The following is a 56093-nucleotide window of genomic DNA, read 5'->3' on the forward strand; positions in this document are numbered from 1 at the left end:
GTCAACCTGGCCAACGCCGGCATCGGCTCGGCCTCGCACCTGTGCGGGCTGATCTTCCAGAGCGAGATCAAGGCCGAGATGACCACCGTGCCCTACAAGGGCACCGCACCGGCCATCGCTGACCTGCTGGGCGGCCAGGTGGACCTGCTGTGCGACCAGACCACCAACACCACCAGCCAGATCGAGGCCAAGAAGGTCAAGGCCTATGCCGTGACCACGCCCAAGCGCCTGAGCACGCCGGCCCTCAAGGACATCCCCACGCTCGATGAGTCGGGGCTGAAGAACTTCCAGGTGACGATCTGGCACGGGCTGTACGCGCCCAAGGGCACGCCCGCGCCGGTGCTCAAGAAGCTCAACGATGCGTTGAAGGTGGCGCTCAAGGACGCGGACTTCATCAGGAAGCAGGAGGGCCTGGGCGCGGTGGTGGTCAACGACAAGCGCGTGGAGCCGGCCGAGCACAAGAAGTTCGTGCAGGCCGAAGTCGCCCGGTTCGGCCCCGTCATCAAGGCCGCGGGCGCCTACGCGGACTGAAAGAAGCGCCCCATCGAAGGCCCCGCCGCCACGGCCCTGCGCCGCGGCGGGCAGGGTCCGCCGCGCGATGGCATGGAGCCTGCATGCCACAATGAATCGGAACTCGCAAAGGCGCGGCGATGAGCAAGGACTGGTGGCGCGGCGCGGTGATCTACCAGATCTACCCGCGCAGCTTCATGGACAGCAACGGGGACGGCATTGGCGACCTGCCGGGCATCACGGCCCGGCTGGACCATGTGGCGGCCCTGGGGGTGGAAGCGGTCTGGATCTCGCCCTTCTTCCGCTCGCCGATGAAGGACTTCGGCTACGACGTGGCCGACTACCGCGACGTGGACCCGATCTTCGGCACGCTGGCCGACTTCGACGCCCTGCTGGCACGGGCGCACGCGCTGGGCCTGAAGATCATCATCGACCAGGTGCTCTCGCACACCTCCGACCAGCATGCCTGGTTCCGCGAGAGCCGCGCCAGCCGCGACAACCCCAGGGCCGACTGGTACGTGTGGGCCGACCCGCGGCCCGACGGCACACCGCCCAACAACTGGCTCTCGGTCTTCGGCGGCAGCGCCTGGCAGTGGGACTCGCGCCGGCGCCAGTACTACCTGCACAGCTTCCTGACCGAGCAGCCCGACCTGAACTTCCATTGCCCCGCCGTGCAGGACGCCCTGCTGGGCGAGGTGCGCTTCTGGTGCGAGCGCGGCGTGGACGGCTTTCGCTTCGACGCCTGCAACCACCAGTTCCACGACCGGCAGCTGCGCGACAACCCGCCCGCAGCGCTGGCGGAGATCGACGGCGTGAGCACGGTGCGCCCGGACAACCCCTACGCCATGCAGCGCCACCTGTTCGACAAGAGCCAGAGCGAGAACCTGGCTTTTCTGGAACGCCTGCGCGGCCTGCTCGACGAATTCGGCGCCGCGGCGCTGGGCGAGGTGGGCGACGAGAACGCGCCGCCCGTGATGGCCCAGTACACCGAGGCCGGCCGGCGCCTGCACATGGCCTACAGCTTTTCGCTGCTGACCAGCGAGCGCAGCGCGCGCCACCTGCGCGGGCAGGTGCAGGCGCTCGAGGAGGCGCTGGCCGCCACCGGCGGCTGGGGCTGCTGGGCGGTGTCGAACCACGACGTGCCGCGCGTGGCCTCGCGCTGGAGCCAGGGCGGCGCCAGCGACGCCGCGCGCGACCGGCTCTGGCTGGCCCTGTTGCTGAGCCTGCGCGGCAGCGCCTGCCTGTACCAGGGCGAGGAGCTGGGCCTGCCCGAGGCCGACGTGCCCTTCGAATTGCTGCAGGACCCGTACGGCCGCGCCTTCTGGCCCGAGTTCAAGGGCCGCGACGGCTGCCGCACGCCCATGCCCTGGCAGACCGACGGGCTGCACGGCGGCTTTTCCACCGGCGCCAGCGCGCCGCCCTGGCTGCCCATGTTCGCGCAGCACCTGCCGCTGGCCGTGGATGCGCAGTCGGCCGATGCGCAATCGATGCTGGCCTACAGCCGCGCGCTGATCCACTGGCGCCGCAGCCAGCCGCTGCTGCGCACCGGCGCGCTGCGCTTCGTCGATGCGCCCGAGCCGCTGCTGCACCTCGTGCGCGAAGACGAACAGGGCCAAGGCTCGCAGTTGCACGCGGTCTTCAACCTGTCGGACCAGCCCCAGACCTGCCTGCTGCCCCGGGCGCTGCAGGCGGCGCCTGCCAACCCATGCACCGGCGCCAGCCTTGCTGTTGTTGCGCAACCGCAGGGACAGCTGCTGCAACTGGCGCCCTGGGGCGTGTTCTTTGGCACGGCTGAACACAAGGAGTAAGGTCCCCCCATGCCCACCCGCCTGCCCGAATCCGAGCTGCTCGCGCTGATGCGGGCCGAACATCCCGATCCCTTTGGCGTGCTGGGCCCGCATGAGACGAATGAAGGCCTGTGCGTGCGGGCCCTGCTGCCCGGCGCGCAGGCCGTGGGCGTGGTGCATGCGGGCTCGGGCGATCCGCTGGCCATGCTGCAGCGCCAGGGCGATTCGGCCCTGTTCACGGCGCTGGTGCCGGCCGCGCCCGCGCGCCTGGGCTACCGGCTGCACGTGCACTGGGACAGCCACACCCAGCTGCTGGAAGACCCCTACCGCTTTGGACCCATGCTGGGCGACACCGACGTCTGGCTGCTGGCCGAAGGCACCCACCTGCGCCCCTGGGAACAACTGGGCGCCCACCCCACCCAGGTGCTGGGCGTGCGCGGCACGCGCTTTGCCGTGTGGGCGCCCAACGCGCGGCGCGTGTCGGTGGTGGGCACCTTCAACAACTGGGACGGGCGCCGCCACATGATGCGGCTGCGCCGCGAGTGCGGCGTGTGGGAGATGTTCGTGCCCCATGTGGGCGTGGGCGACGCCTACGAATTCGAAGTGCTGGCCAGCGACGCCAAGGTGCTGCGCAAGGCCGACCCCTATGCCCGCAGCACCCACCTGCGCCCCGCCACCGCCTGCGTGGTGCAGCCGCTGCCCGAGCCCGTGGCGCTGCCGCGCGAACGCGCCGCAGCCAATGCGCGCGAGGCGCCGATCAGCATCTACGAAGTCCACCTGGGCTCGTGGCGGCGCAAGAACGGCTTTGAATGGCTGAGCTACCGCGAGCTGGCCGACACGCTGGTGCCCTATGCCAAGGAGATGGGCTTCACGCACCTGGAACTGCTGCCCGTCACCGAGCACCCCTTCGATGGCTCCTGGGGCTACCAGCCCGTCGGCCTGTATGCGCCCACCTCGCGCTTTGGCACGCCGCAGGACTTTCGCCACTTCGTGCAGGCCGCGCACGCGGCGGGCCTGGGCGTGATCCTGGACTGGGTGCCCGCGCACTTTCCCACCGATGCGCATGGGCTGGCGCGCTTCGACGGCACGGCGCTGTACGAGTACGCCGACCCGCGCGAGGGCTTTCACAACGACTGGAACACGCTGATCTTCAACTGGTCGCGCACCGAAGTGCGCAACTACCTGGTGGGCAACGCGCTGTACTGGCTGGAGCGCTACGGCATCGACGGGCTGCGCGTGGACGCGGTGGCCTCGATGCTCTACCGCGACTACAGCCGCGCGCCGGGCCAGTGGGTGCCCAACGCGCAGGGCGGGCGCGAGAACCTCGAAGCCATCGACTTCCTGCGGCGCATGAACCGCACGGTGGGCACCGAGCGGCCCGGCGCCATCACCATCGCTGAGGAATCGACCAGCTTCCCGGCCGTGACGCAGCCGCCCGGCGAGCACGGCGGCGGTGGCCTGGGCTTCCACTACAAATGGAACATGGGCTGGATGAACGACACGCTGGAATACGCGCGGCTCGATCCGCTCTACCGCCAGCACCATCACCGCGCCATCACCTTCGGCCTGATGTATGCGCATTCCGAGAACTTCGTGCTGCCCTTCTCGCACGACGAAGTGGTGCACGGCAAGGGCTCCATGCTGGGCAAGATGCCCGGCGACGAATGGCAGAAGTTCGCCGGCCTGCGCAACCTCTACGCCTACCAGTGGGCCTACCCGGGCAAGAAGCTGCTGTTCATGGGCAGCGAGTTCGGCCAGCGCGCCGAATGGAACCACGACCGCGGGCTGGACTGGCACCTGCTGGAACATGCCCCGCACGAAGGGCTGCGCCGGCTGGTGCGCGACCTCAACAACGTCTACCGCCACTTTCCCGCGCTGTACGAGCAGGACTGCGAGCAGGCCGGCTTCCAGTGGCTGGTGCATGACGACGTGCAGCAGTCGGTCTTCGCCTTCGTGCGCTGGGCCAAAGACGGCGCCTGCGTGGTCGCGGTGTGCAACTTCACGCCCGTGGCGCGCCACGGCTATCGCCTGGGCCTGCCCGCAGCCGGCGCCTGGCGCGAGATCATCAACACCGACCAGGCCGTCTACGGCGGCTCGGGCGTGGGCAACGGCCTGGCCAACACCGAGCCCGAGCCCTGGCACGGGCAGATGCAGTCGGCCGTGATCACCGTGCCGCCGCTGGCCACGGTGATGTGGGTGCGGGCCTGAGCACGATGCTGCTCAGCGAAGCGAAGGCGCCGGTGGCGAAGACTTCGTCTTAAGGACAGACCATGATGGATGACAACGATTGGCGCCTCCACGGAGTCGTCAGCGTGGAAAAGATTGCTGAGAACGCTTCGGGCGACAACAGCCAAAGCGCGGTCGTCGTCGATCCCATTCGATTGGACAAACAACGGACTCTGGCGTTTCCAATTCCGAATGCGACAGCGATGATGCTCAATACATCCAGAAAAACATTTCAGGATGCACAAGGTCTGCTCCAACGCGAATCACTGCGTTTCGCCCCGCGGGGCTTCGTAACATTCGAGACAAACGCTGAGGCAATTAACTTCGCGGAACTGATGACCGTGAGCGTCATCTCTGCACATACGTCACTGGAGTGCTTTGCTAACGAATGGATAGCTCCGTGGCTGACGTACAAGCATCGCCGGAAGCAAGAGGACGTACCAAAAGTCCTGAACAAGGAAGCCATGGAGCGAATGCTGACTTTGCAAGAAAAGTTCAGCACGATCCTTCCCTCCGTTTTCAGGGTGAAGAGCCCGAAGGGCACCACCGCTTGGGAGCATTTTGTTGAGCTTGTTAGGTTGCGAGACCGCTTGGTGCATATGAAACAAGCTGATAGGCAGCCGAAGGAGATCGGCACCGATACGATTTGGACGGCACTGTTTCGCACCCGCGCGCCTTACGCCTCAGCAAAGCAAATGATCGATTGGTTCATGTCGAGCGCACCCTATGTACCAGGGCTGGTATTCAACAATCTGCAGCCAGTACGTCCACGTTGGCATGTTGAGTGGAAAGATGGTTCTTGAAAATGATGGGCTGGTGCGTGAGGCCCGGAACAAGATTGCGACGCTCCCACTGCGTGAAGGCGTTCCTTGTCCGCTTGACACGACAACCACAGCGGAAAGAGCGTGTGGCATGACCAGCGCGGCACGGCGCCCATTGCGTGACGGCGGTCTGTTGCACCGGCAACGCGCACACAACCGCACCTATTGCTTGCTGGCCGATGCGCAGCACCGACCTGGCAACGGTGAGGTCCCTCCGCACTGGATGAGATCGCCAGCACCCAGACCACAGCAGGGAAATATGGCTGCCAAGCAGCACGGGGGGATTGAATGAATCCCCCCGTGCTCATGTTGAACTCCCCCCGAGTTGCGCGCCCCGGTCCAAAGTGCAGTAGCCAAACCCCGGCAGGCCGAAGTACGCGCTTTCATCCTGGCGCTGTGTGCTCTGCTGCCTTACACGATGCCGCATCTGTTCCACGCGCTGAGGGACCGCGTCGCATGCGGCATCCTCAAAGAACCCGATTGAAAGCCTCAGGCGCGGAGTGCCGATGCTGAACGAGGGCCACCCCTACCCCCTGGGCGCCACGCTGCTGCCCGACGGCGGCGGCGTCAACTTCGCGCTGGCCGCGCCGACGGCCGAGGCGGTGGAGCTGTGCCTCTTCGATGCCACCGGCCGCAGCGAGCAGCAGCGGCTGCGCCTGGGTCACTGCACCGACGGCGTGTGGCACGGCTTGCTGCCCTCGGCGCGCGAAGGGCTGGTCTATGGCTGGCGCGTGCACGGGCCCTGGTCGCCGCACGAAGGGCTGCGCTTCAATGCGGCCAAGCTGCTGCTGGACCCGCATGCGCGCGAGGTGGTGGGCGTGTACGGCGGCCAGGACATCTTCATGGGCCACGTGCCCGGCCAGCCGCAGTTGCGCGATGCGCGCGACAACGGCGCGCTGGCGCTCAAGGCGCGCGTGTGCGGGCCGCTGCCGGATGCCGGCGTGCCCCGCCCGCGCGTGGCGGCCGCCGATCGCGTGCTGTACGAAGCCCACGTGCGCAGCCAGACGCGGCTGCACCCGGACGTGCCCGAGGCGCTGCGCGGCAGCTACGCGGGGCTGGCGCAGCCGGCCGTGCTCGATCACCTGCAGCGCCTGGGCGTGACCACGCTGAGCCTGATGCCCGTGCAGCACCGCGCCGACGAGGACCGGCTGCAGAAGCTGGGCCTGGCCAATCACTGGGGCTACAGCCCCATCGGCTGGATGGCGCCCGAGGCGCGGTACTGGAGCGGGCGCCCCGGCAGCTCGCCGCGCAGCGAGTTCCGCGCGCTGGCCGATGCACTGCATGCGCGCGGCATGGAGCTGGTGATCGACGTGGTCTTCAACCACAGCGCGGAGACCGACGAGCTGGGCCCCACGCTGTCGCTGCGCGGGATCGACAGCGCGCTGTACTACCGCCTGCGCGCCGACGATGCCTCGCTCTACGAGAACTGGAGCGGCTGCGGCAACTGCCTCGATTTCTCGCAGCCGCGCGTGGTGCAACTGGCCATGGACAGCCTGCGCGCCTGGGTCACGGAGCTGGGCGTGGACGGCTTTCGCTTCGACCTCGCGCCCGTGCTCGGGCGCGGCGCGGGCGGCGGCTTCGATGCGCGCGCGCCCTTCTTCGCGGCCTGCGCCCAAGACCCGGTGCTCTCGCAGGCCCTGCTGATCGCCGAGCCATGGGACATCGGCCCGGGCGGCTACCAGCTGGGCGCCTTTGCGCCGGGCTGGCTCGAATGGAACGACCGCTTCCGCGACACGCAGCGTGCCTTCTGGCTGCATGCAGGCAGCGCCGAAGGCACGACGCGCGGCGCCCTGGCCCACCGGCTGCTGGCCAGCAGCGCCGAGTTCCGCCACGACGCGCGCGCGCCCACGGCCAGCGTCAACTTCATCTGCGCCCATGACGGCTTCACCTTGGCCGACCTGCTGAGCCACGACCGTCGGCACAACGAGGCCAACGGCGAACAGGGCCGCGACGGCCACAGCCACAACCTGAGCGCCAACCAGGGCGTCGAAGGCCCCACCGACGACCCGGCCGTGCAGGCGCGCCGACGCACCAAGGCGCGCGCGCTGCTGGCCGCGCTGATGCTGTCGCAGGGCACGCCCATGCTGCTGGCCGGCGACGAGCTGGGCCACAGCCAGGGCGGCAACAACAACGCCTACTGCCAGGACAACGCCACCACCTGGCTCGACTGGGCGCGGGCCGATGAATCACTGGCCGCCTATGTGGGCCGGCTGGCCGCGCTGCGGCGGGCCGCCGCACCCCTGCGCCACAGCCGCTGGTGGTCCGCGACGGCCGCGCCCGGCGAAGACGCCGTGCACTGGCTGCAGCCCGGGGGCGGCCCGCTCACGCCCGCCGACTGGGAAGACCCGCTGCAGGGCGCGATGGCGGTGCTGTTCGAACCCGCCAGCGCCCGCACGGCCGCACAGCGCTGGCTGCTGCTGATCAACGCCGGCGCCACGGCCTGCCGCTTCGTCCTGCCGCCCGGGGCATGGGATTTGCATCTGGCCAGCGACGCCATGGACGGCGACGCCATGCAGCAGGCCCCGGCGCCCCGTGCAACCGATCTGCAAGTGCCCGCGTCCAGCCTGTGGCTGCTGTCATCGAGCCGGACCGCGGCGGCATGACACTGGGAAACAAAGGTGCCGGCAGGCGAAACAAGAACTTAAGGAGGCTCTCATGGAACAGACCCTAGAAACACACCAGCTGGTCAGGCGAAGCATTGCGCTGGTGCTGGCCGGCGGACGCGGCTCGCGCCTGAAGCAGCTGACCGACCGGCGCGCCAAGCCCGCCGTGTACTTCGGCGGCAAGTTCCGCATCATCGACTTCGCGCTGTCCAACTGCATCAACTCCGGCATCCGGCGCATCGCGGTGGTCACGCAGTACAAGTCGCACTCGCTGATGCGGCATCTGCAAAGCGGCTGGAACTTCCTTCGCGCCGAGATGGGCGAGATGGTCGAGGCGCTGCCGGCCCAGCAGCGCGTGAGCGAGGAGCACTGGTACCGCGGCACGGCCGACGCCGTGTTCCAGAACATGGACATCATCCATTCGCGCTCGCACCGGGCCGACTACGTGGTGGTGCTGGCCGGCGACCACATCTACAAGATGGACTACTCGCTGATGCTGCGCGACCACGTGGCCCACCATGCGGGCAAGGGCGGCGGCTGCACCGTGGGCTGCATCGAGGTGCCGCGCATGGAGGCGACGGCCTTCGGCGTGATGGCCGTCAGCGCGGACCGCCGGGTGACCGCCTTCATCGAAAAGCCGGCCGACCCGCCGGCCATGCCCGGCAGGCCCGACCAGGCGCTGGCCAGCATGGGCATCTACATCTTCGACGCCGACTACCTGTACCGCCTGCTGGAGGAGGACGCCGACCAGCCGGGCTCCAGCCACGACTTCGGCAAGGACATCATCCCGCGCGCCGTCGCCGAAGGCCGCGCGCTGGCGCATCCGTTCAGCCTGTCGTGCGTCAGCCGCGTGGCCGGCGCCGAGCCCTACTGGCGCGACGTGGGCACGATTGATGCATTCTGGTCGGCCAACCTCGACCTGGCTTCGGTCACGCCGGAGCTGGACATCTACGACAACGAGTGGCCCATATGGACCTACCAGCGTCAATTGCCGCCGGCCAAGTTCGTGCCCGACCGCGACGGCAACCCGGGCCAGGCGGTGAACGTCATCACCTCCGGCGGCTGCATCGTCTCGGGCTCGGGCGTGCGCAGCTCGGTGCTGTTCTCGGGCGTGCGCGTGCACTCCTTCTGCGACATCCAGGAGGCGGTGATCCTGCCCGACGTGGTGATCGGCCGCGGCGCGCGGCTGAAGAAGGTGGTGATCGACCGGGCCTGCGAGATTCCGGAGGGCCTGGTGGTGGGCGAGGACGCCGTGCTCGACGCCAAGCGCTTCGAGCGCACCGAAGGCGGCGTGGTGCTGATCACGCGCGCCATGCTGGCCCGCCTGGCGCGAGAAGGCGGCGTGGCCTGATGCGCATCCTGCAGGTCGCGGCCGAGATCTTCCCGCTGCTCAAGACCGGCGGGCTGGCCGACATCGTGGGCGCGCTGCCGCCCGCGCTCAGCGCCGCGGGCGAGGACGTGCGCGTGCTGCTGCCGGGCTTTCCGGCCATCCGCGCGGGCGTGCGCGAGGCCGCGCCCGTGGCCCGGCTGCAGGCACCCTGGGGCGAGGAGGCCCAGCTGCTGCTGGCACACATCGCACCGGACGGCCAGCAGCGGCGCATCACGGTCTACCTGATCGACGCGCCGGGCCTGTACGAACGCCCGGGCAACCCGTATGAGGATCCGCAGCGCCAGCCCTACGGCGACAACCACCGCCGGTTCGCCCTGCTGGGCTGGGTCGCGATGCGGCTGGCCCAGGGGCTGGATGCGCAGTGGCAGCCCGAACTCGTGCATGCGCACGACTGGCATGCGGGCCTGGCGCCGGCCTACCTGCGCTTTCATGCGCCGCAGGTCAAAAGCCTGTTCACCGTCCACAACCTGGCCTACCAGGGCCTGTTCCAGCCCTGGAACTTCCCCGAGCTGGGCCTGCCGGCCCAGGCCTTCCAGCTCGAGGGGCTGGAGTTCCACGGCCAGCTGTCGTTCATGAAGGCGGGCCTGTTCTACGCCGACCGGATCAGCACCGTGAGCCCCACTTACGCGCGCGAGATCCAGACACCCGCGCAGGGCCAGGGCCTGGACGGCCTGGTGCGCGCGCGCGCCGACGCGCTGCACGGCATCCTCAATGCCGTGGACGAGGCCGTGTGGAGCCCGGCCACCGACGCCTTGCTGCCCAACCCCTACCAGTTGCCCGAAGGCCGGGCCATGGCCGGCAAGGCCGCCTGCAAGGCCGCCCTGCAGGCCGAACTGGGCCTGGCGAGCGATGCGCAGGCGCCGCTGTTCATCGTGGTGAGCCGGCTCAGCGAACAGAAGGGCCTGCATCTGGTGCTCGAAGCCCTGGACACGCTGCTGGCCGGCGGCGGCCAGCTGGCGCTGCTGGGCAGCGGCGATGCCTGGCTTGAAGAAGCCTTCGGCGCCGCCGCGGCCGAACAGCCCGAGCGCGTGGCCGTGCGCATCGGCTACGACGAAGCGCTGGCGCATCGGCTCTTTGGCGCGGGGGACGTGGTGCTGGTGCCCTCGCGCTTCGAGCCCTGCGGCCTGACCCAGATGTACGGCCTGCGCTATGGCGCACTGCCGCTGGTCCACCGCGTGGGCGGCCTGGCCGACACCGTGACCGACAGCGCGCTGGAGAACCTGGCCGATGGCACGGCCAACGGCTTCGTCTTCGACCGCTTCGATGCCGATGACCTGCGCCGTGCATTGCGCCGCGCCTTCGCGCTGCGCGCACGGCCCACCGAATGGCGCCGCGTGCGCACCACCGGCATGCGCCGGCCCGCGGGCTGGGCGCAGGCCGCGGCCCAGTACGTCGCGCTCTACCGCCAGGCCCTGCAGGTGGCCTGAGAAGTCCGCCCCACCCCAAGCCCTTGCATCCACCATGACACCCGCCGCCTTCGAATACGACCATCCCGACCGCGACGTTGCCGCCTTCAAGCGCGCCGTGGCCAACAAGCTCATGTACGCCGTCGGCAAGGACCCGGTGGCCGCCAGCCAGGACGACTGGCTGCACGCCACCGCGCTGGCGGTGCGCGACCAGTTGGTGGAGCGCTGGATGCACACCACGCGCGCCAACTACGCGCAGGACAGCAAGCGCGTGTACTACCTCTCGGCCGAGTTCCTGATCGGCCGCACCTTCACCAATGCCCTGCTGGCGCTGGACCTGCACGACACGGTGAAGGCCGCGCTGGCCGACTTCGACATCGACATGAGCGCGCTGGCCGAGCGCGAGCCCGACGCGGCCCTGGGCAATGGCGGCCTGGGCCGGCTGGCGGCCTGCTTCCTCGATTCGATGGCCACGCTGGGCGTGCCGGGCATGGGCTACGGCATCCGCTACGAATACGGCATGTTTCGCCAGCGCATCATCGGCGGCCAGCAGGTGGAAACGCCCGACTACTGGCTCACGCGCGGCAACCCCTGGGAGTTCCAGCGGCCCGAGGTGCAGTACCGCGTGCGCTTCGGCGGCCATGTGGAAGGGCATTCGCCGGGCGGCTCGGCCCGCTGGGTGGGCACGCACGACGTGCTGGCCATGGCCTACGACACCATCATCCCCGGCTACGGCACGCAGGCCACCAACACGCTGCGCCTGTGGTCGGCCCGCGCCACCGAAGAGATCGACCTGTCGGCCTTCAACAAGGGCAACTACTTCGCGGCGGTGGAGAGCAAGAACCACTCCGAGAACGTCTCGCGCGTGCTCTACCCCGACGACTCCACGGCCTCGGGCAAGGAGCTGCGGCTGCACCAGGAATATTTCTTCTGCAGCGCCAGCGTGCAGGACCTGCTGCGCCGCTACCTGCGCAACCACAAGGGCTTCGACCAGCTGCCCGAGAAGGTCAGCATCCACCTCAACGACACGCATCCCGTGCTGGCCGTGCCCGAGCTGATGCGCCTGCTGCTGGACGAGCATGGCCTGGCCTGGGACCAGGCCTGGGCGCTGACGCAGAAGGTGTTCAGCTACACCAACCACACGCTGATGCACGAGGCGCTGGAGACCTGGCCCGTGGAGATGCTGGGCCGCGTGCTGCCGCGGCACCTGCAGATCATCTTCGACATGAACGCGCGCTTCCTGACCGAAGTGGCCGACCGGGCCGGCCACGACAACGAGCTGATGCGCCGGCTCTCGCTGGTGGACGAAAGCGGCGAGCGGCGCGTGCGCATGGCCTACGTGGCGGTGCTGGCCAGCCATTCGATCAACGGCGTGTCGGCCCTGCACTCGGAGCTGATGAAGCAGTCCATCTTCGCGGACTTCAACAGGATCTTTCCCCAGCGCTTCAACAACAAGACCAACGGCGTCACGCCCCGGCGCTGGCTGGCGCAGGCCAATCCGCCGCTGGCTGCGCTGCTGGACACGCGCATCGGCAAGGGCTGGCGGCGCGACCTGTCGCAGCTCGAAGCGCTGCGCCCCATGGCCGCGCAACCGGCCTTCGTGCGCGCCTTCCGGCATGCCAAGCGCGAGAACAAGCTGCGCCTGGCCAACTGGGTGGAGCAGCACATGAACGGCCTGGTGCTGGACACCGACGCCATGTTCGACGTGCAGGTCAAGCGCATCCACGAGTACAAGCGCCAGCTCCTGAACGTGCTGCACGTCGTCACGCGCTGGCACCGCATCCTGGACGAACCCAATGGCGCGCATGTGCCGCGCGTGGTCGTCTTCGCGGGCAAGGCGGCCTCGGCCTATCACATGGCCAAGCAGGTGATCCGGCTGATCAACGACGTGGCGGCGGTGGTCAATGCCGACGCGCGCACCAACAAGCTGCTCAAGGTGGTGTTCCTGCCCAACTACTCGGTCAGCCTGGCCGAGATCATCATGCCGGCGGCCGACCTGTCGGAGCAGATCTCCACGGCCGGCACCGAGGCCTCGGGCACGGGCAACATGAAGTTCGCGCTCAATGGCGCGCTGACCATCGGCACGCTGGACGGCGCCAACGTCGAGATGAAGGAAAACGTCGGCGACGACAACATCTTCATCTTCGGCAACACCACGCCGCAGGTGGCCGACATCCGCGCCAAGGGCTACCAGCCGCGCGCGATCTACGAAGGCAATGCCGAACTCAGGCGGGTGCTCGACGCCATCCAGTCGGGCCAGTTCTCACCCGGGGAGCCGGGCCGCTACCAGGCCATCTTCGACGCACTGGTGAACTGGGGCGACCACTACCTGCTGCTGGCCGATTACGAAAGCTACGTGGCGCGGCAGGCCGACGTGGACGCGCTGTACCGCGACCCGGAGGCCTGGACGCGCAAGGCCATCCTCAACGTGGCGGGCATGGGCAGCTTCTCGTCGGACCGCACCATCGCCGAGTACGCGCACCAGATCTGGCACGCCAAACCAGTGATGCTTTGATCAGGAGCCCGGGGCTTTGGCCTGCGCCTCGGCCACGAAGCCGATGCGCGTGAGCCCGGCCTCGTGCGCCAGGCCCATCAGATCGACCACGCGGCCATAGGGCACGCTGCGGTCGGCGCGCAATTGCAGTTCGGTGTCTGCATCTTTGGCTGCGGCAGCGCGCAGCCGCTCGGCCAGCGCGGCTTCGTCGGCCACGGCCTGGCCATCGACGAAAAGCTGGCCCTGCGCGTCGACACCGAGGCTCAGAAAGTGCGGCGCATCCAGCGGCTGCGCGGCGTTGCTGCGCGGCAGCTCCAGCTTGAGCGCACTGGCCATCAGCGGCGCGGCGATGATGAAGATCACCAGCAGCACGAGCATCACGTCCACCAGCGGCGTGACGTTGATTTCCGACAGCGGTCGCTGCGCGCCGCCGCCCATGGCGCGGCCACCGCTGCCGCCTGCCTGGCCGCCGAGTCCGCTGCGACCGAAAGCCATCTCAGTGGCGCCCGGCCGCCCGAAGGCACTGAGGCACCCCCTCGGGGGGCAGCGGACCTCGCGAAGCGGGGGAGCGTGGGGGCTGTTTCATCTCAGTGCCCTTGGCCCGGCGGCGCCGCGAAGTGGGCCAGCAGGTCGTGCGCGAAGCCCTCGAGCTCGGCTTCGATGCGGCCGATGACGCGGCCGAAGACGTTGTAGGCCAGCACGGCCGGAATGGCCACGGCCAGGCCGAAGGCCGTCATCACCAGCGCCTCGCCCACCGGGCCGGCCACCTTGTCGAGCGTGAAGCCCCCGGCCTGGGTGGCCATGCTGGCCAGCGCGCGATGAATGCCCCACACCGTGCCCAGCAGCCCCACGAAGGGGGCGGTGGCACCGATGGTGGCCAGCACGATCTGGCCCGCCTGCAGCCGGCGCAGCACGCCATGCAGCGCGTCGCGCAGCGCGCGCGTGAGCCGCGGCGCGAGCGGTGCGCGTGCGCCCAGCTGCGCCAGGCCGGGCTCGGGCAGCAGCTGCGCCGCGGCCTGCGCCAGCGGCTGCACGAAAGCCGCGCGGTCGAAGGCCGCACTGGCCTGTGCGGCGGCGCCCAGATCAGGCGCCTGCCAGAACGCGGCCACGGCCCGCAGCACGCCGCGCGCGCCGCTGCGCAGCAGCCAGGCCTTCCAGAGAATCACGACCCAGCTGGCAATCGACATGGCCAGCAGCAGCGCCGCCACGGCGCGGCCCACCGCGTCGCCCTGGGTCAGAAGTTCGAGCGCCGACATGTGCAAAGAACGGGTCGGCGAAAAGGCTCAGCGCAGATTCAGCACGTCGGCCATGTCGAACAGGCCCGTGCGCTTGTCTGCAAGAAAGCGCGCCGCACGCACGCTGCCCTGGGCATAGCCCGAGCGGTTGCTGGACTTGTGCGAGATCTCGATGCGCTCGCCCGTGCCGGCGAACAGCACGGTGTGGTCGCCCACGATGTCGCCGCCGCGAATGGTGGCGAAGCCGATGCTCGAGGGGTCGCGCTCGCCGGTCACGCCTTCGCGGGCGTAGACGGCGCAGTCCTTGAGGTCGCGGCCCAGCGCATCGGCAATCACCTCGCCCATCTTGAGCGCGGTGCCCGAGGGCGCGTCCACCTTGTGGCGGTGATGCGCCTCGATGATCTCGATGTCGTAGCCCGTGGACAGGGCCTTGGCCGCCATCTCCAGCAGCTTGAGCGTGACGTTCACGCCCACGCTCATGTTGGGCGCCATGACGATGGCGATGCGATCGGCAAAGCCGGCCACCTCGGCCTTCTGCGCCTCGCTGAAGCCCGTGGTGCCGATCACGGCCTGCACGCCCAGGTCGCGGCACACGGCCAGGTGCGCCAGCGTGCCTTCGGGGCGCGTGAAGTCGATCAGCACGTCGGCGCCCTGCAGGCCTGCGCGCAGATCGTCGGTGATCTGCACGCCGGTGTTCACGCCCAGGAAGGCGCCGGCGTCGGTGCCCAGCGCGGGGCTGCCCGGCACGTCCAGCGCACCGGCCAGCTTCAGGTCATCGGAATTCAGCACGGCCTCGATGAGCATGCGGCCCATGCGGCCGGAGGCTCCGGCGATGGCGATGCGGCGTGAACTGGAGGAGGACGAGGACTGGGACAACGCAGGCACCTTGGCAGAAAGACGACGCGGCGCACGAGGCTGCCGCCGATGGAAGATCAGGCCGGCCCGCGTTGCGGGCGGCGCCGCCCTTCACCCCAGGAAAGAGGGACTCAGCGGGACTCGAGCGGCGGGTAGCTCGGGGGCAGCGGCGCCAGCGAACGGCTGGCGTCGCCCTGCACCGGGGCATCGGCCTTGCCCTCATGTTTCTTGAGCTGGTCTTCGGTGGCTTCGAGCACGGGCACCTTGCCCGAGAACTGGCGCGCGTCCAGGCCGGCGACGAATTCCTCTTCGCTGGGCATGGTGTCGCCGTCGAAACGCTCCAGCGTCTCGCCGCTGAAGAACACCGTCAGGCGGCGCTGCTGGGGCTCCACGCCCTGGCGCTTGATGGTGAACACGTAGTCCCAGCGGTTGGCATGGAAGATGTCGGCCAGCAGCGGTGTGCCGAGCAGCTCGCGCACCTGCTGGCGCGACATGCCGGCGCGCAGCTGGTCGACCTGTTCCTTGGTGACGACGTTGCCCTGCACCACCTCGACCTTGTAGGGCGTGACGGCATGCAGCGCGCTGCGCATGCGCTCGTTGGTGTTGCTGCAGCCAGCCGCGACCACGCCCATCAACAAGGCTGCGGCCGACAGTGCCAGCCGGCGTCGGGAGGAAGCAAGCATGGGGAAAAGACCAGGCGATATGATCGGACGATTGTAGCGACTGGCCCTGCGCGGCCCTGTCGGACCGCCACCCAAACCCCTTCCAGGGGCCGGCCTGAAAGCAGGGTCGGCTTGCCCCGAGCCGCCTGGAACACCCGCATGTCAGCCGGAGCACAGCGCCCATGAGCAACATCGACAACCTCAAGAGTACCGGCCTCAAGGCCACCCTGCCGCGCCTGAAGATCCTGGAGATCTTCCAGAGCGGCGATCAGCGCCACATGACGGCCGAAGACGTGTTCCGCGTGCTGCTCAACGAGCATTCGGACATCGGCCTGGCCACGGTCTACCGCGTGCTGACGCAGTTCGAGCAGGCCGGCATCCTCGAGCGCAGCCACTTCGAGAGCGGCAAGGCCGTCTACGAGCTCAACGAAGGCCAGCACCACGACCACCTGGTGTGCACCTCCTGCGGGAAGGTCGAGGAGTTCTACGACGCCGAGATCGAGCGGCGCCAGCAGATGATCGCCAAGGACAAGGGCTGGACGCTGCAGGACCACGCCATGTCGCTGTACGGCCTGTGCGGCGATTGCCAGCAAAAGCGCTGAGCGTCAGGGCCCTCACGGCCCTGCCCATGAAAAAACCCGGCCATGCCTGCGCATGCCGGGTTTTTTTGTGGCGGCGCCAGGCCGCAGCAGGATCAGAACTTGTTGGCGGTGCCGGTGCCGGCGGCACGCACGTCAACCGGGTTCTGCAGGGTGGAGATCACCTTGCTGTCCACACGCGAGCCCGAGCTCACGTTCTGGTCGGGGGCGTGGGCGGTGCGCACGGCTTCAGCCTGCACCAGGGCGCGGTCGCGCGGGGCGGCGGGGGCGCTCAGCACCACCGACGAGGACGACACGTTCTGGTTCGGCGCCTGGGCGGCCTTCACGGCTTCGGCCTGGACTTCAGCACGGCTGCGGGCCGAGACGGTGTCGGTCACGCCCTGGTAGGTTTCGGCTTGGGCGCCGACCGCGGCGGCCAGGGACAGAGCGGCAACGGCGAGGATCTTCGAGGTCTTCATTTTTAAACTCCTGGTTGAGGTCAACGACTGCGATCGGAGAACAGGATGGCTTTTTCTTGTTCGTTTTCGGGTCTGCGTCATCGCTGGCCCGTGGAACGAATTGTGGGCGCCGATACTCGGTACAAACCCGCAGCTTTCGAATCACCGTGTTCCCAAAATCGAAACAATCGCTGCACTGACCTGCGAGCCTCATGGACAGCCTTGACCTGATACGCGCCTTTCGCGAAGTGGCCTTCCAGGGCAACTTCTCCCGCGCCGCCACGCGGCTGGGTATTTCCAAGGCCACGGCCAGCAAGTACGTGGCCGAGCTTGAAGCCCGCTTCGGCGTGCGCCTGCTCAACCGGTCCACGCGCTCGGTGAGCCTGACCGATGCGGGCGAGCTGCTGCTGGAGCGCAGCGCCCCGATGCTGGAGATGGTGGAGCTGACGCAGGCCGAACTGGCCGAGCGGGCCAACGAGCCGCGCGGGCGCCTGCGCATCGCCGCGCCGCACGCGATGGCCAGCGGCGAGCTGCCCACCCTGCTGGCGGAGTTCATGGGCTTCTACCCCGAAGTGATCGTCAGCCTGAGCCTGGCCAACAGCGTGGACCTGGCCGAGGACGGCATCGACGTGGAACTGCGCTTCGGCCCCATCGAGAACGACAACCTCATCGTGCGCAAGCTGCTGCAGGTGCCCATGGTGGTGTGCGCCTCGCCCATCTACTGGAAGAAGCACGGCAAGCCCACGCACCCCACACAGCTGCCGCAGCACGACGCGCTGACCTTGATCCGCGAGGGCGCGCACCCGGTCTGGCGCTTCGAGGACAAGGGCAAGCCCATCGATGTGCGCGTCAAGAGCCGCATGGAGGCCACCGAAGGCGCGCCGCTGGTGGAGGTGGCCCGGCATGGATTCGGCCTGATCTACGTGCCGGCCCTGGCCGTGCAGCCGCAGATCGACCATGGCGAGCTGGTGCCGGTGCTGCAGAAGTACGCGCGGCAGGACATGTGGGTCTCGGCCGCCTATCTGCAGCGACGCCACAACAGCGCCGCCCTGCGCGCGCTGCTGGACTACCTGCAGGACCGCGCCAAGCGCCGCGGCCGCTTCGCGGGCCAGCCGTTGCCGCCGCACCAGCCGCAGGCCGGGGCGGCGCCCGTCGCGGGCGGCTGACGCCGGTCAGCGCCGTGTTTCAGCGCCCGTGAACAGGGCCGGCGCCAGTCCGAACAGCGCCGCGGCATTGCCCCAGGCCAGTTGCTGCGCCAGCGAGGGCGGCAGCTCGCCCAGCCAGCGCCGGTAGCCCTGCATCAGGCCGTCGTAGTCCACCCAGCGCTGGTTGACCCAGGTGTCGGAGCCGATCATGAAGCGCGTGGGGTAGGCCTCGATCAGCGCGCGCCATTCGGGGCAAAGCCGCCCGCCGCGTGCGCGCGCCGGATACCGTTCGCCACCACTGCCCGCATTGGCGCCTGGGGCCTCGGGAAGCGGATCGCCCGCGCAGGTCAGCCCCGGCCGGTACGACAGCTCGCCCACCAGCCCCGGGTAGCGATCGAGCAGCTCGCGCACCCGCGCCACGGGCACGCCGCCGATGCCGGTGTGGGCCCAGATCAGGCGCAGCGCGCGCCCGCCCGAGGGCGTGTGCGCCATGAGCTTGTCCACCGCCACGTCGTCCACATGCGCCAGCACCGCCAGCTGCCGCTGTTCGGCCAGAGCCATGAGCTTGCGCGCCACCGGCCCGTCGGCATTGGCGCTGTCGTACAGGTGGAACTCGCCGATGCCGCGGTACGGCCCCGCGGCCGTGCCGCGCGCCAGCTCGGCCAGCACCATCTCGTGGATGCTCTCGTCGCGAAACCAGTTGGTGTAGTCGGCCCGGTTGCGATAGAGGCGGATGAAGGGCACGACGGTCACGCCGGCCTCGCGCGTTTCGCGCAGCGCCGCGAGGATGCGCGTGCCTTCGTTGGGCCGCGAGTTGCCCACGATGGCGCGCACGCCGTTGCGCTGCATGCGCGCCAGCGCTTCGGCCGGCGGGAAGGGTCCGGCGTTGCCGTTCCACGCCTCTTCGTTGTAGTGCAGGTGCGTGTCGAACAGGGGGCCCGCGTAGTCGGCGGCCTGCACGGGCGCGCCGAACGCCCAGGCCAGTGCGGCGATGGCCCAGGCACTGCGCAGGCGGCCGGCGGGCGTCATGCGGTCTCAGCCGACGTGCTTGCCGAAGAAAGCCAGCGTGCGCTCCCTGGCCGTGGCGGCGGCAGACGCTTCGTGGGAGCCGCGCTGGTCGCAATTGAAGCCGTGGTCGGCCGCGTAGACGTGGACCTGCACCTCGGGGTGGGCCTTCTCGAAGGCCTTGACCGATTCGAGCGGGATCCAGTGGTCGCGCTCGCCGAAGTGGGCCAGCACCGGCACCTTGGGCTGGCGCGCCGATTCTTCGGGCGTGGTCATGCCGCCGCCGTAGTAGGGCACCGCAGCGGCCAGGCCACTGAGTTCGCTGGCCGCGCGCCAGACCAGCAGGCCGCCCCAGCAGTAGCCCACGATGCCAACCTTGCCGGCCTTGGCCGCGTACTCGACGGCCGCCTGCAGGTCCTGCAGCACGCCGGGCGCGGGCAGGTCCTCCACCGCGGTCTTGAGCGCGAAGCCGGCCTTCATGTCCTCTTCGGTGTAGCCCAGCTCCACGCCGGGCTTGACGCGGTGGAAGGTGGACGGCGCCACCGCCAGGTAGCCGGCGGCGGCATAGCCGTCGGCCACCGAGCGGATGTGCGAGTTGACGCCGAAGATTTCCTGCACCACGACGATCGCGCCCTTGGGCGTGCCGGAGGGTTCGGCCACATAGGCAGGGAAGGTGAAGCCGTCCTTGGCGGTGAGGTCGATGAACTGGCCCATGAGTGAGTGCTCCTTGTGTGCTTGGATGAGATGAGAAAAAAAAGCGATGTGCGCCAGCGCCTCAGCGGGAGAGCGCGCGTTCGACGAAATCGAGCCGGTCCTGGCCCCAGAACATCTCGCCGTCCACCACGTAGGTGGGCGCGCCAAAGACATGGCTCGCGATGGCCTCCTGCGTGAAGGCCTCGTAGCGCTGCTGCACTTCGGGGCCTTGCGCGGCGTCGATCAGGCTTGTGGTGGGCAAGCCTTGTTCGGTCAGCAGCCCGCCCAGCACCGCGGCATCGGCAATGTCGCGCTCCTGCGCCCACACGGCCGCCATCGCGCGGCCCGCGAAGGCCAGCGCCTGCGGCGTGCCGTGCGCCGCCTCCACGGCCAGGATCAGCCGCGCCGCCGCGTTGCCATCGACCGGGAAAAAGCGCGGCTGCAGGTTCAACGGCAACTGCAGGTGCCTGGCGAAGCGCGCCAGCTCCACCAGCCGGTAAGCCTGGCGCTGCGGCGCGCGCTTGGCCAGCGGCAGCCCGCCCGAGACCGGGAAGACCTGGTTCAGGTCCATGGGCTTGAGGCGCACCGTGGCGCCGGCCGCCTCGGCCATGGCCACCAGCCGGGCATGGCCCAGGTAGGTCCAGGGGCTGTGGGGCGCAAAGAAGTAGTCGATGGTCGAGGTCAAGCGGATCTCCGTACAGGCGTCGACCACGGGGCCAACACAGGCGAGGGCCGATGGTTTAATGCCGGCCAGCGCGGCGCGCATCTGTGGGCGCGCCCGCGTCGGCCCCGGTTGTACCGCAGGCGCCGCATTCATGCAGGAGAAAGCTCTTGGATTCGCAAGTGCTCTTGATCACCGGCGACAGCCGTGGCATCGGCGCCGCCACGGCCCTGCGCGCGGCCCGCGCCGGCTATGCGCTGGCCATCAACTATGCGCGCCAGTCGCTGGCGGCCGACGAACTGGTGCGCCGCATCCGCGCCGAGGGCGGCACGGCCATCACGGTGCAGGCCGACGTGGGCGACGAGGCCCAGATCGAGGCCATGTTCCGCAAGGTGGACGCCAAGCTGGGCCGGCTGACGGCGCTGGTCAACAACGCAGGCATCGTCGATGTGCGCGCCGACGTGGCGCAGATGGACGCCGCGCGGCTGGAGCGCATGTTCCGCATCAACGTCACGGGCAGCTTTTTGTGCGCGCGCGAAGCGGTGCGCCGCATGAGCACGCACCACGGCGGCCAAGGCGGCGCGATCGTCAACGTGAGCAGCGCCGCCGCGCGCCTGGGCTCGCCAGGCCAGTACGTGGACTACGCGGCCAGCAAGGGGGCCATCGACACCTTCACCCTCGGCCTGGCCAAGGAGGTGGCGGGCCAGGGCATCCGCGTCAATGCCGTGCGGCCGGGGCTGATCGACACCGAGATCCATGCCTCGGGCGGCATGCCCACGCGCGCCTTCGACCTGGCCGGCAGCGTGCCGATGCAGCGCACGGGCTCGGCCGACGAAGTGGCGGCCGCCATCTGCTGGCTGCTCTCGCCCGATGCGAGCTACACCACGGGCGCGCTGCTCGACGTGGGCGGCGGACGCTGAGCGCGACATTGCAAGGAGCCGCCCCCATGGCCACCTCGATGGACCTCATCAAGCCGCTGGTCACGCTGGTGGCCATCGTCAACCCGCTGGGCATCGTGCCCTTCTTCATCCACTACACGCAGGGCTACACGGCCGGCCAGCGCATGCGCACGGCCAAGGTCTCGGCCTTCAGCGCCTTTGTGGTCATCGCCATCAGCGCCCTGATTGGCCAGCAGTTGCTGGGCTTCTTCGGCATTTCCATCGCGAGCTTCCAGGTCGGTGGCGGATTGCTGCTGCTGATCAGTTCGCTGTCGATGCTCAACGCCCAGCCGGCCGAGGCCAAGGCCAGCGCCGAGGAAGTGCGCGCCACCGAAGTGAAGGCCGCGATGGGCGCCTCCATCGCCGTGGTGCCGCTGACCATTCCGCTGCTCACCGGGCCGGCCACCATCTCCACCATGGTGATCTACGCCACCCAGACGCGCCACTGGTGGGAACTGGCGATGCTGATGGGCTATGGCGTGGTGGTGGCCGGCATCACGCTGCTGGCCTTCTCGCTGGCCGAGCCCATTGCGCGCGTGCTGGGCAAGACCGGCATCAACGTGATGACGCGGCTGATGGGGCTGATCCTCGCGGCGCTGGCCGTGGAAGTGATGGCCAATGGGCTGGGCAAGCTGTTTCCGATCCTGGAACGCAGCGTGCCTTGACGCAGACGCCGCAGGCTCAGCGCTGCGTCGCCACGACCCACTGCGCGATCTCCGCCAGCACCGCGTCACTCGCCGCCGTGAGCGCCTTCACGCCGCCCGGCGCATCGGCCGTGGGCGCGGGGCGCTGCACGGTGAAGCTGCGCTGGGCGAGCACGCGGTCGCCCGCGGGGCCGTTGCGCAGCAGGGTGGCGCGCAGGCGCAGCAGGCCGCTGCTTTGCTGCGGCGCTTCGAAGTAGTGGCTGAACTCGTCGAGCGAGATGCGCAGCACGTCGGGCACCCGGCCGTCCTGGCGCGCGATGGCGGCGGCCTCGTCGGGGCCCAGCACGGTGCGGCCCGTGGCCAGGGTCTCGCGCAGGCGCTGGCGCAGCAGCTGGGCCGGCGGCTGGCTCCAGCGCGCCTGGCTGTAGGCATGCAGCACCTGCGCATCCGCATAGCCCAGGCGGTACAGCAGCTGCGTGCTCTCGAGCCGGCCGCTGGCGTCGATGTCGGCCAGCACCAGCGCGGGCTGCTGGGCGCTTGACGCAACAGGCACGGCCTGCAGCGCGCCGGGGCCGAAGTCGTAGAGCGTGGCCCGCTGCGGCTTGTCGGGCAGCGCGCCGCAGGCGCTCATCAGCAGGGCCGCGCTGCCGGCCAGCAGCCAGCGGGATGCGAGGCGCGCGCGATGGCGCCGCGCGGGGAAGATGAAAGAGTGATGCATCGCAAAAAGCTCCATGCGTCTTCAGGGCCGCACCGCGCCGGTGATGCCGCCCGAAGCGGCAGGCGGCGTGAAGCCGGCTTCGCCGGGCCCCGGCTCTGCGGCGCCGCGGCCAAACAGCAGCGACTGCGGGTTGTCGTTGAGGTTGTCGGCCACGCGGCCCAAGCGGCGCATGGTCAGCGAGGCCTCGTCGGCCACGCGGTTCAGGCGCGGCAAGGTGGCGCCGTTGAAGCTGTCCATGCCCTGGCTCAGCGCCTGCGTGCCGGTGGCCAGCTTGTCGATGGGGCCATCGGGCGCGTTCAGGCGCGTGACGGTGCCGTTGAAGTTGTTGGCCACGCGCGAGACGTCGGCGGCCGCGGTCTTCACGCTGGCCAGCGTGGTGGTGGCCTGGCCGGCCAGCGGCGGAATGGCCGCCAGCGCGGGCTCCAGCCGGTTCTTGATGGTGGCGTCCAGCCGCAGGGTGAGCTGGTTGGCCGATTCGCTGGTGCGCGCGATGTTCTCCAGGGCCGTGGCCACGCGCTGCTGGTTGGCGTCGCCCAGCAGCTCGTTCATGCGCGCGGTCACGCTTTCGACCTGCTTGATGATGACCTCGCCGCGGTCCTGCAGCTGCGCCAGCGCCGAGGGCCGCAGCGGAATGCGCGGCGGGTCATCGTCGTTGGGCGCGAGCGGCTGCTGCGATTCGCCCTTGTCGTCCAGCGCGATGAAGGCCAGGCCCGTGACGCCCTGGTAGCTCAAGGTGGCATAGCTGGAGGTGGTCAGCGGCACGGCCTCGTCCACCGACAGGCGCACGCGCACGTTGCCCCTGCGCTCGGGGTCGAAGTCGATGCTGGTGACCTTGCCCACCGCGATGCCGCGGTAGCGCACGGCCGCCTGCGGCTGCAGGCCGCTGACCGGGTCGCGCGTGGACAGCTCATAGATGTGGCGCACCGTGTCGTCGCGGGTGAACCAGACGATCAGGGCCACCAGCGCGGCCACCAGCCCCAGCACGAAGGCGCCGGCGGCGAAGGCATGGGATTTGTTTTCCATGGCGTGTGTGTCCTCTTCTTGCTCTTCGTCCTGGTCAGGCGCGCTCGGGCGCCCGGGACGGGTCCTTCTTGTCCTGCAGCGCCAGCAGCGCCCGCTGCCCCCGCCCGCCCAGGAAGTAGTGGCGGATGAAGGGATGGTCCAGCGCGATCACTTCCTGCGCGCTGCCGGCCACGATCACGCGCTGGTCGGCCAGCACGGCGATGCGCGTGGACAGGTCCAGCAGCGTGTCCAGGTCGTGCGTGACCATGACCACCGTCAGGCCCAGCTCGCGGTGCAGGCCGCGCAGCAGGTCGCAGAAACTGTCGGAAGCCTCGGGGTCCAGGCCGGCCGTGGGCTCGTCCAGCAGCAGCAGCGGCGGGTCCATGATGAGCGCGCGCGCCAGCGCCACGCGCTTGATCATGCCGCCCGACAGGTCCGAAGGCATCTTGTGCGCGTGCTCGGGGCCCAGGCCCACCATCTGCAGCTTGACCAGCGCCGCGTCGCGCACCAGCGCATCGGGCAGCAGCTTGAGTTCGCGCAGCGGCAGCGCGATGTTGTCGAGCACGCTGAAGGCCGAGAACAGCGCGCCGTGCTGGAACAGCATGCCCACCAGCGCCCCGCCCTGCGCGCCCAGCGCGGCCGGCGGCGCGCCCAGCACGCGCACCTGGCCGCGCGTGGGCGCCTGCAGGCCCAGGATCTGGCGCAGCAGTACCGTCTTGCCCGTGCCCGAGCCGCCCACCAGCGACAGGATCTCGCCGCGGCGGATCTGCAGCGCCAGGTCCTTGTGCACCACCTGCTCGCCGCCGGGCTTGGCGAACACGGTCCACAGCCCCTGGATGTCGACGACGATGTCGGCCTGCGGGTCCATGAGGCTCATCCCCCCGCCCGGAAGCCGACGCCGCGGAACAGCACGGCAAAGATCGCATCGACCACGATCACCACCGTGATGGACGTGACCACCGAGGAGGTGGTGCCGCGGCCCAGGCTGTCGGTGTTGGGTTCCACGCGCAGGCCGTGGTGGCAGGCGATCAGCGCGATCAGCATGCCGAAGACCACCGACTTGGCCATCGCCAGCACGATGTTGGAAAAGGGCACGGCGCGCGGCAGTTGCTGGATGAAGAAGGCGGGCGAGATGTCCAGCGCCAGCTGGGCCGCGAACATGCCGCCGATGAGCGCGGCGGCCGAGGTCCACAGCGCGATCAGCGGCATCGCAATGGCCAGCGCCAGCACGCGCGGCATCACCAGCCGAAAGCCATGGGCGATGCCCATCACGCGCATCGCATCCAGCTCCTCGGTCACGCGCATCACGCCGATCTGCGCCGTCATGGCCGAGCCCGAGCGGCCCGCGATGAGCACCGCGGCCAGCACCGGCCCCAGCTCGCGGATCAGCGACAGGCCCAGGATGTTGACGATGAAGCTTTCGGCGCCGAAGTTGCGCAGCTGGTTCGACATCAGGTAGGCCAGCACCACGCCGATCAGCAGCCCCACCAGCGCCGTGATGGGCAGCGCCGTGGCGCCCGTGTTGTAGAGGTGGCCCGAGATGTCGCGCCAGGGCCCACGGCGCGGCGCGCGGATGAAGCGCCCGAGGTCCAGCACCAGCTGGCCCAGCAGGGTGAGCGCGTCGCGCCCCACCCGCAGCAGGGTGGGGCCGCGCAGCAGCCAGGCGTGCCAGCGCTGGCCCGGCGTCAGGCGCGCGCCGGCCGGCGCGCTGGCGCTGAAGCGCGCCACATGTTCCAGCACGGCCCGCTGGGAGTCGTTGAGCTCGAGCTGCGCGGGCCAGGCCTGGCCCCAGTGGTTCCACAGCAGCTGGGCGCCGATGTGGTCCAGTTGCGCGAGGCCGCGCAGGTCCCACGCCTGTGAGGCGCCGGGCTGGGCCTGGCGACTGTCCTGCAGCGCGCGTTCCAGGGCCTCCCACGCGCCGGGCTGCGCGAAGGCGAGCGCCGTCCAGCGCCCGCTGGGCGCCCAGGGGCCGTGCTCCTCGGCCTGGGCGCGCTGCAGCTGCGGCGCATCGGCGCCGGGCGCGGGGGCATTGCCTTGAGCGCGCGAGGCTTCGGTCATGGGAGAAGGCGAAGACAACGGATGGCGGCGGGGGACGACGATGCGACTGGCCCCTGCGCAACTCGGGACGGCGGGGCCACGAAGTGGCGCATCCTAACCCTTGGGTATGTCTGTCCGGGGCCCATGCGCGCCTCTCCCACAGGGTTTCAGGGAACCGGCTGGCCGGGGGGCGGCGGCAGCGGGAAGCCTTCCTCGAAGGCGGCACGCAGCCAGTCCACGAACACGCTCACGGCACGCGGCACATGGGGCGCGTAGGGGCGTATCGCATACAGGTGCTCGCCAAAGGCGCCCACCGAAGCCCAGGCCGGCAGCACCTGCACCAGCTTGCCAGCCTGCAGCGCGGCCTGGGCGCTGAAGTCGGGCAGCAGCGCGATGCCCAGGCCCGAGATGGCCGCGTCGCGCAGGGCTTCGCTGTTGTTGGCGCACAGGGGCCCGGCCACGGCCACGGTGATGCGCGTGGCCGCCGGCGCGCCCGGGCGCCGCGCCGCCGTGCGGGGCTGGAAGTGCCAGGTGGGCTGGTGCGTGCCGCGCGGGTAGTACAGGCAGTCGTGCGCCTGCAGGTCCTGCGGCGATTGCGGCGTGCCGCGCCGGCGCAGGTAGGCCCGGCTGGCCACCAGCACCGTGCGCGTGCGGCACAGCGTCCACGCCACATGGGTGTCGGGGGGCGCGGCGGTGTGGCGGATCGCCAGGTCCAGCCCTTCCATGCTCAGCGCGCTCAGGCGGTCCGACAGATCCAGCTCCACGCGCACCTCGGGCTGCGCGCGCAGGAATTCGGCCAGGCGCGGCACCAGTTGCTGGCGCGCCAGGGCCACCGGCGCCGTCACGCGCAGGCGCCCGCGCGGCACGCCGGCCAGGTCGCGCACGCCGGCAAAGCTGTGGGCGATGGCCTCGAAGGGCCCGCGGGTCTGCTCCACCAGTTGCTGGCCGGCCTCGGTCAGGTGCAGGCTGCGCGTGGTGCGCTGCACCAGCGGCACGCCGGCCGCGCGCTCCAGCGCGGCGATGCGCTGGCTCATGGCCGCCTTGCTCACGCCCAGGCGCCGCGCCGCGGCCGTGTAGCTGCCCTGCTGCGCCAGCACGATGAGCCAGTGCAGGTCGGTCCAGGGGCTGTCGATGTTCGCAATGTTCGGCGTGGCCATGCCTGCATTGTTCACCAATGCGAACAATGCGTTAAGCCCAAGGCGGCTAGGCATGCGCGGGCACGCTGCCTAAACTGGTTTTCACATCGGCCCGCGGCCCTTCGAGCCTGCGCGGCGCACCTCTTTTTTTCTTCTTGTTCAGGACGCACTGCTCTTTATGCCCACCGCCATCGACCATTACATCCACGGCCAGCCCGTGGCCAACACCAGCGGCCGCGCGCAGGACGTGAGCAACCCCGCCACGGGCAAGGTGACGGGCCGCGTGGGCCTGGCCGACGTGCAGCAGGTCAACGCCGCCGTGGCCGCCGCGCAGGCCGCCTTCCCGGCCTGGGCCGACACGCCGCCGCTGCGCCGCGCGCGCGTGATGTTCAAGTTCCTGGAGCTGCTCAACAAGCACCGCGACGAACTGGCCCACCTGATCACGGCCGAGCACGGCAAGGTCTTCACCGATGCGCAGGGCGAGGTCACGCGCGGCATCGACATCGTCGAGTTCGCCTGCGGCATTCCGCAACTGCTCAAGGGCGACTACACCGAGCAGGTCTCCACCGGCATCGACAACTGGACGCTGCGCCAGCCGCTGGGCGTGGTGGCGGGCATCACACCCTTCAACTTCCCGGTGATGGTGCCGATGTGGATGTTCCCGGTGGCCATTGCGGCGGGCAACACCTTCGTGCTCAAGCCCAGCCCGACCGACCCCAGCGCCTCGCTGCGCATCGCCGGGCTGCTCAAGGAAGCGGGCCTGCCCGATGGCGTGTTCAACGTGGTGCAGGGCGACAAGGTGGCGGTGGACGCGCTGCTGGAGCACCCCGACGTGAAGGCCGTGAGCTTCGTGGGCTCCACGCCCATTGCCAACTACATCTATGAAACCGGCGCGCGCCACGGCAAGCGCGTGCAGGCCCTGGGCGGCGCCAAGAACCACATGGTGGTGATGCCCGACGCCGACATCGACCAGGCCGTGGACGCGCTGATCGGCGCCGGCTATGGCTCGGCCGGCGAGCGCTGCATGGCCATCAGCGTGGCCGTGCTGGTGGGCGACGTGGCCGACAAGCTCTTGCCCAAGCTGATCGAACGCACGAAGACGCTCAAGGTGCTCGACGGCGAGAACCTCGATGCCGAGATGGGCCCCATCGTCACGCGCGCCGCGCACGAGCGCATCAGCGGCTACATCGCGCTGGGCGAGCAGGAAGGCGCCAAGCTGCTGGTGGACGGCCGCGGCTTCGAAGGCGGCAAGGCCGGCGCGGGCTGCGAGGACGGCTTCTGGCTCGGCGGCACGCTGTTCGACCACGTCACGCCCGAGATGCGCATCTACAAGGAAGAGATCTTCGGCCCCGTGCTGGGCTGCGTGCGTGTGAAGGACCTCAAGGAAGCCGTCGACCTGATCAACGCCCACGAGTTCGGCAACGGCGTGGCCTGCTTCACGCGCGACGGCAACGTGGCGCGCGAGTTCAGCCGCCGCATCCAGGTGGGCATGGTCGGCATCAACGTGCCGATCCCCGTGCCCATGGCCTGGCACGGCTTCGGCGGCTGGAAGCGTTCGCTGTTTGGCGACATGCATGCCTACGGCGAGGAAGGCGTGCGCTTCTACACCAAGCAGAAGTCCATCATGCAGCGCTGGCCCGAGAGCATTGGCAAGGGCGCTGAATTCGTGATGCCGACGGCGAAGTGAGGCCATGAGGGGCGGTGCTACCATGGTGTTACCCAGCGGGAGAACAGCATGAGCACCACTTCTTTGAAGCTGCCTGAAGAACTCAAGCAGACGATCCAGCACTTCGCGCAGGAAGACCGCCTGTCGGCCCACGCATTCATGGTGCGGGCACTGGAAGACGAAGTGCGACGCCGACGCCAACGCGCCGAGTTCGTCGCGCAGGCGCTGCAGGCATTGGGCGAAGCCGAGGCCGGTGGCCCTGTGTATGACGCGGACGAGACTTTCGAGTACCTGAAGAACCGCTTGCACGCGCGTGCCACGGGCGCCACACCACCGGCCAAGCCGAAGCCGATTCGCGGCGGCCTGCCAGCGATGCGCCACCATCGCGCCGCATGACGCGACTGGTCATCACGCCACGGGCGCAGGACGATCTGGAGCGGCTGGCAGACTTCCTGCTGGAGCGCAATGTGGAGGACGCGCTGCAGACGCAGGCGGTGATCCTCGATGCGTTGCGCATCCTGCAGCACCAAGCGCGTGTGGGTCGGCCTGCCGGCGGCCCGCTGCGAGAGCTCGTGATCCACCGGGGCCGAAGCGGCTATCTGGCGCTGTACCACTGGGACGAAGGTGCAGACGTGGCGCTGGTCCTCGCCATCCGCCACCAGCGCGAATCGGGCTACCACGACGACGATCTCTAGACGCCTGCAGAACAACCCGCCCGCCCAACACACAAGGCCCGCCAGAGGCCACGGAGACAAGACCTTGAGCGACAACACCACCTTCGACTACATCGTCATCGGCGGCGGCACGGCCGGCGCGCTGATGGCCAACCGGCTGTCGGCAGACCGCAAGCTGCGCGTGCTGCTGATCGAGGCCGGCCGCAAGGACGACTACCACTGGATCCACATCCCGGTGGGCTACCTTTATTGCATCGGCAACCCGCGCACCGACTGGCTCTACAACACCGAGCCCGATGCGGGCCTGAACGGCCGGGCGCTGCGCTACCCGCGCGGCAAGACGCTGGGCGGCTGCTCCAGCATCAACGGCATGATCTACATGCGCGGCCAGTCGCGCGACTACGAGCAGTGGGCGCAGCTCACGGGCGACGACACCTGGCGCTGGAACGAGGTGCTGCCGGCCTTCATGAAGCACGAGGACCACTACCTCGGCGATGCGGACCAGGCCGCGCGACGCGACGCCGACTTCGGCCGCTTCCACGGCCATGGCGGCGAATGGCGCGTGGAGAAACAGCGCCTGCGCTGGGACATCCTCGACGCCTTCGCGCAGGCCGCGCAGGAAGCGGGCATTCCGCATTCCACCGACTTCAACCGCGGCAGCAACGAAGGCGTGGGCTACTTCCAGGTCAACCAGAAGGCCGGCTGGCGCTGGAACACGGCCAAGGCCTTCCTGCGGCCCACCTGCTACGGCCGGCCCAACTTCGAGATGTGGACCTCGGCGCAGGTCTCGCGCCTGCTGTTCGAGGCGCAGGCCGACGGCACGCAGCGCTGCACGGGCGTGCAGGTGTGGGACGGGCACGAAATGGTGCAGGCCCAAGCCACGCGCGAGGTGCTCCTGTGCGCAGGCGCCATCGGCACGCCGCAGATCCTGCAGCTCTCTGGCATCGGCGCGGCCGACCTGCTGCAGGCCCAGGGCATCACGCCCGTGGCCGACCTGCCCGGCGTGGGCGCCAACCTGCAGGACCACCTGCAGATCCGCGCCGTGTACAAGATCAACGGCGCGCCCACGCTCAACGTGCTGGCCTCGTCGATGGTGGGCAAGGCGCGCATCGGGCTGGAATACCTGCTCAAGCGCAGCGGGCCGATGAGCATGGCGCCCTCGCAGTTGGGCGCCTTCACGCGCAGCTCGCCCGCGCATGAATGGCCCAACCTCGAATACCACGTACAGCCGCTGTCGCTGGACGCTTTTGGCGAGCCGCTGCACAGCTTCCCGGCCTTCACGGCCAGCGTGTGCAACCTCAACCCCACCAGCCGCGGCACGGTGCGCCTCAAGAGCCCGCGCTTCGAGGACGCACCGGCCATCGCGCCTAACTACCTGAGCACCGACGAAGACCGCCAGGTGGCGGCCGATTCGCTGCGCGTCACGCGCCGCATTGCCGCGCAGCCCGCGCTGGCCAAGTACCAGCCGCAGGAATGGAAACCCGGCGTGCAATACCAGAGCGACGAAGACCTGGCCCGCCTGGCCGGCGACATCGCCACCACCATCTTCCACCCCGTGGGCACGGCCCGCATGGGCGCCGACGGCGACCCGATGGCGGTGCTCGATTCGCGCCTGCGCGTGCGCGACGGGCGCGGCGGCCGCATCGGCGGCCTGCGCGTGGTGGACGCGAGCGTGATGCCCACCATCACCAGCGGCAACACCAACAGCCCCACTTTGATGATTGCGGAAAAAGCCGCAGGTTGGCTGCGGGCCGAGGCGGGCACGGCCGCCGCTTGACGGGTGGCCCGCTAAGCTGGGGGGCATGTACGTCAACCCTGCCTTGCCCGCCGGCCTGACCATCCGGACGGCCTCGCCTGCCGACTTCAACGCGCTGCACGCGGCACGGGATGAGGTGGCGCGCGAGAAGCTGTACCTGTCGATGTTCCAGGCCCCGCCGCTGGAGCAGGCAATCCGCTTTTTCCAGAACTCGCTGGACAAGAACCACCCCCTCAAGCTCCTGGTGCGCGACAACCAGGAGGTGCTGGGTTGGTGCGAGATCTCGGGCGTGCACGGCGACATGCGCGCGCACATCGGCATGCTGGGCACCGGGCTGGTAGCGCCGATGCGCGACCAGGGCCTGGGCGGCGCGTTGATGCAGGCCGCCATCGATGCGGCCTGGGCACGCGGGTTCACACGCATTCAGCTCAGCGTGCGCATGGACAACCTGCGCGCGATCCGGCTCTACGAGCGCCTGGGCTTTGAACGTGAGGGCGTCCAGCGCAAGGGCGGGCTGGTGGATGGCGTCTACCACGACCTCCTGACCATGGCCCTGCTGCGCGAGCCGCTGCCCGCGCCCTGAGCGCCTTCGCCTCAGCCTCCGATCTTCGCGGATGCCGAAGGCTGGCCCGCCGCAGCGGGCGTCAGCGACTGCGCCAGGTCGATCAGCTTCACGAAGTCGCGGCGCAGGCCGTTCGCGTCCGCGCCCAGGCCCTCTTGCGCCAGGGCGCGCGCGTCGGCGTAGTGCCACTGGCCCGTGTGCGTGCCGCCGCGCAGCAACTGGCCAAAGCCGGCCACGGCGCTCGCAAATTTCCAGTCGGCGCCGGGCTGCGCGCTCACGGTGCGCGGCAGCACCTGGCTCAGTTCCACGCTGCGGCTGTGGCCCGGCTGCTTGTAGCGGATCTTGAGCTGTCCCCATTCGTCGCCATGCGCGGCGGCCGGCGCGGCGCTGCCGTAGCGGCGTGCGTCCATCAGCGTGGGCTGGCCCACGGGCGTGAGTTCATACAGCGCCGTCACGCTCTTGCCCGCACCCACCTCCACCGCGTCCACGGCGTCGTTTCTGAAATCGGCCTCGGCCAGCAGGCGGTTCTCGTAGCCGATCAGGCGCCACTCGGCCACGGTGCTCGGGTTGAACTCCAGCTGCAGCTTCACGTCGCCGGCCACGGTCTGGAAGGTGGCGGCCAGCTCATCGCCCAGCACCTTGCGCGCCTCGGCCAGTGAATCGATGTAGCTGTAGTTGCCGTTGCCCACGGCCGCCAGCTGGTCCATCAGCGCATCGTTGAAGTTGCCCTGGCCGAAACCCAGGGTGGTCAGCGAGACGCCGCTGCTGCGCTCGCGCGCGACCAGGTCCTTGAGCTGGCGGGTGTCGGTGATGCCGATGTTGAAGTCGCCGTCGGTGGCCAGCAGGATGCGGTTGATGCCACCCGCGACGAAGCCGGCGCGCGCCTGCGCATAGGCCAGCTGGATGGCTTGCCCGCCAGCCGTGCCGCCGCTGGCCTGCAGGCGCGCGATGGCCGCTTCGATGGCCGCCTTGTCAGCACCCGAGGTGGGTGGCAGTTCCAGCTGGGTGCGGCCCGAATAGGTGACGATGGTCACCTTGTCCTGCGGCCGCAGCCGCTGCACCAGTTGGCGCAGGCTGGCCTGCACCAGCGGCAGCTTGTCGGGCGCGCTCATGGAGCCCGAGACATCGACCAAAAACACCAGGTTGGCCGGCGGCGCGCTGGCCATGTCGCGGTCCACCGCGCGGACGCCGATGCGCAGCAGCAGGTTGTGGGGGTTCCAGGGCGCGGGTGCGACCTCGGTCTGCACCGCGAAGGGGTGGCCGGCCACGGCCTGACCGCCTTCGTAGCCGAAGTAGTTGACCAGCTCTTCCACGCGCACCGCATCGCGCGGCGGCAGCCGGCCCTGGTTGAGCGAGCGCCGCACCTGCGCATAGGAGGCGCCGTCCACGTCCAGGCTCAGGGTGGAGACGGCGTCCTGCGTGGTGCGCCTGACGGGGTTGTCGTCGATGGCCTGGTAGCGGTCGCGCACCGGCGCGGGCAGCGCCACAGGCTCGCGCGGCGGCATCAGGTGGGCGGTGGCGGCCAGCTTGCGCTGGGGCAGGGCGGCAAGGCGCGAGGCCTCAGCCGCAGCGATGGGGGCAGGGGCGGCGATGGGCGCAGGCGGGGCCGCGGGGGCGGCCACGCCGGCATCGGCACGGCGGGCCTGGGCCGTTTCGGCCGGGGGCGACGGGTTCAGGCTGCAGGCGGCCAGCAGGGCCGCCGCGCCGAACAGAGCCAGGGCCAGCGCCAGCGATCGCGCGGGCAGCGGCCGCCTGGGGGCCGGAAGGGGGGAAAGCGGATGCGGCATGGGGTCCTCCTCGTCGCTCGCTGCGCATGGGTGGTGGAGCCGGCGCCCTGCCCGCTCCATGCAGCCTGATACGCCCCATGGCCGTGCATGGGGTTGAGGGTCGAAGAAAAAGAGGGCCGGCGCTGTTTCAGGATGTGGCCGGCGCGGGCTTCGTCAACGCAGCCCGCCGATGTAGCGCGCCAGCGTGCGCTGGGGCGCGGTGGCCGTGCCGGCGGCCATGCGCGCCTCGGTGGCGGCACGCACGCGCGCCTCGGCGGCCAGCGGCGCCATGGCCTCCTCGAGCCGCAGCGCGATCTCGGCCAGTTCGGTGTCCTGCTTCTCGGCCGCATGCGCGCGCGCAAAGCGCACCATCTCGGTGGCGTAGGGCACGTCAATGGCCATCCATTCGGTGTCGGTCACGCGCCCCGTTTTGCGCCGCAGGGCCACATGCAGGCGAGCGGCGATGGCCACGCGTTCGCTCTCGGTCATGGCTATTGACTCCTTTTCTTCTAGGGGCCACCCCTTGGGTGCGCTCAGTGGCCCAGACTCTCCCGGTGCTCTGCAAGATCAAGGCCCGCCTGTTCCGCCTCGGGCGCCACGCGCAGCCCCACGAGCACGCGCACCACGCCCAGCACCAGCAACGTGCCTGCTGCACTGTAGAGCGCCACGGCGCCGACGGCCAGCAGTTGCGTGAGCGCGTTGCCGCCCACGCCGCCGATGCGCGGATCGGCCAGCCAGCCCGTGAGCAGCGAACCGACCAGCCCGCCCACGCCATGCACGCCGAACACATCCAGCGAGTCGTCGGCCTTGAGCCAGCGCTTGAGCACCGTGGCGCCCCAATAGCAGGCCACGCCCGCCACCAGCCCGATGAGCGCGGCAGAGCCCGGCCGCACGAAGCCCGCCGCCGGGGTGATGGCCACCAGCCCGCCCACCAGGCCCGAGCACAGGCCCAGCAGCGACGGGCGCCGCCGCGCGATCCACTCGGCCACCATCCAGCCCAGCGCGCCGGCCGCGGCGGCGATGTGGGTGACGGCCATGGCCAGGCCCGCGCGGCCGTCGGCGGCCAGGGCCGAGCCGGCATTGAAGCCGAACCAGCCCACCCACAAAAGGCTGGCGCCCATCATCGTCAGTGCCAGGCTGTAGGGCTCGAAAGGCAGCTTGCCATAGCCCTGGCGCGGCCCCAGAACGTAAGCGCACACCAACCCGGCAACCCCCGCATTCACGTGCACCACGGCGCCGCCGGCGAAGTCCAGCGCCCCCAGGGTGGCCAGCCAGCCGCCGGGCTCCCAAACCCAGTGGGCGATGGGCGCGTAGACCACCAGCGACCACAGGGCGGCGAACCACAGCACGGCCGAAAAGCGCATGCGCTCCACGAAGGCACCCACCACCAGCGCGGCCGTGATGATGGCGAAGCTCAGCTGGAACATGGCGTACACCGACTCGGGCAGGTGCGGCGCCACATGGCTCACGGCCACCTGCCGGCCTTCGTGCAGGTAGTGCAGGCCCGCGAACCAGGCCCGCCCGAGGTTGCCGATCCAGGCCGAGCCCGCGCCGAAGGCCAGCGAATAGCCCAGGGCGAACCAGGCCAGCGAGACCACCGCCGCCACGCCCAGCACGCAGGCCATGGTGTTGAGCACATTCTTGCGCCGCACCATGCCGGCGTAGAACAGCGCCACGCCGGGCAGCGTCATCAACAGGACCAGCGCGGTGGCCGTCATCAGCCAGGCGGTGTCGGCCGCCTGCAGGGAATCCGTAGCAACCAGGGACATGGCAAGCAACTCCAGGAAGTGGGCGATGCCCTCCCATAGCAGCAGTCATGCCATCGGTTTACGTTTTGAATCAGTCTCGCAGCTCATGACACAGTGGTGACTCCAGCGGGTAATCCCCGATGCACCGTGGCGGTGCAAGCCATTAAAGTCCGCGCACTCGCTGACGGGCCGCCGTCACATGCGAGGGTCCGAGGAGACAACCCTAGCCAAGAATCAGAAGAAAAGAATCAACAAGGCATCCACGCATGAGATGCCAGATTGCTTCGCAAAGCGCCGCTGGTCGGCGCTTTTTTTTGCCTGTTTCTCAGAACGTGTTTCCAGGCAAAGCCCTCCGGCAGGCCACGCTTGGACACAGTGGGAGAATCGCCGCCCATGGAGTGGATCTGGGTGGCTGGCGCCTCGCTGCTGGCGGGTTTTATCGATTCGATCGTGGGCGGCGGCGGGCTGATCCTCACGCCTGTGCTGTTCTCGGTGTTCCCGAATGCACCGGCCGCCACGCTGCTGGGCACCAACAAGAGTGCCGGCGTGTGGGGCACGGCCGTGGCGGCGGCACAGTTTTCGCGCCGCGTGGCACTGCCCTGGGGCGCCCTGCTGCCCGCGGCGGGGGTGGCGTTCCTGGCCTCCTTCGCGGGCGCCTGGGCCGTCACGCTGATCTCGGCCGACTTCCTGCGCAAGCTGCTGCCCTTCATCCTGGTGGCGCTGCTGCTGTACACGCTGGCCAAGAAGGAACTGGGCCGCCACCATGCGCCGCGCTTTGCCGGCCGTGCCGAACTGGGGGTGGCCTGCCTCATCGGGCTGCTGATCGGCTTTTATGACGGTTTCTTCGGGCCGGGCACGGGCAGCTTCTTCATCTTCCTGCTCGTGCGCTGGCTGGGCTATGACTTTCTCAACGCCTCGGCTTCGGCCAAGGTGCTCAACGTGATGACCAACGCGGGCGCGCTGGTGCTGTTCGGCCTCAAGGGCCATGTGTGGTGGCACTACGCGGTGGTGATGGCGGTGGCCAACATCGTGGGCAGCGTGATCGGCGCGCGCGTGGCGATCAGGCATGGCGCCGGCTTCGTGCGCGTGGTGTTCATGGTCGTGGTCAGTGCGCTGATCTGCAAGACGGGCTACGACGCGTTCCTGCGCTGAAGCCCGCCCCCGCCTTCCGCCTTTTCACTCCCGCAGCAGCCGCCGCAGCACCTTGCCCGTGCCGGTGGCGGGCAAGGCATCCAGCAGCGCGAGCTGGCGCGGCACCTTGTAGTGCGACATGTTCTCCTTCGCCCAGGCGAGCAGGCCCTCGCTGTCGAAGGCCGAGAGATCCGGCGCCTCGGGCACGATGAAGGCCTTGATCACCTCGCCCTTGCCTTCGTCGGGCACGCCGATCACCGCCACCTGCCGCACGGCCGGATGCAGGATCAGGATCGCCTCCACCTCCTCCGGGAACACGCTGAAGCCCGAGACCTTGATCATTTCCTTGGTGCGGCCGATGAAGCTCAGGTAGCCCGCCTCGTCCAGCTTGCCGATGTCGCCGGTGTGGACCCAGCCGTCCTTGAGCACCTCGGCCGTCGCCTCGGGCCGGTTCCAGTAGCCGTGGAACACGCCGGCGCTGCGCACCACGATCTGGCCGGCCTGCCCCACCGGAAGGCTTTGGCCGTCCTCGTCGATGATCTTGAGCTCCACGCCCGGCCCGGGCACGCCGTTGGTGCCCCAGCGCACCGCGTCGCGCGGCATCAGCACGTCGTTGGTGTGCGTCTCCGACAGGCCATAGCCCGCTTCGTAGACCAGGCAGCCGTTGGCAAAGGCGCTCCACTTCTTCGCCAGTTCCTCGGTCAGCTTGATGCCGAAGCTGGTGCCCATCGTGGTGTGCAGCGTGCGCAGGTCGAACTTCCCGGCCCCGGGTTCGTTCATGGCGGCCACCAGCATCGGCGCCATGGCGTACCACCAGCTCACGCCAAAACGCTCGATGGACTGCAGCACCGCCAGCGCATCCATGCGGTTGAGCAGCACGATGGTCGCGCCCGTGTAGGCCAGCAAGGTCACGCCGCAGATCATCCCGGCGATGTGATAGACCGGCGCGACCGCGAGCATCGTGTCTTCATTGCGGATGCGGAACATCTGGGCGCCCACCGCCGTCTTGTAGAGCGCGTTGCGGTAGCTGAGCATTGCGCCCTTGGGCATGCCGGTGGTGCCCGAGGTGTAGGTCATCAGCGCCACGTCGTCCATGGCCAGCACGGGGCGCGGCGGCTTCGGCGCCGGGTCGGCCACGGCCTCGGCGAAGTCGACGGTGCCTTCGGGCACGGGCCGGCGCTGCGCCACCTCGTCGGGCACGCGCACGGGCGGCTGCTCGGGCAGGAAGTCGCTGTAGCGCACGCTGTAGACATGCGACACGTCCACCTTGTCGCTCACCGAGAGCACGATGGGCACGAGGTGGTCGGCCGCCACGATGGCCTTGGCGCCCAGGTCGCCCACCTGGTAGGCGAACTCGTGCGCCTTGAACATCGGGCTGCAGGGGCTGACGATGGCGCCCAGCTTCTGGATGCCGAAATGCGCGATCAGGTACTGTGGGCAGTTCTGCAGGAACAGCGCGACGCGGTCGCCCTTGCCCACGCCGATGCGGTGCAGCGTCTGCGCGAAGGCGTCGCTCAGGCGGTCCAGTTCTGCATAGCTGATGGCGCGGCCGTACCAGATGAGCGCGGCCTTGCCGGGCTGGCGGCGCGCGTGCTCGCGCAGGTATTCGTGCAGCGGCTGTTCGCCGAAGGGGTAGTCGATGGAGGGTGGGTTCATGCCGTTCAAAGCCCCAGCGCGTGCTTGGCCATGATGTTCTTCTGCACTTCGGTGCTGCCGCCATAGATGGTCATGGCGCGGCAGAACTGGTAGCTGGGCACGGGCCCCAGCGCGTGTTCGGGGCCGATCAGCGGGTCGTCGCCCGCGCCCAGCAGCGGCCCGGGCTGGTAGCGCTGGCCGTCAGGGCCGCTGGCCTGCACCAGCAGCTCGGTGATGCGCTGCGCGATCTCGGTGCCGCGGATCTTGATGAAGGAGGACTTGCCCGGCCCGGCCGGTGCGCCGGCATGCATGTCCGAAAGCATGCGCAGCAGGCCGATCTCCAGCGCCTTGAACTGCACCTGCACGCCCGCCAGCTCGGCCGCGAAGGCCGGGTCGTCGATCAGGCGGCGGCCGCCGCCGCTGCGCACCTCGCCGGCCACGCGCCGCAGCTTCTGCAGCTCCTGCGTGATGAAGCGCAGGTTGGCGTTTTCCACGCGCTCGTGCTCCAGCAGGAACTTGGCGTAGGTCCAGCCGCGCCCGGCCTCGCCGATGAGGTTCTCGCGCGGCACCCTGACGTGGTCGAAGAAGACCGCGTTCAGGTAGTGCCGCCCGTCGAGCATGCGGATGGGCTGCACCTGCACGCCCGGCGTCTTCATGTCGATCAGCAGGAAGGAGATGCCCTCCTGCTTGCGGCCTTCGCGGCCCGTGCGCACCAGGCAGAACATCCAGTCGGCGAAATGCGCGTAGGAAGTCCAGATCTTCTGGCCGTTGACGATGAAGTGGTCGCCGTGGTCGTCGGCCTGGGTCTTGAGCGCGGCGAGGTCGGAGCCCGCGCCGGGCTCCGAATAACCCTGGCACCACCAGACGGACGAATCGCGGATGGCCGGCAGGTGCCGTGCCTTCTGCACCTCGGTGCCGAAGGTGTAGATCACCGGTCCCACCATCGCGGGGCCGAAGACCTGCAGCTCGGGGCAGTGCAGCTCGCCGGCCACGCGGTTGAAGATGATGGTCTGCATGGCCGACCAGGCCTGGCCGCCGTGTTCGCGTGGCCAGGCGCCGGTGAACCAGCCCTGGCGCCCGAGGATCTGCTGCCAGCGCATGAAGTCCTCGCGGTCCAGGAAGCGGTCCTGGCGCACCTTCTCGCGGATGTCTGGGGGAAGATTCGCGCCGATGAAGGCGCGCACCTCGGCCTCGAAGGCCTGCTCGGCAGGGGAAAGCGTCAGCTCCATCGGCTCAGCTCGCCATGTAGCGTTCGACGTGCCAGTCGCTGTCGCCGAAGGTGGTGGCGATCATCGACAGGCGCTTGAAGTAGTGGCCCACGGCCAGTTCCTCGGTCACGCCCATGGCGCCGTGCATCTGCACCGCCTCCTGGCCCACGCGCCTGGCCGTGCGGTCGATCTCGATCTTGGTCGCCGACAGCGCCTTGCGGCGCGCGGCGGTGTCTTCGTCGCGCAGCATCAGCGCGCCGTACAGCGCCATCGAACGTGCTTCGTCCAGGGCGATGTACATGTCGACCATGCGGTGCTGCAGCGCCTGGTTGGTGCCGATGGGGCGGCCGAACTGCTGGCGCGTCTTGAGGTACTCGAGCGTGCTGTCGACCAGCACCGCCATCGCCCCCACCGCCTCGGAGGCCAGGGCCGCGATGCCCTGGTCGATCACGCGCTCCAGCGCCTCGGCCGCGCCGCCTTCCTCGCCCAGGCGGCGGCCCGCATCGACCCGCACGCCCTGGAGCGTGAGGTCGGCCGCGCGCTGGCCGTCATGCGTGGCGTAAGGCGTGAGCGCGAGGCCCGGCGTTCCGGCGTCGACCACGAAGGCACTGAGCCCGGCGCGGTCGCCCACCGCGCCCGAAGTGCGCGCGATGACGACGAAGGCGTCGGCCGCCGGGCCGCCATAGACCAGCGTCTTGGCGCCGTCGATCACGTAGGCATCGCCTTCGCGGCGTGCCGTGGCCTCGCAATGCGTGATCTCGTAGCGCGAAGCCGGCTCCGCGTAGGCCAGCGCGAGCTTGCGCTCGCCGCCCATCATCGGCTGCAGCCATTGCGCCTTCTGCGCCGCGCTGCCCAGTGCGGCGAGCATGCCGCCGCCCAGCACCACGCTGGCCAGGTAGGGCTCCAGCAGCAGGCCGCGGCCCACGCCTTCCATCACGATGCCGGTGTCGGTCGCGTCGCCGCCGATGCCGCCGTCCTCCTCGCTGAAGGGAATGGCCAGCCAGCCGAATTCGGCGTACTGGCGCCAGCAGCCTTCGTCGTGGCCGCGCTCGCTGGTCACCAGCTTGCGCCGGTGCGCGAAGTCATAAGCCTCGCGCACGAAGCGTTCCACGCTCTCGCGCAGCTGGGTCTGTTCGGGGGTGTACTGGAGATCCATGGTTCGATCGGAAGGCGGAGAAAAAGGGGCGAAGGCTTCACAGCGCCAGGTAGCGCTGCTGCACCTGCGGGTTGGCATCGAAGGCGGCCCAGTCGCCTTCGAAGACGATGCGGCCGGTGTCGATCACGTAGACGTATTGCGTGCAGCGGCGCGCGAACCAGATGTTCTGTTCGCACAGCAGCAGCGCGGTGTTGCGCTCGGTGCAGGTGCGCACCACGTCGTGCGCCATCTCTTCCACGATGATGGGCGCCAGGCCCTCGGTGGGTTCGTCCAGCAGCAGCAGGCTGGGGTTGGCGGCCATCGCGCGCGCCACGGCCAGCAGCTGCTGCTGGCCGCCGCTGAGCTGGCCGCCATAGCGCTGCTGCAGCGCAACCAGCATCGGAAAGCGCTCGATGATCTCGGCCACCGGCACGGCCGGGCGCTGCGCGCTGGCGCCGTAGCGCGCGATGGCGATGTTCTCGGCCACCGTCAGGTGCGTGAAGATGCGCCGGTCCTCGGGCACCAGCGACAGGCCCAGCTGCGTGCGCCGGTGCACCGGCAGCGCGCCGATGTCCTGGCCGTCGAAACGCAGCGCGCCGCGCACGCGCGGGCCGGCATTCATCACGCTCTTGAGCAGCGTGGACTTGCCCGCGCCGTTGCGCCCCAGCAGGGCCACGCGCTGGCCGTTGCCCACCGACAGGCGCAGCTTGAACAGGATGTGGCTGTCGCCGTAGAAGGCGTCGAGGTCGCGCACTTCAAGCACTGATCATCTCCTTGCCCAGATAGACCTCGCGCACCTTCGGGTCGGCGCGCACCTCGTCGACGGTGCCCGTGGCCACCACCTCGCCGTAGTTCATCACCATGATCCGGTTCGCCAGGCCGAAGACCACGTCCATGTCGTGCTCGGTCATCACCACGGTGATGCCGCGCTCCTGCTGGATGCGCGAGACCAGGCGCGCGATGTCGGCGCGGTCGCTGGGCGACATGCCGGCCGTGGGCTCATCCAGCATCAGCACCGTGGGCCGGCCCGCCAGGGCAATGGCGAACTCCAGCCGCTTCTTGTCGCCGTGCGAGAGAAAGCGGGCGCCCTGCCCGGCCAGCGCGTCCAGCTTCAGGTCGGCCAGCAGCGCCAGCGCCTCGGCGCGCACCTCTTCACTGGGCGCGCAGCGGCGCCACGGGCCCAGCGGCTCCTTCGTGTGGCGGCGCCGCGCCTCGATGGCGACGATCACGTTGTCCAGCACCGTGAAGTCGTGGAACACGCGGGCCACCTGGAAGGTGCGGCCGAAGCCGCGCCGCACCCGCTCGTGCGCCGGAAGCCGGGTCACGTCCTCGCCGTTGAAGCGGATGCTGCCGCCGTTGCTGCCCACCTCGCCCGTCATGACGCGGAACATGGTGGTCTTGCCGGCGCCGTTGGGGCCGATGATGGCGAAGACCTCGCCCTTGCCCACCGACAGGCTCACGCCGTGCAGCACTTCGATGGGTCCGTAGTTCTTGCGCACGTCCTGCACTTGCAGCAATGGCTCGCTCATCGCGCACCTCCGGTCTTGAGTTCGGATGCGGCCGGCACGCGCGGGGGAGGCGACGCGGCGCTGTCGGCGGGTGGCGCGCCTGCGCGGCGGGGGCCGCCGAACAGCCGCGCCTCGATGCCCCGCCACAGGCCCACCGCGCCGTTGGGTGCCAGCAGGATGATGGCCAGCAGGCCACAGCCCACGATCAGCTCCGACAGGCCCACCAAAGTGCGCGTGGCGTAGGTGATGGCCGCGAACAGCCCGGCGCCGAACACCGGCCCCCAGAAGGAGCTGACGCCGCCCAGCAGGGTGTTGAGCATGGGCTGCGCAGAGGCCAGCCAGTGCACTTCCTCGATGGTGACGATGCGCGCCCAGGGCGCGTACAGCGCCCCGGCCACGGCCGCCACCGCGCCCGAGATCACGAAGGCCGCGAGCCGGTAGCCGGCCACGGGCGTGCCCATGAAGGCGGCGCGCTCCTGGTCCTGGCGGATGGTCTGCAAGGTGCGGCCGAAGCGGCTGTGCAGCAGCCACCACATGCCGCCGGTGATCAGCACGCAGCTGGCCAGCAGGAACCAGTAGTAGGCCTCGGAGCTGCCTAGGTCGAAGCGCGTGAGGCCCAGGTTCAGCACCGGCCGCGGAATGTCGGTGATGCCGTCCTCGCGGCCCAGGAAGGCGCTGAAGCTGATGATCAGCCGCAGCGCCTCGGCCAGCGCCACCGTGAGCACGGCCAGGAACACTCCGCTCATGCGCCGCAATGCGAGCGCGCCGATGCCCCAGGCCGCCAGCGCGCCGAACAGGGCCGAAGCCGCGATCACGCCCAGGAAGGGCACGCCCGCCACATGGCGCAGCGCCAGCGCCGTGAGGTAGGCGCCGATGGCGAAGAAGCCCGCATGGCCGAAGGACACCAGCCCCGTGTAGCCGAACAGCATGTTCCACGACAGCGCGAACACCACCTGGATCAGCACCGTGCCCACCACGTACAGCGGGCCGGCCGAGAGCCACAGCGGCAGCGTGGCCAGCACCAGCACCCCGGCCGTGCCCAGCGCCTGCCACACGCCGCGTGACAACACCGGGCGATGCAGTGCGCCGCCGCCGTGGCTCTCATGCGTCTCAGTCTGCGTGCCCACCGCGGGGAACAGGCCCATGGGCTTGAACAGCAGGAAGATGGCCAGCACCACGTAGATCGCCAGGCCCGGCACCGAGGGCAGCAGCACCGTGTTCAGGCTCTGCACCAGCCCGAGCACCAGCGAGCCGATGAAGGCGCCGCGGATGTTGCCCAGCCCGCCGATGATGACGGCGAAGAAGGCGTACATCAGGTACGAATCGCCCAGGCCGGTGGACAGGCTCTGGTTGGGCAGCAGCAGGCCACCGGCCAGCCCGGCGAGCAGGAAGCTCGCCATCACGCTCAGCGCGATGCCGAAGGACACGTTGATGCCCAGCACGCCCGACATCCACGGATCGGCCGCCAGCGCCTGCATGAGCTTGCCGAACCACATGCGGTGGATGGCCACTTCGAGCAGGATGTACAGCAGCACGCCCACGCCGATCACGAACAGCTGGTAGGCCGAGAAGAACAGGCCGAAGGGGTTCATCGGCGTGTCCAGCCCCGGCGGCGGATTGACCGAGAAGAAGTCCACGCCCCAGATCAGCTTGGTCACGCCCGTGCACACCATCATCAGCGCGAAGGTGGCGATCAGCACGTAATGCGGGTCCACGTGGCGCAGCCGGCGCAGCACCAGCCGGTCGGTCACCAGCCCCAGCAGCGCAACCACCACCCCGCCCACCAGCACTGCGAACAGGAACAGCCCCAGCGACTGCACGTCGCGGCCCATGACCGAGTAGGACACGTAGGCGCCGATCATGAAGAAGCCGCCCTGCGCCATGTTCAGCAGGCGCAGCAGGCCGAAGATCAGCGTGAGCCCGGCCGCGACCAGGAAGATCGCCATGCCGAAGGCCGCGGCATTGAAGAAGGCGAAAAGGATTTCGTTGGTCATGCCTCGAACTTCTTTCCTGGGGTGGCGGGTTCGACGACCTCGGATTCATCCATCCGGATCACCTCTTCCAGCCCGTAGCCCGGCGCCGCGTCGCGCGCGCCGATCTTGGCGAAGTAGGCGAAGCCGATGCCCTGGTGGTCTTCCTTGCGGATGCGGTACGGCCCGGCGGCGGTGTCGAACTCCAGCCCTTCCATGGCCGCGATCACGGCGGCGGTCTCGGCGGAGCCGGCCTTCTTCACGGCGTTGAACAACGCCAGCGCCGAGCGGTGCGAGGCCTGCACGATGCCCGGCACGTGCGGCGTGCCCGTCACCTTCACGATGTATTCGCGCAGCTTCGCGCTTTGCGGGTACTGGGTCTTGAAGGGTTCCAGCTCCGGCGCCCAGAAGCTCACGCCCCACAGGTTGGCGGGCGTGGACTTCTGCATGGCCTTGGCGATCATCAGCTCGGTGCCGGCTTCGCCGATGACCTTGAACTTGCGGTCCATGCCCACCGAGCGCCCCTGCTGCAGCAGGCTGACCGCGGGCGCGGCCGTGAGTCCGACGAACAGCCCTTCGGCGCCCGAGTTCATCAGGCGGTTGATCTCGACCCGGTAGTCCGCCTTGTTGAGCGAGGCATAGACCGGCTCCAGCACCTTGGGCGCCTTGCCCGTGGCCTTGGCGGCGCGCTTGACGCCATGCTCGAAGTAGCGCGCCATGTCGCGGCCGTTCTCGCTGTCGGGCAGGATCATGGCCCAGCTGCCCACGTCGGCGAACCGGGTGGCCAGCATGTTGCCGATGCCGCCGAACAGCATGTAGGCGTTGGAGGCCACGCGAAAGAAGTTGCGGCTGAAGTTCTCGTGCGTGACCGACATCACCGTGGGCGCGGGCGCGGCCACCACCGCGTCCAGCTCGCCCAGGATGGGTGCGATGGCCAGCGCCATCGGCGACTGGCCCGCGCCCACCGACAGCTTCACGCCTTCGCCGGCCAGCTCGCGCACCGCGGCCACGGCGCCCGCGCTGGTAAACTTGTCGTCGCGCACCACGATCTCGATCTGCCGACCCAGCAGGCCGCCGGCCTCGTTCCACTGCATCTGCGCGGCGCGGATGCCGGCCAGCCAGTTGGCGCCGGCCTCGGCACCGATGCCGCTCATGGGCAGCATGGCGCCGATGCGCACCGGGCCGCCCTGCGCCCGCGCAAAGCGCGCGCCGCTGCTGCCCAACACGGCGGCCGCGCCCGCGGCCTGAAGAATCTGTCGCCTCTGCATGGACATGCGTGCTCCTTGATGGGATCTCAAACGGCCAGTGCCTGGCCGGGCGCGGGGGGCTCGGCCACATCGGCCTCGTTGTAGGCAATGGCATCGACGATGCCGAAGCCGGGCGCCGCGTCGCGCACGCCCACATGCGCCACGTAGGCTTCGCCCAGGCCCTGGTGGTCTTCCTTGCGGATGCGGTAGCGGCCCGTGGCGCAGTCGAACTCCAGCCCCTCGAGCGCCGCGATCACGGCATCGGTGCCCGTGTCGCCGGCTTTCTGGATGGCGTTGAAAAGCGCCAGCGCGCAGCGGTGGCTGCTGTTGACGATGCTGGGCGGCAGCCGGTCGTTGGTGAGCTTGACGTAGGCGTCATACAGCGGCGCGCTGAGCGGGTTGCGCGCCGCCGCGGCCGTGCCCGGCACCCAGTAGCTGATGCTCCAGAGGTTGGCCGGCGTGGACTTCTGCATCGCCTTGGCGATCATCAGCTCGGTGCCCGCGTCGCCGATCACCTTGAACTTGCGGTCCAGCCCCACGGCACGGCCCTGCTGCAGCAGGCTGATGCAGGGCGCCGCCGTCAGGCCCACGAACAGGCCTTCGGACTGCGCGTTCATCAGGCTGTTGATCTCGACCCGGTAATCGGCCTTGTTCAGGCTGGTGAAGACCGGCGGCAGCACCGTGACCTGGCGCCCTTCCTTCTCGGCCGCGCGCTTGACGCCCAAGGTGAAGAAGCGCGCCATGTCACGGCCGTTCTCGCTGTCGGGCACGATGCAGGACCAGGTCTTCACCTCCTTGAAGCGGCCCGTGAGCATGTTGCCGATGCCCGCGAAGGCGATGTAGGCGTTCCACGACAGGCGGAAGAAGTTCTTCTGGAAGCCCTCGTGCGTGAGCGACATGACCGTGGGACAGGGCGCCACCATCGCGGCCTTCAGCTCGGGCAGCAGTGGCGCCGTGGCCAGCGCCATGGGCGACTGGGCACCGCCGATCAGCAGGTTCACGCCCGCGCCCGACAGTTCGCGCGCCGCGGCCACCGCGCCGGCGCTGGTGAACTTGTCGTCGCGCACCACCAGCTCGATGGGGCGCTTGAGCACGCCGCCGCGTTCGTTCCATTGCGCCACCGCGATGCGCGCGCCGGCATGCCAGGCGGCGCCGGCCTCGGCGCCGATGCCGCTCATGGGCACGATCAATCCGATGCGCACGGGCTGCGACTGCGCGCGCAAGGGGCGCATGCCGGCCGCGCCGAGCACCGCGGCCGCGGCCCCTGCGCTGAGAACGTGACGACGCTGGATCTGCATGGCTTGTCTCCAATCCTTCGCTCACGATGTCGCAAGCGATATTTGTTATAACAGATTGGAAATCGTAGACGAACACGAAACGGTGTCACCCGTGCTAACCCGTAGTGCGGGCAGAGCACCTCTTCAGCGAGGGGCGTAGGGCGAGGGCCTTTGAGCCAACCGGTTGCTCATGGCCCGGCCAAGGCCTGCGTGGGTACCGCACAAGCGCGTGGAGCGCGCCCCGATCAGGCGATGAGTCACCGCCCTGCAGGCGCATGGCGGCTGCGGGCAGGCGGCGCGGGCGATTTCTGGGGCGGCGAGAAGCGCAGCGGGGACGGCGCGCCCGCGCGAAGTCGCGCGGGCTTCGTGAACTGACTCATCGCAGCATGTTTGAGCAGAGTGAACGAAGTGAACGTCGCGAGTTCTGCGATGCGCCGACCCCGCGAGCATCGCAGCGAAGTCGGCGCAGCCGACCGCTCCAGCATGAGCCCGCGCCGCCTGCCCGCGGCCGTCATGCGCGGGGCGCAGCGATCCCATCGTGCGCAACTATTTGCGCAACCGTACACAGCGGCTCAGCAGCTCACCGCGTGTAGCAACTCATCATCACCGACCGCAGCCACCGGTTGGCCGCGTCGTTGTCGGTGCTGGCGTGCCAGTACATGTAGGCGTCCATCGAGCCCAGCGGCGCCGGCATGGGCAGCACCTGGTTGCCGAACTGACGGTTGGCCATGTGCGCGTAGCTCTCGGGCATGGTCAGGATCAGGTCGGTTTGCGACACCGTGCGGCAGGCCGCGAAGTAGTACTGGCAGCGCAGCGCCACCTGCCGCTGCACGCCCAGGCGGCGCAGCTCGATGTCCTCGAAGCCCGGCCCCTGGCGCCGCGTCGTCACGAGGATGTGGCGCTGCGCGAGATAGGTCTCCAGATCGATGCTGCCGCGGATGACCGGATGGTCCTTGCGCACCACCACGGCCACGCCATCGACGCTGATGCGCGTGAACTTCACCGCATCGGACAGCGGCAGCAGCACGTCCACCGCCAGGTCCAGCGTGCCGGCCGCCAGCTCGCCTTCGAGGCTGCGGCGGTTCGCGCGCACGCTCGCGACCTCCACCTCAGGCGCCTCCTGCGCCAGCGTGCGCATCAGCGGCGGCATCACGGTCGATTCCATGAAATCGCGCAGCCCGATCACGAAACGCTTCTTCGAGCTGGCCGGCTCGAAGCTCTGCGTCTCGTTGAGCAGCGAGCCCAGCGACTGCAGCGAGCCGCGCAGCGGATCGATCATGCGCTTGGTCAGCGCGGTGGGCACCATCTTGTGGCCCTGGCGCTCGAACAGCGGGTCGTTGAACAGGTCGCGCAGGCGCCCCAGCGCGTGGCTGATCGCCGGCTGCGTCAGGTGCAGCTTTTCCGCGGCCTTGGTGATGCCGCCTTCGGTGTAGATCGTGTCGAGCACGACCAGCAGGTTCAGATCGACCCTGGAGATATGCATGGGCTGTATCCGGGCACATTCCGAGCATTCATTGGCAAGGGCGGCCCGCCGCCCTTAGCCTTGCCGGAAGTTGAGTACTTGCAATCATGCGCTCAGGCATGGCCGTGCGCATTCTCCGAGGAGACATGCCCTGCGGGGCCGAACCACCCGATGTCCGAATTCTTCACCGGCACCACGGCCGTGCGCGAAGGCCACCGTTTTGACGAAGACCGCCTGCGCGAATGGTTCGCCGACCAGGTCGACCGCAGCGCGCGGCAGCGCCTGGCCGTCTCGCAGTTCAAGGGCGGCCAGTCCAACCCCACCTTCCTCGTCGAAAGCGCCGAGCGCCGCTACGTGCTGCGCCGCAAGCCCGCGGGCGCGCTGCTGCCCTCGGCCCATGCCGTGGAACGCGAGTTCCGCGTGATGCGCGCGCTGGCCGGCACCGGCGTGCCCGTGCCGCACATGCATGCGCTGTGCGAAGACGCCGCCGTCATCGGCTCGACCTTCTACATCATGGACTTCGTCGAGGGCCGCATCCTCTGGGACCCGAAGCTGCCCGGGCTGGCGCGGGCCGAACGCGGCGCGATCTGCGACGAGATGAACCGCGTGATCGCGGCGCTGCATGAGGTGGACGTGGCGGCCGTGCGCCTGGCCGACTACGGCCGCAGCGGCCACTACATCGCACGCCAGATCGACCGCTGGAGCCGCCAGTACCGCGCCAGCGAAACCGAGCGCATCGAGGCCATGGAGCAGCTGATGGCCTGGCTGGCCGCACGCCAGCCGGCCGACAGCGCCACGCGCCTGGTGCATGGCGACTTCCGGCTCGACAACCTGGTGTTCGACCGCGCCTCGCCGCGCGTGATTGCGGTGCTCGACTGGGAGCTGTCCACGCTGGGCGATCCGCTGGCCGACTTCGCCTACCACTGCATGGCCTGGCAGCTGCCGCCGCCCTTCCGGGGCCTGGGCGAGCTCAACGATGCGCAGATGCGCGCGCTGGGCCTGCCGACCGAGGCCGACGGCCTGCAGCGCTACCGCGAGCGCCGCGCGCTGGGCCAGCTCGATCCCGCGCTGTGGCACTTCTATGCCGCCTTCAACCTCTTTCGCGCAGCCGCCATCGCGCAGGGCATCCTGGGCCGGGCACTGGCGGGCAATGCGTCGAACCCGCACGCGCTGGAGGCCGGGCGCCAGGCTCGCCAGCTGGCCCAACTGGGCTGGGACCGCGCCCAGGCCGCGCGCTGAGGCCGCCGCCATGCGCCTGCCCACTCCGGCACCCAGGCTTCGCGGACTGCGGCTGGGTTTTGCCGACCTGGGCGCGGCCGCCGGACTGCTCGAGGCCGTGCTGCAACTGCCGCCCATCGCAGTCGATCCGCCCGCCGCACCCGGCGCCCCCGCACGGCGCCACTACGCGCTGGCCGGCCTGCGCGTGGAGGCGCGCGTGCAGGCCCGCTCCACGGTCTGCTGCGGCCCGCGCCCCGCGTGGGCCGACACGCTGCAGTGGCGCCAGGACGACGAGGACCTGGCCCCCCGGCGCCACCACCTGCAGCGCCTGGGCCTGTCGCCGCTGGCCGGCACGGACTTCGGCTGCGGCAGCTACCTGCGCCTGGAGACGCTGGACACCGGCGCCTGCGCGGTGGAATGGCACGCCGCCGCGCCCGGCGCGCCACTGCCGGGCGCGGCGCAGGGCGCCCTGCTGGCCATCGACCTGCGCGTGCGCGCGCCTGAACGGGTGGCCGGGCACTGGGCCCAGTTGCTGGACCTGCCGCTCGCGCGCGACGCGGGCGGCCTGCCGCTGCTGCGCACGGCACCAGCCGCGCTGCGCTTCATGCCGGCCGGCGATGCTGCCGGCAGCGGCATCGATGCGCTGGTGTTCAGCACCGCGCAGGCCGAAACCTTCGCGCACCGCGCCGCCGCACAGGGCCTGCAGGTGGCGAACGATGCGTCCTGGGCCATCGGCGGGCTGCAGGTGCGCGGCGCCGCGCCCTTCTGAAGCCGGCGCGCCGCGCGGCAGCCTTCGCATCAGCGCGCCGCATGCCCCCGATGAAAAGACTGCATGCCCCGGCGCCATTGCCGCGCCGCATTCACGGCACCATCGCTGCATCCTGAATTCCGAAAAAGACCTTTTGCCATCATGTCCCTCCTGAACCGAGACAACCTTCAGCAGTTCGTCGGCCAGCCCATCGGCACCTCCTCCTGGGTGCAGATGCCGCAGTCGCGCATCGACGCCTTCGCCGAATGCACCGAGGACCGCCAGTGGATCCACATCGACGTGGCGCGTGCGCAGCGCGAGAGCCCCTTCAAGGCGCCGATCGCGCACGGCTACCTCACGCTGTCCATGCTGCCCATTACCTCCTACGAGCTGCTGGCCGGGCTCAAGCCCACCAAGTCGCTGAACTACGGCATGGACAAGCTGCGCTTCATGTCGCCGGTGCCGGCCGGCTCGCGCGTGCGCAACCACATCAAGCTGCTGGCCGTGGAGCCGCGCGATGACGGCTGGGTGCTGCTGCGCTGCGAGAACACCGTCGAGATCGAAGGCCAGGACAAGCCTGCGCTGGTGGCCGTGACGCTGGGCCTGTTCTCCTGGAGCTGAAGCCGCTCCTGTTGCGGCACTTCACCCCTTCTTCCTTTTTCTTCTTTCGATTTCTCCACAGGGCATCACATGCAATTCGAATACAGCTCCCGCGTGCAGGACCTGCGCCAGCGCCTGCTTGGCTTCATGGACGAGCACATCTACCCCAACGAAAAACGCCAGGCCGAGGAAGCGCACCAGTCCTACCTGAACGCCGTCAAAAGCGGTGGCCGCTACACCGGCCTGCCGCTGATGGAGGAACTCAAGCCCAAGGCCCGCGCGGCCGGGCTGTGGAACCTGTTCCTGCCCGAGTCCGAGCATGGCCCCGGCCTCACCAACCTCGAGTACGCGCCGCTGTGCGAGATCATGGGCCGCCGATACTGGAGCGCCGAGGCCTTCAACTGCTCTGCGCCCGACACCGGCAACACCGAAGTCATCGCGCGTTATGGCAACGCCGAGCAGAAGGCGCGCTGGCTGCAGCCGCTGCTCGACGGCGAGATCCGCTCGGCCTTCGCCATGACCGAGCCGGCCGTGGCCTCTTCGGACGCAACCAACATCAGCACGCGCATCGAACGCCAGGGCGACGAGTACGTGATCAATGGCCGCAAGTGGTACATCACGGGCGCGATGAACGAGCGCTGCAAGCTGTTCATCCTCATGGGCAAGACCGATCCGGACAACCCCAACCGCCACAGCCAGCAGTCGATGATCATCGTGCCGGCCGACACGCCCGGCATCACGGTGGTGCGCGACATGGCCCTGGTCAACCACTACGACGCGCCCTTCGGCCACCCCGAAGTGATCTTCGACAACGTGCGCGTGCCCGCCAGCAACATCCTGCTGGGCGAGGGCCGCGGCTTCGAGATCGCGCAGGGCCGCCTGGGCCCCGGCCGCATCCACCACTGCATGCGCATGATCGGCATGGCCGAATCGGCGCTGGAGATGATGTGCGAGCGCGTGGTCTCGCGCGTGGCCTTCGGCAAGCCGCTGGCCGAGCAGGGCGTGTGGCGCGAGCGCATTGCCAGGGGCCGCATGCTGATCGACCAGACGCGCTGGATGGTGCTGCACGCGGCCTGGCGCATGGACACGGTGGGCAACAAGGTCGCGGCCAAGGAGATCGCGATGATCAAGGTCATCGCGCCCAACAACTGCATCCAGGTGATCGACGACGCGATGCAGGCCTTCGGCGCCATGGGCCTGAGCCAGGACACGCACCTGGTGAACTTCTGGGCCTATGCGCGCCACCTGCGCGTGGCCGACGGCCCGGACGAGGTGCACCGCAACGCCGTCGCCAAGCACGAGCTGGGCAGCTACCTGGCCGCCAAGCGCGGCCTTTGAGGGCAGGCGCTCAGGCGTTCCAGGCCAGCAGCAGCGCGCCCGCGGCCACGCACCATGCCAGCGTGGCCACGGCCAGCGTGGCGCCCAGCGGCAGGCGCAGCGCGAGCCAGTACACGGCGGCCAGGTACACCGCATAGGGCAGCAGCGAGGCCAGGCCGAACAGCGCCGTCGTGCGCAGGTCGGCCGCGCTGCGCTCGGTGCCGACGATGTAATGCGCGATCAGCGCGAAGGTGGGAAACAGCGGCACCAGCCCCGCGATGTAGAAGTTGCGGGTCTTGGACAGCAGCGCGATCACCAGAACGGCGGCTGCGCCCAGGAGGCACTTGAAGAGAAGAGACACGACGCGGGCCCGGAAAAGGGCTCGATTGTCCTGCAGCGGCCGGCTTGTCGCGGCGGCTACAGGGTGGCTGCGCGGCACTGCGTAGAGTCGTGCGCCAAGGAGACATGCCATGGACCTGCCCCTCGAGCGCGCCGCCATCGACCCCACCCGCGAGACTTTCAAGGCCCTGTTCAGCCGCGTGCCGCAGGAAGGCCCGGTCGTCATGCTCAACCTGCTGGCCTTCCGCGAGCAGGCGGCCGACGGCGCGCAGGCGCCCGCGCGCACCGGCCGCCAGGCCTACGCGGCCTACAGCGAAGCGGTGGCACCGCTGCTGGCGCGCGTGGGCGCCTCGGTGCAATGGCTGGGCGATGCGCACCATGCGCTGATCGGGCCGCCCGGCGAGCAGTGGGACGAAGTGCTGATGGTGAGCTACCCCTCGCGCGATGCCTTCGTCGCGATGATCCAGTCGCCCGAGTACAAGGCCATCGTGCACCACCGCACGGCCGCACTGCGCGATGCGCGGCTGATCGCCACCACCCTTCGCCGCTGAGCGGCGGCAGCGCTCACATCAGCTTGCCCGGCTCAGCAGCGGGCTCGCGCAGCATGCGCCGCATGAGCTTGCCGTTGTCGGCCGAAGGCAGGCCCTCGCGGAAGATGATGGAGCGCGGCACCTTGTAGTGCGACATCCTGCGCAGGCACCACTCGATCATCTTCTGGTCCGCGCGGTCGCGCGGGCGGCCCGCGCCGTCGAACCGCACGCGGGCCGCCGCGGCGTCCTTGAGCACCACGTAGGCCTGCAGCGCCTCGCCGCGGTCGGGGTCGGGCAGGCCGACCACGGCGGCCTGCCGCACGTCGGGGTGCGTGGCCAAAATGGCCTCCACCTCCTCGGGGAACACGCTGTAGCTCCAGACCTTGATCATTTCCTTGCAGCGGCCCAGGAAGGTGAGGTAGCCCTGGGCATCGAGCACGCCGATGTCGCCCGTGCGCACGCCATCGCCCCAGGCCACGGCGCGCGTGGCCTCCGGGCGCAGCCAGTAGCCCTTGAAGGGCACCGGGCTGCACACCACGATCTCGCCGGGCGAGCCCACGGGCAGCTCCACGCCGGTGTCGGGGTCGATGATGTGGATCCGCACGCCGTCCACCGGCCGGCCGTTGGTGCCCCAGCGGATGGCATCGGGTGGCATCAGCGTGTCGCAGGTGTGGGTTTCGCTCAGGCCGTAGCCCGCTTCGTGGATCAGGCAATCGTTGGCGAAGCGGCTCCAGCGTTTGGCCAGCGACTCGCTGAGCTGGACGCCGAAGCTGGTGCTGATGGTGGCGCGCAACGAGCGCAGGTCGTAGCTGGCGGCGTCCTCGCAGGCCATCACCGAAGGCAGCGAGGGCGCCATGGTGTACCACCAGGTGACGTGGCAGGCCTCGATGGCCTGCAGCACCGCGGTGGCGTCGAAGCGGTGCAGCAACACCACCGTGCAGCCGCAGTAAATGGGCAGGTCCAGGCCCGTGATCATTCCCGAGATGTGATGCAGCGGCACGTCCGCGAGCATCACGTCATCGCTGCCGAGCCTGAAGCCATCGGCGCTGACGGCGGTCTTGTAGAGCGCGCATTCGTAGCTGAGCATGGCGGCCTTGGGCAGGCCGGTGGTGCCGGTGGTGTAGGCCATCAGCGCCACCTCGTCGAGCGCGAGGTCGCCCTGCGGCTCGAAGGGGCCGGCCTGGGCCAGCGCCTCGCGCAAGCCCAGCGTGCCGGCGGGCCATTCGGGATGCCGGTCATCGGGCAGCGGCAGGCCGTCGGGCAGGTCCATGGCCAGCACGCCGGGCAGGCGCTCGCTGTAGCGCACGGCATAGAGCAGGCCGCCGCCGTGCAGTGCACCGGCCTGGCGGGCCACCTCCAGCAGCTCTTCGCCGGCCACCACCGCGCGCGCGCCCAGCTCGCTCAGCTGGCGCCCCAGCTCCAGCACATGCGCGTGCGGATTGCACGGGCTGACCACGGCGCCCAGCTTCTGCGCGCCGAAGTGGGCGATCAGGTATTCGGGGCAGTTGTGCATGAACAGCGCCACCACATCGCCCTGCGACAGCCCGCGTTCGCGCAGGCTCTGCGCAAAGCGGTCGCTGAGCTGGTCCAGCTCGGCATAGCTGATGCGCCGCCCGTACCAGATGATGGCCGTCTTGTGGGGCGTGGCGCGGGCGTGCAGACGCAGATACTCGTGCAGCGGCCTGCGGCCGTGGCGGTAGTCGATCATCCTGGCTTGTCTCCGGATCGGTGGGCCCTGGAACGTGTTCTGACGGCCATGCGGGTGTCGTCGACGGCCTCTGCGTGCCGCAGCTCCAACCCCGCTTTTTCCTTCGGATGATCGGCCAGCCCCCGCCTCAGGGCAAGGCATCAGGAATGAATATTGAGCATGGCCGCCCATGTGGCGGCTGCATGCACAGGCAAGAAAGCCGCGCTCAGGCGGGGGCGCCCGCCCGCCGGCGCACGGGGGCCTCGGCCGCGCCGCCGCGCTCGCGCAGGTAGGCCAGGATCGGTGCGGAGGTGCGCTCGATCTCCTCCTCCACGCCCTTGCGTGCGAGCTCGCTGTCGCTCTTGCGCAGCCCGCGCAGCACCTGGTGGTGCGGGTGCTGCCTGCGCGGCTGCGCCAGGGCATGCGTGGTCAGCGCACGCATCAGCGGGCCGCACTGCAGCCACAGCCCCTCGACCATGCGCTGCAGCACGGGCATGCGGGCCAGGGCATAGAGCTCCATGTGGAAGCGCTCGGCGGCCAGCAACTCGGCGGCGGCGTCGCCCTCCTCGCGCTGGCTGGCCATGAGCTCGTGCAGCGCCTCGAGCCGGCGCACGTCGGCGGTCGTGGCATGCGCGGCCGCATGCGCGGCGGCGCGGCCTTCGAGCACCAGTCGCAGCTCGCGCACTTCGGCGAAGCGCTGCTCGTCCATCACGGGCACGCGCACCGAATGGTGGCCCACCTGTTCCAGCGCCTGCTCGGAGATCAGCCGCGCCAGCGCTTCGCGCACGGGCGTGGGGCTGATGCCCATCTCGGCCGCGAGGTCGCGCAGCTTGAGTTTTTCTCCGGGGGCGAAGCGCCCGGCCTTGAGGTCGCGGCACAGGCGCGCATAGGCCTGGCCGTTGAGGCTTTCTCGGATCAGGGGCGCGTCTTCCATGGCGTGTCCGTTGGCAGCCGCATGCGCGGCTCTCTTCTTCATCTGCAATTGGTTATATCGTATGACTCTGGCGCTGCCCGTCAGCGGCCGCTGAAGTTCGGCGCACGCTTTTCCAGGAAGTGCGCCACGCCTTCCTTGAAATCTTCGCTGGCAAAGGAAGCCGCCATGTCTTCGTCGGCCCGACGCCAGGCCTGGTCCAGGTCCTGGAACAGACCGTCGTAGACCTGCCGCTTGATCACGCCGATGGAACGCGGCGAGGCGCTGTGCACCAGCTCGCGCGCCACGGCCTGCACGGCCGCCAGGAAGCCGTCGGCCGGCAGTGCCTTGACCAGGCCGATCTGCGCGGCCTCGGCAGTGACCAGGGTGCGGGCCGACATCAGCAGGTCCAGCGCATGCGTCACGCCCACCAGCCGCGGCAGCATCCACGAGGCGCCATGTTCCGCGATGAGTCCGCGCTTGGCGAAAGCCGTGGTCATCTTCTGGCCCTCGGCCATGTAGCGGAAGTCGCAGAACAGCGCCATGCACAGGCCGATGCCGGCGATCGGGCCGTTGATGGCCGCGAACACGGGCTTTTTCACCTGCAGCAGGTAGCTGAAGCGCCAGGCGTAGTTGCGCGCCAGGCCCTGCAGCGCATCGGCCGCGGGCGGCGGCGCCTCGGCTTCGGCGCCGGTGCTGCCGGCCGCACCGGCTTCGAGGATGTCCATGTCGGCCCCGGCGCAAAAGCCCCGGCCCGCGCCCGTGACCACGATGGCGCGCACCTGCGCGTCGGCCTCGGCCGCCAGCACGGCCGCGCGCATCTCCTGCTCCATGCGCTCGGTCCAGGCGTTGAGCCGGTCCGGGCGGTTGAGCGTGATCGTGCACACGCGCTGGTCGATGCCGACCGTGATGTCCTGGTAGCCCATCATTCGCCTCCGATGGTGGCGCCGCCGTCGATGACGATGGTGGTGCCGGTGATGAAGCGGCCCGCGTCG

General features: G+C 69.6%; 53 protein-coding genes (1 of these 53 running past the window's edge). 23 read left to right on the plus strand and 30 right to left on the minus strand.

Translation table 11 applies throughout. The features are described from left to right. From PGB34_RS17780 to PGB34_RS17815, 8 genes are all read left to right on the plus strand, one after another. The coding region (locus tag PGB34_RS17780; protein WP_271429438.1) for a tripartite tricarboxylate transporter substrate-binding protein at positions 1-531 on the plus strand (531 nt) is incomplete at its 5' end. Between the two features lie 119 nt (positions 532-650). Then, positions 651-2318 (plus strand): alpha-amylase family glycosyl hydrolase, encoded by a 1668-nt coding sequence (locus PGB34_RS17785; RefSeq protein WP_271429439.1) that lies wholly within the window; start codon positions 651-653, stop codon positions 2316-2318. Positions 2319-2327: 9 nt separating this feature from the next. Next, positions 2328-4505, plus strand: a complete 2178-nt coding sequence (gene glgB / locus PGB34_RS17790; RefSeq protein WP_271429440.1) for a 1,4-alpha-glucan branching protein GlgB — start codon at positions 2328-2330, stop codon at positions 4503-4505. 62 nt (positions 4506-4567) lie between these two features. Next, complete coding sequence (locus tag PGB34_RS17795; protein ID WP_271429441.1) at positions 4568-5326, plus strand: GIY-YIG nuclease family protein; 759 nt, start codon at positions 4568-4570, stop codon at positions 5324-5326. Between the two features lie 524 nt (positions 5327-5850). Further along, positions 5851-7947: a glycogen debranching protein GlgX gene (glgX, locus tag PGB34_RS17800; protein ID WP_271429442.1), complete on the plus strand. Its 2097-nt coding sequence runs from the start codon at positions 5851-5853 to the stop codon at positions 7945-7947. Positions 7948-7999: 52 nt separating this feature from the next. Further along, a complete protein-coding gene (gene glgC, locus PGB34_RS17805) occupies positions 8000-9298 on the plus strand; it encodes a glucose-1-phosphate adenylyltransferase (RefSeq protein ID WP_271429443.1) in 1299 nt (432 codons plus the stop codon). Next, positions 9298-10764, plus strand: coding sequence for a glycogen synthase GlgA (glgA, locus tag PGB34_RS17810; protein ID WP_271429444.1), 1467 nt, complete (start codon positions 9298-9300; stop codon positions 10762-10764). Before glgC ends, glgA begins: the two co-directional genes overlap by 1 nt. A 34-nt stretch (positions 10765-10798) precedes the next feature. Then, positions 10799-13258, plus strand: a complete 2460-nt coding sequence (locus PGB34_RS17815) for a glycogen/starch/alpha-glucan phosphorylase (RefSeq protein WP_271429445.1) — start codon at positions 10799-10801, stop codon at positions 13256-13258. Here the strand turns inward: PGB34_RS17815 and PGB34_RS17820 are convergent, their stop codons facing one another. The 4 genes from PGB34_RS17820 to PGB34_RS17835 all read right to left on the minus strand — a co-directional run bounded on the left by PGB34_RS17820 (position 13259) and on the right by PGB34_RS17835 (position 16010). Then, a complete protein-coding gene (locus PGB34_RS17820) occupies positions 13259-13732 on the minus strand; it encodes an ExbD/TolR family protein (RefSeq protein ID WP_271429446.1) in 474 nt (157 codons plus the stop codon). 92 nt (positions 13733-13824) lie between these two features. Further along, on the minus strand, positions 13825-14493 hold the full coding sequence (locus PGB34_RS17825) for a MotA/TolQ/ExbB proton channel family protein (protein ID WP_271429447.1): 669 nt from the start codon (positions 14491-14493) through the stop codon (positions 13825-13827). A 27-nt stretch (positions 14494-14520) separates the two neighbouring features. Then, positions 14521-15348: a 4-hydroxy-tetrahydrodipicolinate reductase gene (dapB, locus tag PGB34_RS17830; protein WP_271429448.1), complete on the minus strand. Its 828-nt coding sequence runs from the start codon at positions 15346-15348 to the stop codon at positions 14521-14523. 110 nt (positions 15349-15458) lie between these two features. Next, positions 15459-16010 carry an outer membrane protein assembly factor BamE gene (locus tag PGB34_RS17835; RefSeq protein ID WP_271429449.1) on the minus strand — a complete coding sequence of 184 codons (552 nt, stop codon included), beginning with the start codon at positions 16008-16010 and terminating at the stop codon, positions 15459-15461. A 161-nt stretch (positions 16011-16171) separates the two neighbouring features. Here PGB34_RS17835 and fur point away from each other — a divergent pair, with 161 nt between their 5' ends. Then, positions 16172-16591 carry a ferric iron uptake transcriptional regulator gene (gene fur / locus PGB34_RS17840; RefSeq protein ID WP_271429450.1) on the plus strand — a complete coding sequence of 140 codons (420 nt, stop codon included), beginning with the start codon at positions 16172-16174 and terminating at the stop codon, positions 16589-16591. 92 nt (positions 16592-16683) lie between these two features. Here the strand turns inward: fur and PGB34_RS17845 are convergent, their stop codons facing one another. Then, entirely contained in the window at positions 16684-17046 is a 363-nt protein-coding gene (locus PGB34_RS17845) for a DUF4148 domain-containing protein (RefSeq protein ID WP_271429451.1), read from the minus strand. A 191-nt stretch (positions 17047-17237) separates the two neighbouring features. Here PGB34_RS17845 and PGB34_RS17850 point away from each other — a divergent pair, with 191 nt between their 5' ends. Further along, the gene (locus PGB34_RS17850; RefSeq protein ID WP_271429452.1) at positions 17238-18191 is read left to right on the plus strand and encodes a LysR family transcriptional regulator; all 954 of its coding nucleotides are present in this window, start codon (positions 17238-17240) and stop codon (positions 18189-18191) included. A gap of 6 nt (positions 18192-18197) precedes the next feature. Here the strand turns inward: PGB34_RS17850 and PGB34_RS17855 are convergent, their stop codons facing one another. The 3 genes from PGB34_RS17855 to PGB34_RS17865 form a co-directional block, all read right to left on the minus strand. Further along, positions 18198-19199: an amidohydrolase family protein gene (locus tag PGB34_RS17855; RefSeq protein ID WP_271429453.1), complete on the minus strand. Its 1002-nt coding sequence runs from the start codon at positions 19197-19199 to the stop codon at positions 18198-18200. Positions 19200-19205: 6 nt separating this feature from the next. After that, positions 19206-19889: a dienelactone hydrolase family protein gene (locus PGB34_RS17860; protein ID WP_271429454.1), complete on the minus strand. Its 684-nt coding sequence runs from the start codon at positions 19887-19889 to the stop codon at positions 19206-19208. Positions 19890-19950: 61 nt separating this feature from the next. Next, entirely contained in the window at positions 19951-20553 is a 603-nt protein-coding gene (locus PGB34_RS17865; RefSeq protein ID WP_271429455.1) for a 2-hydroxychromene-2-carboxylate isomerase, read from the minus strand. Between the two features lie 146 nt (positions 20554-20699). Here PGB34_RS17865 and PGB34_RS17870 point away from each other — a divergent pair, with 146 nt between their 5' ends. Further along, entirely contained in the window at positions 20700-21449 is a 750-nt protein-coding gene (locus tag PGB34_RS17870) for an SDR family oxidoreductase (RefSeq protein ID WP_271429456.1), read from the plus strand. 26 nt (positions 21450-21475) lie between these two features. Continuing rightward, on the plus strand, positions 21476-22132 hold the full coding sequence (locus tag PGB34_RS17875) for a MarC family protein (protein WP_271429457.1): 657 nt from the start codon (positions 21476-21478) through the stop codon (positions 22130-22132). A gap of 16 nt (positions 22133-22148) precedes the next feature. Here PGB34_RS17875 and PGB34_RS17880 read toward each other — a convergent pair whose 3' ends face one another. The 5 genes from PGB34_RS17880 to PGB34_RS17900 all read right to left on the minus strand — a co-directional run bounded on the left by PGB34_RS17880 (position 22149) and on the right by PGB34_RS17900 (position 27025). Further along, a complete protein-coding gene (locus PGB34_RS17880; RefSeq protein ID WP_271429458.1) occupies positions 22149-22829 on the minus strand; it encodes an ABC-type transport auxiliary lipoprotein family protein in 681 nt (226 codons plus the stop codon). A gap of 21 nt (positions 22830-22850) precedes the next feature. Then, complete coding sequence (locus tag PGB34_RS17885) at positions 22851-23852, minus strand: MlaD family protein (RefSeq protein WP_271429459.1); 1002 nt, start codon at positions 23850-23852, stop codon at positions 22851-22853. A 34-nt stretch (positions 23853-23886) separates the two neighbouring features. After that, complete coding sequence (locus PGB34_RS17890) at positions 23887-24708, minus strand: ABC transporter ATP-binding protein (RefSeq protein ID WP_271429460.1); 822 nt, start codon at positions 24706-24708, stop codon at positions 23887-23889. Further along, positions 24705-25889 (minus strand): MlaE family ABC transporter permease, encoded by a 1185-nt coding sequence (locus PGB34_RS17895; protein ID WP_271429461.1) that lies wholly within the window; start codon positions 25887-25889, stop codon positions 24705-24707. The genes PGB34_RS17890 and PGB34_RS17895 overlap by 4 nt, the downstream gene beginning before the upstream one ends. 146 nt (positions 25890-26035) lie before the next feature. Further along, the gene (locus PGB34_RS17900) at positions 26036-27025 is read right to left on the minus strand and encodes a LysR family transcriptional regulator (protein WP_271429462.1); all 990 of its coding nucleotides are present in this window, start codon (positions 27023-27025) and stop codon (positions 26036-26038) included. Positions 27026-27182: 157 nt separating this feature from the next. On the opposite strand from PGB34_RS17900, the gene PGB34_RS17905 reads away from it, so the two are divergent. The 5 genes from PGB34_RS17905 to PGB34_RS17925 all read left to right on the plus strand — a co-directional run bounded on the left by PGB34_RS17905 (position 27183) and on the right by PGB34_RS17925 (position 31683). Further along, on the plus strand, positions 27183-28691 hold the full coding sequence (locus PGB34_RS17905; protein ID WP_271429463.1) for a CoA-acylating methylmalonate-semialdehyde dehydrogenase: 1509 nt from the start codon (positions 27183-27185) through the stop codon (positions 28689-28691). A 48-nt stretch (positions 28692-28739) separates the two neighbouring features. Then, the gene (locus PGB34_RS17910) at positions 28740-29066 is read left to right on the plus strand and encodes a hypothetical protein (RefSeq protein WP_271429464.1); all 327 of its coding nucleotides are present in this window, start codon (positions 28740-28742) and stop codon (positions 29064-29066) included. Then, positions 29063-29365, plus strand: a complete 303-nt coding sequence (locus PGB34_RS17915) for a type II toxin-antitoxin system RelE/ParE family toxin (RefSeq protein WP_271429465.1) — start codon at positions 29063-29065, stop codon at positions 29363-29365. The genes PGB34_RS17910 and PGB34_RS17915 overlap by 4 nt, the downstream gene beginning before the upstream one ends. A gap of 64 nt (positions 29366-29429) precedes the next feature. Further along, positions 29430-31121 (plus strand): GMC family oxidoreductase, encoded by a 1692-nt coding sequence (locus PGB34_RS17920; RefSeq protein ID WP_271429466.1) that lies wholly within the window; start codon positions 29430-29432, stop codon positions 31119-31121. 25 nt (positions 31122-31146) lie between these two features. Beyond that, positions 31147-31683 (plus strand): GNAT family N-acetyltransferase, encoded by a 537-nt coding sequence (locus tag PGB34_RS17925; protein ID WP_271429467.1) that lies wholly within the window; start codon positions 31147-31149, stop codon positions 31681-31683. An 11-nt stretch (positions 31684-31694) separates the two neighbouring features. Here PGB34_RS17925 and PGB34_RS17930 read toward each other — a convergent pair whose 3' ends face one another. The 3 genes from PGB34_RS17930 to PGB34_RS17940 form a co-directional block, all read right to left on the minus strand. Continuing rightward, positions 31695-33449: a vWA domain-containing protein gene (locus PGB34_RS17930; RefSeq protein WP_271429468.1), complete on the minus strand. Its 1755-nt coding sequence runs from the start codon at positions 33447-33449 to the stop codon at positions 31695-31697. Positions 33450-33602: 153 nt separating this feature from the next. Beyond that, the gene (locus PGB34_RS17935) at positions 33603-33917 is read right to left on the minus strand and encodes a hypothetical protein (protein ID WP_271429469.1); all 315 of its coding nucleotides are present in this window, start codon (positions 33915-33917) and stop codon (positions 33603-33605) included. Between the two features lie 44 nt (positions 33918-33961). After that, positions 33962-35197 carry an ammonium transporter gene (locus tag PGB34_RS17940; protein WP_271429470.1) on the minus strand — a complete coding sequence of 412 codons (1236 nt, stop codon included), beginning with the start codon at positions 35195-35197 and terminating at the stop codon, positions 33962-33964. A gap of 372 nt (positions 35198-35569) precedes the next feature. On the opposite strand from PGB34_RS17940, the gene PGB34_RS17945 reads away from it, so the two are divergent. Next, positions 35570-36328 carry a TSUP family transporter gene (locus tag PGB34_RS17945; protein WP_271429471.1) on the plus strand — a complete coding sequence of 253 codons (759 nt, stop codon included), beginning with the start codon at positions 35570-35572 and terminating at the stop codon, positions 36326-36328. A gap of 24 nt (positions 36329-36352) precedes the next feature. On the opposite strand, the gene PGB34_RS17950 is transcribed toward PGB34_RS17945, so the two are convergent. The 9 genes from PGB34_RS17950 to PGB34_RS17990 form a co-directional block, all read right to left on the minus strand. Beyond that, positions 36353-37963: an AMP-binding protein gene (locus PGB34_RS17950; RefSeq protein ID WP_271429472.1), complete on the minus strand. Its 1611-nt coding sequence runs from the start codon at positions 37961-37963 to the stop codon at positions 36353-36355. A gap of 5 nt (positions 37964-37968) precedes the next feature. Further along, entirely contained in the window at positions 37969-39171 is a 1203-nt protein-coding gene (locus tag PGB34_RS17955; RefSeq protein ID WP_271429473.1) for an acyl-CoA dehydrogenase family protein, read from the minus strand. 4 nt (positions 39172-39175) lie between these two features. Beyond that, a complete protein-coding gene (locus tag PGB34_RS17960) occupies positions 39176-40306 on the minus strand; it encodes an acyl-CoA dehydrogenase family protein (protein WP_271429474.1) in 1131 nt (376 codons plus the stop codon). A 37-nt stretch (positions 40307-40343) separates the two neighbouring features. Beyond that, positions 40344-41048, minus strand: a complete 705-nt coding sequence (locus tag PGB34_RS17965) for an ABC transporter ATP-binding protein (protein ID WP_271429475.1) — start codon at positions 41046-41048, stop codon at positions 40344-40346. After that, positions 41041-41814 carry an ABC transporter ATP-binding protein gene (locus PGB34_RS17970; protein ID WP_271429476.1) on the minus strand — a complete coding sequence of 258 codons (774 nt, stop codon included), beginning with the start codon at positions 41812-41814 and terminating at the stop codon, positions 41041-41043. Before PGB34_RS17970 ends, PGB34_RS17965 begins: the two co-directional genes overlap by 8 nt. Next, positions 41811-43787 (minus strand): ABC transporter permease, encoded by a 1977-nt coding sequence (locus PGB34_RS17975; RefSeq protein ID WP_271429477.1) that lies wholly within the window; start codon positions 43785-43787, stop codon positions 41811-41813. Before PGB34_RS17975 ends, PGB34_RS17970 begins: the two co-directional genes overlap by 4 nt. Continuing rightward, on the minus strand, positions 43784-45037 hold the full coding sequence (locus PGB34_RS17980; RefSeq protein ID WP_271429478.1) for an ABC transporter substrate-binding protein: 1254 nt from the start codon (positions 45035-45037) through the stop codon (positions 43784-43786). Before PGB34_RS17980 ends, PGB34_RS17975 begins: the two co-directional genes overlap by 4 nt. Positions 45038-45057: 20 nt before the next feature. Continuing rightward, positions 45058-46308 (minus strand): ABC transporter substrate-binding protein, encoded by a 1251-nt coding sequence (locus PGB34_RS17985; RefSeq protein ID WP_271429479.1) that lies wholly within the window; start codon positions 46306-46308, stop codon positions 45058-45060. Positions 46309-46867: 559 nt separating this feature from the next. Beyond that, complete coding sequence (locus PGB34_RS17990) at positions 46868-47770, minus strand: LysR family transcriptional regulator (protein WP_271429480.1); 903 nt, start codon at positions 47768-47770, stop codon at positions 46868-46870. Positions 47771-47920: 150 nt separating this feature from the next. Here PGB34_RS17990 and PGB34_RS17995 point away from each other — a divergent pair, with 150 nt between their 5' ends. From PGB34_RS17995 to PGB34_RS18010, 4 genes are all read left to right on the plus strand, one after another. Continuing rightward, on the plus strand, positions 47921-48988 hold the full coding sequence (locus tag PGB34_RS17995) for a phosphotransferase (protein WP_271429481.1): 1068 nt from the start codon (positions 47921-47923) through the stop codon (positions 48986-48988). Between the two features lie 10 nt (positions 48989-48998). Continuing rightward, positions 48999-49736, plus strand: a complete 738-nt coding sequence (locus tag PGB34_RS18000; RefSeq protein WP_271429482.1) for a hypothetical protein — start codon at positions 48999-49001, stop codon at positions 49734-49736. A gap of 141 nt (positions 49737-49877) precedes the next feature. Beyond that, positions 49878-50336 (plus strand): MaoC family dehydratase, encoded by a 459-nt coding sequence (locus tag PGB34_RS18005; protein ID WP_271429483.1) that lies wholly within the window; start codon positions 49878-49880, stop codon positions 50334-50336. Positions 50337-50405: 69 nt separating this feature from the next. Then, the gene (locus PGB34_RS18010; RefSeq protein ID WP_271429484.1) at positions 50406-51653 is read left to right on the plus strand and encodes an acyl-CoA dehydrogenase family protein; all 1248 of its coding nucleotides are present in this window, start codon (positions 50406-50408) and stop codon (positions 51651-51653) included. A 10-nt stretch (positions 51654-51663) separates the two neighbouring features. Here the strand turns inward: PGB34_RS18010 and PGB34_RS18015 are convergent, their stop codons facing one another. Next, entirely contained in the window at positions 51664-51993 is a 330-nt protein-coding gene (locus tag PGB34_RS18015; protein WP_271429485.1) for a GlpM family protein, read from the minus strand. 109 nt (positions 51994-52102) lie between these two features. On the opposite strand from PGB34_RS18015, the gene PGB34_RS18020 reads away from it, so the two are divergent. Beyond that, positions 52103-52522 carry a DUF1330 domain-containing protein gene (locus PGB34_RS18020; RefSeq protein ID WP_271429486.1) on the plus strand — a complete coding sequence of 140 codons (420 nt, stop codon included), beginning with the start codon at positions 52103-52105 and terminating at the stop codon, positions 52520-52522. 13 nt (positions 52523-52535) lie between these two features. On the opposite strand, the gene PGB34_RS18025 is transcribed toward PGB34_RS18020, so the two are convergent. From PGB34_RS18025 to PGB34_RS18040, 4 genes are all read right to left on the minus strand, one after another. Next, positions 52536-54209 (minus strand): AMP-binding protein, encoded by a 1674-nt coding sequence (locus tag PGB34_RS18025; protein WP_271429487.1) that lies wholly within the window; start codon positions 54207-54209, stop codon positions 52536-52538. Between the two features lie 205 nt (positions 54210-54414). Beyond that, positions 54415-55122, minus strand: a complete 708-nt coding sequence (locus PGB34_RS18030) for a GntR family transcriptional regulator (protein ID WP_271429488.1) — start codon at positions 55120-55122, stop codon at positions 54415-54417. An 80-nt stretch (positions 55123-55202) separates the two neighbouring features. Further along, positions 55203-56027 carry an enoyl-CoA hydratase-related protein gene (locus tag PGB34_RS18035; protein ID WP_271429489.1) on the minus strand — a complete coding sequence of 275 codons (825 nt, stop codon included), beginning with the start codon at positions 56025-56027 and terminating at the stop codon, positions 55203-55205. After that, a protein-coding gene (locus PGB34_RS18040) for an SDR family NAD(P)-dependent oxidoreductase (RefSeq protein WP_271429490.1) crosses the window boundary here: on the minus strand, positions 56024-56093 show its final stretch. It continues 698 nt past the right edge of the window; only the last 70 of its 768 coding nucleotides appear in the window; the start codon falls outside the window, past its right edge; its stop codon occupies positions 56024-56026. The genes PGB34_RS18035 and PGB34_RS18040 overlap by 4 nt, the downstream gene beginning before the upstream one ends.

The organism is Xenophilus arseniciresistens, from assembly GCF_028023875.1.
Taxonomy (GTDB): Bacteria; Pseudomonadota; Gammaproteobacteria; order Burkholderiales; family Burkholderiaceae_C; genus Xenophilus; species Xenophilus arseniciresistens.

Bases quoted from the DNA above. Each gene is read 5' to 3' on its own strand.
- PGB34_RS17820 (WP_271429446.1), bottom strand. From the start codon at position 13,732: ATGGCTTTCGGTCGCAGCGGACTCGGCGGCCAGGCAGGCGGCAGCGGT.
- PGB34_RS17890 (WP_271429460.1), bottom strand. From the start codon at position 24,708: ATGAGCCTCATGGACCCGCAGGCCGACATCGTCGTCGACATCCAGGGG.
- glgX (WP_271429442.1), top strand. From the start codon at position 5,851: ATGCTGAACGAGGGCCACCCCTACCCCCTGGGCGCCACGCTGCTGCCC.
- PGB34_RS17980 (WP_271429478.1), bottom strand. From the start codon at position 45,037: ATGTCCATGCAGAGGCGACAGATTCTTCAGGCCGCGGGCGCGGCCGCC.
- PGB34_RS17985 (WP_271429479.1), bottom strand. From the start codon at position 46,308: ATGCAGATCCAGCGTCGTCACGTTCTCAGCGCAGGGGCCGCGGCCGCG.
- PGB34_RS17960 (WP_271429474.1), bottom strand. From the start codon at position 40,306: ATGGATCTCCAGTACACCCCCGAACAGACCCAGCTGCGCGAGAGCGTG.
- PGB34_RS18010 (WP_271429484.1), top strand. From the start codon at position 50,406: ATGCAATTCGAATACAGCTCCCGCGTGCAGGACCTGCGCCAGCGCCTG.
- PGB34_RS18005 (WP_271429483.1), top strand. From the start codon at position 49,878: ATGTCCCTCCTGAACCGAGACAACCTTCAGCAGTTCGTCGGCCAGCCC.
- PGB34_RS17945 (WP_271429471.1), top strand. From the start codon at position 35,570: ATGGAGTGGATCTGGGTGGCTGGCGCCTCGCTGCTGGCGGGTTTTATC.
- PGB34_RS17990 (WP_271429480.1), bottom strand. From the start codon at position 47,770: ATGCATATCTCCAGGGTCGATCTGAACCTGCTGGTCGTGCTCGACACG.
- PGB34_RS18035 (WP_271429489.1), bottom strand. From the start codon at position 56,027: ATGATGGGCTACCAGGACATCACGGTCGGCATCGACCAGCGCGTGTGC.
- PGB34_RS17995 (WP_271429481.1), top strand. From the start codon at position 47,921: ATGTCCGAATTCTTCACCGGCACCACGGCCGTGCGCGAAGGCCACCGT.
- PGB34_RS17825 (WP_271429447.1), bottom strand. From the start codon at position 14,493: ATGTCGGCGCTCGAACTTCTGACCCAGGGCGACGCGGTGGGCCGCGCC.
- PGB34_RS17950 (WP_271429472.1), bottom strand. From the start codon at position 37,963: ATGAACCCACCCTCCATCGACTACCCCTTCGGCGAACAGCCGCTGCAC.
- glgA (WP_271429444.1), top strand. From the start codon at position 9,298: ATGCGCATCCTGCAGGTCGCGGCCGAGATCTTCCCGCTGCTCAAGACC.
- PGB34_RS17815 (WP_271429445.1), top strand. From the start codon at position 10,799: ATGACACCCGCCGCCTTCGAATACGACCATCCCGACCGCGACGTTGCC.
- PGB34_RS17930 (WP_271429468.1), bottom strand. From the start codon at position 33,449: ATGCCGCATCCGCTTTCCCCCCTTCCGGCCCCCAGGCGGCCGCTGCCC.
- fur (WP_271429450.1), top strand. From the start codon at position 16,172: ATGAGCAACATCGACAACCTCAAGAGTACCGGCCTCAAGGCCACCCTG.
- PGB34_RS18020 (WP_271429486.1), top strand. From the start codon at position 52,103: ATGGACCTGCCCCTCGAGCGCGCCGCCATCGACCCCACCCGCGAGACT.
- glgB (WP_271429440.1), top strand. From the start codon at position 2,328: ATGCCCACCCGCCTGCCCGAATCCGAGCTGCTCGCGCTGATGCGGGCC.
- PGB34_RS17785 (WP_271429439.1), top strand. From the start codon at position 651: ATGAGCAAGGACTGGTGGCGCGGCGCGGTGATCTACCAGATCTACCCG.
- PGB34_RS17925 (WP_271429467.1), top strand. From the start codon at position 31,147: ATGTACGTCAACCCTGCCTTGCCCGCCGGCCTGACCATCCGGACGGCC.
- PGB34_RS17835 (WP_271429449.1), bottom strand. From the start codon at position 16,010: ATGCTTGCTTCCTCCCGACGCCGGCTGGCACTGTCGGCCGCAGCCTTG.
- PGB34_RS17885 (WP_271429459.1), bottom strand. From the start codon at position 23,852: ATGGAAAACAAATCCCATGCCTTCGCCGCCGGCGCCTTCGTGCTGGGG.
- PGB34_RS18025 (WP_271429487.1), bottom strand. From the start codon at position 54,209: ATGATCGACTACCGCCACGGCCGCAGGCCGCTGCACGAGTATCTGCGT.
- PGB34_RS17860 (WP_271429454.1), bottom strand. From the start codon at position 19,889: ATGGGCCAGTTCATCGACCTCACCGCCAAGGACGGCTTCACCTTCCCT.
- PGB34_RS17905 (WP_271429463.1), top strand. From the start codon at position 27,183: ATGCCCACCGCCATCGACCATTACATCCACGGCCAGCCCGTGGCCAAC.
- PGB34_RS17875 (WP_271429457.1), top strand. From the start codon at position 21,476: ATGGCCACCTCGATGGACCTCATCAAGCCGCTGGTCACGCTGGTGGCC.
- PGB34_RS17850 (WP_271429452.1), top strand. From the start codon at position 17,238: ATGGACAGCCTTGACCTGATACGCGCCTTTCGCGAAGTGGCCTTCCAG.
- PGB34_RS17795 (WP_271429441.1), top strand. From the start codon at position 4,568: ATGATGGATGACAACGATTGGCGCCTCCACGGAGTCGTCAGCGTGGAA.
- PGB34_RS17975 (WP_271429477.1), bottom strand. From the start codon at position 43,787: ATGACCAACGAAATCCTTTTCGCCTTCTTCAATGCCGCGGCCTTCGGC.
- PGB34_RS18030 (WP_271429488.1), bottom strand. From the start codon at position 55,122: ATGGAAGACGCGCCCCTGATCCGAGAAAGCCTCAACGGCCAGGCCTAT.
- PGB34_RS17910 (WP_271429464.1), top strand. From the start codon at position 28,740: ATGAGCACCACTTCTTTGAAGCTGCCTGAAGAACTCAAGCAGACGATC.
- PGB34_RS17935 (WP_271429469.1), bottom strand. From the start codon at position 33,917: ATGACCGAGAGCGAACGCGTGGCCATCGCCGCTCGCCTGCATGTGGCC.
- PGB34_RS17915 (WP_271429465.1), top strand. From the start codon at position 29,063: ATGACGCGACTGGTCATCACGCCACGGGCGCAGGACGATCTGGAGCGG.
- PGB34_RS17970 (WP_271429476.1), bottom strand. From the start codon at position 41,814: ATGAGCGAGCCATTGCTGCAAGTGCAGGACGTGCGCAAGAACTACGGA.
- PGB34_RS17880 (WP_271429458.1), bottom strand. From the start codon at position 22,829: ATGCATCACTCTTTCATCTTCCCCGCGCGGCGCCATCGCGCGCGCCTC.
- PGB34_RS17900 (WP_271429462.1), bottom strand. From the start codon at position 27,025: ATGGCCACGCCGAACATTGCGAACATCGACAGCCCCTGGACCGACCTG.
- PGB34_RS17955 (WP_271429473.1), bottom strand. From the start codon at position 39,171: ATGGAGCTGACGCTTTCCCCTGCCGAGCAGGCCTTCGAGGCCGAGGTG.
- PGB34_RS17940 (WP_271429470.1), bottom strand. From the start codon at position 35,197: ATGTCCCTGGTTGCTACGGATTCCCTGCAGGCGGCCGACACCGCCTGG.
- PGB34_RS17845 (WP_271429451.1), bottom strand. From the start codon at position 17,046: ATGAAGACCTCGAAGATCCTCGCCGTTGCCGCTCTGTCCCTGGCCGCC.
- PGB34_RS17895 (WP_271429461.1), bottom strand. From the start codon at position 25,889: ATGACCGAAGCCTCGCGCGCTCAAGGCAATGCCCCCGCGCCCGGCGCC.
- PGB34_RS18000 (WP_271429482.1), top strand. From the start codon at position 48,999: ATGCGCCTGCCCACTCCGGCACCCAGGCTTCGCGGACTGCGGCTGGGT.
- glgC (WP_271429443.1), top strand. From the start codon at position 8,000: ATGGAACAGACCCTAGAAACACACCAGCTGGTCAGGCGAAGCATTGCG.
- PGB34_RS17855 (WP_271429453.1), bottom strand. From the start codon at position 19,199: ATGACGCCCGCCGGCCGCCTGCGCAGTGCCTGGGCCATCGCCGCACTG.